Source organism: Marinobacter sp. L-13 (assembly GCF_056857715.1).
This window is the reverse complement of record NZ_JBSXNQ010000061.1, coordinates 57,672-102,161: the sequence shown is the minus strand read 5'-3', so window position 1 is coordinate 102,161 and position 44,490 is coordinate 57,672. Positions and strand designations below refer to the sequence as shown.

42 protein-coding genes (1 of these 42 cut by a window edge) are annotated in these 44,490 nt (G+C 58.9%); 22 read left to right on the top strand and 20 right to left on the bottom strand.

Annotated features, from left to right (window positions below; all coding sequences use genetic code 11):
* Nucleotides 1-174: 174 nt before the first annotated feature.
* Entirely contained in the window at nucleotides 175-783 is a 609-nt protein-coding gene (locus AC13DD_RS15190) for a c-type cytochrome (RefSeq protein ID WP_062786024.1), read from the bottom strand.
* A 176-nt stretch (nucleotides 784-959) separates the two neighbouring features.
* On the opposite strand from AC13DD_RS15190, the gene yihA reads away from it, so the two are divergent.
* Nucleotides 960-1,583 carry a ribosome biogenesis GTP-binding protein YihA/YsxC gene (yihA, locus tag AC13DD_RS15185; protein ID WP_219120830.1) on the top strand — a complete coding sequence of 208 codons (624 nt, stop codon included), beginning with the start codon at nucleotides 960-962 and terminating at the stop codon, nucleotides 1,581-1,583.
* Nucleotides 1,584-1,590: 7 nt separating this feature from the next.
* Here the strand turns inward: yihA and gntR are convergent, their stop codons facing one another.
* The 6 genes from gntR to AC13DD_RS15155 form a co-directional block, all read right to left on the bottom strand.
* Nucleotides 1,591-2,589 (bottom strand): gluconate operon transcriptional repressor GntR, encoded by a 999-nt coding sequence (gene gntR / locus AC13DD_RS15180; RefSeq protein WP_273085083.1) that lies wholly within the window; start codon nucleotides 2,587-2,589, stop codon nucleotides 1,591-1,593.
* Complete coding sequence (locus AC13DD_RS15175) at nucleotides 2,590-3,108, bottom strand: gluconokinase (RefSeq protein WP_273085085.1); 519 nt, start codon at nucleotides 3,106-3,108, stop codon at nucleotides 2,590-2,592.
* Between the two features lies 1 nt (nucleotide 3,109).
* On the bottom strand, nucleotides 3,110-4,426 hold the full coding sequence (locus AC13DD_RS15170) for a TRAP transporter large permease (protein WP_219120833.1): 1,317 nt from the start codon (nucleotides 4,424-4,426) through the stop codon (nucleotides 3,110-3,112).
* Nucleotides 4,419-5,021 carry a TRAP transporter small permease subunit gene (locus tag AC13DD_RS15165; RefSeq protein WP_008173482.1) on the bottom strand — a complete coding sequence of 201 codons (603 nt, stop codon included), beginning with the start codon at nucleotides 5,019-5,021 and terminating at the stop codon, nucleotides 4,419-4,421. The genes AC13DD_RS15170 and AC13DD_RS15165 overlap by 8 nt, the downstream gene beginning before the upstream one ends.
* Nucleotides 5,022-5,082: 61 nt before the next feature.
* Entirely contained in the window at nucleotides 5,083-6,093 is a 1,011-nt protein-coding gene (locus AC13DD_RS15160; RefSeq protein ID WP_219120835.1) for a TRAP transporter substrate-binding protein, read from the bottom strand.
* 290 nt (nucleotides 6,094-6,383) lie between these two features.
* The gene (locus tag AC13DD_RS15155; protein ID WP_053113179.1) at nucleotides 6,384-7,064 is read right to left on the bottom strand and encodes a TetR/AcrR family transcriptional regulator; all 681 of its coding nucleotides are present in this window, start codon (nucleotides 7,062-7,064) and stop codon (nucleotides 6,384-6,386) included.
* Nucleotides 7,065-7,256: 192 nt separating this feature from the next.
* Between AC13DD_RS15155 and AC13DD_RS15150 the strand changes: the two genes are divergently transcribed.
* The 4 genes from AC13DD_RS15150 to coaD all read left to right on the top strand — a co-directional run bounded on the left by AC13DD_RS15150 (nucleotide 7,257) and on the right by coaD (nucleotide 11,960).
* Nucleotides 7,257-8,702 carry a coniferyl aldehyde dehydrogenase gene (locus AC13DD_RS15150; protein WP_053113180.1) on the top strand — a complete coding sequence of 482 codons (1,446 nt, stop codon included), beginning with the start codon at nucleotides 7,257-7,259 and terminating at the stop codon, nucleotides 8,700-8,702.
* Between the two features lie 169 nt (nucleotides 8,703-8,871).
* Nucleotides 8,872-9,510 (top strand): hypothetical protein, encoded by a 639-nt coding sequence (locus tag AC13DD_RS15145; protein WP_273085088.1) that lies wholly within the window; start codon nucleotides 8,872-8,874, stop codon nucleotides 9,508-9,510.
* 28 nt (nucleotides 9,511-9,538) lie between these two features.
* Nucleotides 9,539-11,140 (top strand): GMC family oxidoreductase, encoded by a 1,602-nt coding sequence (locus AC13DD_RS15140; RefSeq protein ID WP_008173492.1) that lies wholly within the window; start codon nucleotides 9,539-9,541, stop codon nucleotides 11,138-11,140.
* Nucleotides 11,141-11,483: 343 nt separating this feature from the next.
* Nucleotides 11,484-11,960 (top strand): pantetheine-phosphate adenylyltransferase, encoded by a 477-nt coding sequence (gene coaD, locus AC13DD_RS15135; protein ID WP_008173494.1) that lies wholly within the window; start codon nucleotides 11,484-11,486, stop codon nucleotides 11,958-11,960.
* 61 nt (nucleotides 11,961-12,021) lie between these two features.
* Here the strand turns inward: coaD and AC13DD_RS15130 are convergent, their stop codons facing one another.
* The 5 genes from AC13DD_RS15130 to AC13DD_RS15110 form a co-directional block, all read right to left on the bottom strand.
* A complete protein-coding gene (locus tag AC13DD_RS15130; RefSeq protein WP_273085089.1) occupies nucleotides 12,022-13,311 on the bottom strand; it encodes a DUF945 family protein in 1,290 nt (429 codons plus the stop codon).
* A gap of 22 nt (nucleotides 13,312-13,333) precedes the next feature.
* The gene (gene ppk1, locus AC13DD_RS15125; protein WP_053113181.1) at nucleotides 13,334-15,475 is read right to left on the bottom strand and encodes a polyphosphate kinase 1; all 2,142 of its coding nucleotides are present in this window, start codon (nucleotides 15,473-15,475) and stop codon (nucleotides 13,334-13,336) included.
* Between the two features lie 49 nt (nucleotides 15,476-15,524).
* Nucleotides 15,525-16,544, bottom strand: a complete 1,020-nt coding sequence (hemB, locus tag AC13DD_RS15120; RefSeq protein ID WP_008173501.1) for a porphobilinogen synthase — start codon at nucleotides 16,542-16,544, stop codon at nucleotides 15,525-15,527.
* A 141-nt stretch (nucleotides 16,545-16,685) separates the two neighbouring features.
* Nucleotides 16,686-17,708, bottom strand: a complete 1,023-nt coding sequence (locus AC13DD_RS15115; protein WP_482931386.1) for a lipase secretion chaperone — start codon at nucleotides 17,706-17,708, stop codon at nucleotides 16,686-16,688.
* 157 nt (nucleotides 17,709-17,865) lie between these two features.
* Nucleotides 17,866-18,087 (bottom strand): hypothetical protein, encoded by a 222-nt coding sequence (locus AC13DD_RS15110; RefSeq protein ID WP_008173503.1) that lies wholly within the window; start codon nucleotides 18,085-18,087, stop codon nucleotides 17,866-17,868.
* Nucleotides 18,088-18,359: 272 nt separating this feature from the next.
* Here AC13DD_RS15110 and AC13DD_RS15105 point away from each other — a divergent pair, with 272 nt between their 5' ends.
* From AC13DD_RS15105 to panP, 4 genes are all read left to right on the top strand, one after another.
* A complete protein-coding gene (locus AC13DD_RS15105; protein ID WP_482931385.1) occupies nucleotides 18,360-18,992 on the top strand; it encodes a TetR/AcrR family transcriptional regulator in 633 nt (210 codons plus the stop codon).
* Nucleotides 18,993-18,994: 2 nt separating this feature from the next.
* Nucleotides 18,995-20,695, top strand: a complete 1,701-nt coding sequence (locus AC13DD_RS15100) for an isovaleryl-CoA dehydrogenase (RefSeq protein ID WP_008173507.1) — start codon at nucleotides 18,995-18,997, stop codon at nucleotides 20,693-20,695.
* A 161-nt stretch (nucleotides 20,696-20,856) separates the two neighbouring features.
* Nucleotides 20,857-21,201 (top strand): DUF503 domain-containing protein, encoded by a 345-nt coding sequence (locus tag AC13DD_RS15095; protein WP_053113183.1) that lies wholly within the window; start codon nucleotides 20,857-20,859, stop codon nucleotides 21,199-21,201.
* A gap of 187 nt (nucleotides 21,202-21,388) precedes the next feature.
* Nucleotides 21,389-23,065, top strand: coding sequence for a pyridoxal-dependent aspartate 1-decarboxylase PanP (gene panP, locus AC13DD_RS15090; protein ID WP_008173510.1), 1,677 nt, complete (start codon nucleotides 21,389-21,391; stop codon nucleotides 23,063-23,065).
* A 187-nt stretch (nucleotides 23,066-23,252) separates the two neighbouring features.
* Here panP and AC13DD_RS15085 read toward each other — a convergent pair whose 3' ends face one another.
* Together AC13DD_RS15085 and AC13DD_RS15080 are read right to left on the bottom strand one after the other, a co-directional pair.
* On the bottom strand, nucleotides 23,253-23,519 hold the full coding sequence (locus AC13DD_RS15085) for a hypothetical protein (RefSeq protein ID WP_008173512.1): 267 nt from the start codon (nucleotides 23,517-23,519) through the stop codon (nucleotides 23,253-23,255).
* A gap of 89 nt (nucleotides 23,520-23,608) precedes the next feature.
* On the bottom strand, nucleotides 23,609-25,168 hold the full coding sequence (locus tag AC13DD_RS15080) for an inorganic phosphate transporter (protein ID WP_008173514.1): 1,560 nt from the start codon (nucleotides 25,166-25,168) through the stop codon (nucleotides 23,609-23,611).
* 207 nt (nucleotides 25,169-25,375) lie between these two features.
* Here AC13DD_RS15080 and AC13DD_RS15075 point away from each other — a divergent pair, with 207 nt between their 5' ends.
* From AC13DD_RS15075 to AC13DD_RS15060, 4 genes are all read left to right on the top strand, one after another.
* Entirely contained in the window at nucleotides 25,376-26,479 is a 1,104-nt protein-coding gene (locus tag AC13DD_RS15075; protein ID WP_482931384.1) for a GGDEF domain-containing protein, read from the top strand.
* Nucleotides 26,480-26,558: 79 nt separating this feature from the next.
* On the top strand, nucleotides 26,559-27,005 hold the full coding sequence (locus AC13DD_RS15070; RefSeq protein WP_008173520.1) for a flavodoxin: 447 nt from the start codon (nucleotides 26,559-26,561) through the stop codon (nucleotides 27,003-27,005).
* A gap of 81 nt (nucleotides 27,006-27,086) precedes the next feature.
* Nucleotides 27,087-29,063, top strand: coding sequence for a 7TM diverse intracellular signaling domain-containing protein (locus AC13DD_RS15065; protein WP_482931383.1), 1,977 nt, complete (start codon nucleotides 27,087-27,089; stop codon nucleotides 29,061-29,063).
* A complete protein-coding gene (locus AC13DD_RS15060) occupies nucleotides 28,997-29,665 on the top strand; it encodes an EAL domain-containing protein (RefSeq protein ID WP_482931382.1) in 669 nt (222 codons plus the stop codon). The genes AC13DD_RS15065 and AC13DD_RS15060 overlap by 67 nt, the downstream gene beginning before the upstream one ends.
* Before the next feature lie 4 nt (nucleotides 29,666-29,669).
* Here AC13DD_RS15060 and AC13DD_RS15055 read toward each other — a convergent pair whose 3' ends face one another.
* The 3 genes from AC13DD_RS15055 to AC13DD_RS15045 form a co-directional block, all read right to left on the bottom strand.
* Nucleotides 29,670-30,527 (bottom strand): acyl-CoA thioesterase, encoded by an 858-nt coding sequence (locus tag AC13DD_RS15055; protein ID WP_008173524.1) that lies wholly within the window; start codon nucleotides 30,525-30,527, stop codon nucleotides 29,670-29,672.
* Nucleotides 30,528-30,661: 134 nt separating this feature from the next.
* On the bottom strand, nucleotides 30,662-31,816 hold the full coding sequence (locus tag AC13DD_RS15050; RefSeq protein ID WP_273044967.1) for an FAD-dependent oxidoreductase: 1,155 nt from the start codon (nucleotides 31,814-31,816) through the stop codon (nucleotides 30,662-30,664).
* Between the two features lie 58 nt (nucleotides 31,817-31,874).
* A complete protein-coding gene (locus AC13DD_RS15045; protein WP_008173532.1) occupies nucleotides 31,875-32,042 on the bottom strand; it encodes a rubredoxin in 168 nt (55 codons plus the stop codon).
* A 264-nt stretch (nucleotides 32,043-32,306) separates the two neighbouring features.
* On the opposite strand from AC13DD_RS15045, the gene AC13DD_RS15040 reads away from it, so the two are divergent.
* The 5 genes from AC13DD_RS15040 (at nucleotide 32,307) to phoR (ending at nucleotide 36,508) form a co-directional block, all read left to right on the top strand.
* Nucleotides 32,307-32,864 carry a hypoxanthine-guanine phosphoribosyltransferase gene (locus AC13DD_RS15040; protein ID WP_008173534.1) on the top strand — a complete coding sequence of 186 codons (558 nt, stop codon included), beginning with the start codon at nucleotides 32,307-32,309 and terminating at the stop codon, nucleotides 32,862-32,864.
* Nucleotides 32,845-33,408: a chorismate--pyruvate lyase family protein gene (locus AC13DD_RS15035; protein ID WP_053113189.1), complete on the top strand. Its 564-nt coding sequence runs from the start codon at nucleotides 32,845-32,847 to the stop codon at nucleotides 33,406-33,408. Before AC13DD_RS15040 ends, AC13DD_RS15035 begins: the two co-directional genes overlap by 20 nt.
* A gap of 69 nt (nucleotides 33,409-33,477) precedes the next feature.
* The gene (gene ubiA, locus AC13DD_RS15030) at nucleotides 33,478-34,365 is read left to right on the top strand and encodes a 4-hydroxybenzoate octaprenyltransferase (RefSeq protein ID WP_008173537.1); all 888 of its coding nucleotides are present in this window, start codon (nucleotides 33,478-33,480) and stop codon (nucleotides 34,363-34,365) included.
* Nucleotides 34,366-34,442: 77 nt separating this feature from the next.
* Nucleotides 34,443-35,135, top strand: coding sequence for a phosphate regulon transcriptional regulator PhoB (gene phoB, locus AC13DD_RS15025; protein ID WP_104270801.1), 693 nt, complete (start codon nucleotides 34,443-34,445; stop codon nucleotides 35,133-35,135).
* Between the two features lie 53 nt (nucleotides 35,136-35,188).
* Complete coding sequence (gene phoR / locus AC13DD_RS15020) at nucleotides 35,189-36,508, top strand: phosphate regulon sensor histidine kinase PhoR (protein ID WP_104270800.1); 1,320 nt, start codon at nucleotides 35,189-35,191, stop codon at nucleotides 36,506-36,508.
* On the opposite strand, the gene AC13DD_RS15015 is transcribed toward phoR, so the two are convergent.
* A complete protein-coding gene (locus tag AC13DD_RS15015; RefSeq protein ID WP_008173544.1) occupies nucleotides 36,505-37,380 on the bottom strand; it encodes a response regulator in 876 nt (291 codons plus the stop codon). The genes phoR and AC13DD_RS15015 overlap by 4 nt on opposite strands.
* Nucleotides 37,381-37,608: 228 nt before the next feature.
* On the opposite strand from AC13DD_RS15015, the gene AC13DD_RS15010 reads away from it, so the two are divergent.
* The 3 genes from AC13DD_RS15010 to rsuA all read left to right on the top strand — a co-directional run bounded on the left by AC13DD_RS15010 (nucleotide 37,609) and on the right by rsuA (nucleotide 40,648).
* Nucleotides 37,609-38,859 (top strand): lytic murein transglycosylase, encoded by a 1,251-nt coding sequence (locus AC13DD_RS15010; protein ID WP_104270799.1) that lies wholly within the window; start codon nucleotides 37,609-37,611, stop codon nucleotides 38,857-38,859.
* 62 nt (nucleotides 38,860-38,921) lie between these two features.
* Nucleotides 38,922-39,950 carry a metal-dependent hydrolase gene (locus AC13DD_RS15005; RefSeq protein WP_482931381.1) on the top strand — a complete coding sequence of 343 codons (1,029 nt, stop codon included), beginning with the start codon at nucleotides 38,922-38,924 and terminating at the stop codon, nucleotides 39,948-39,950.
* Between the two features lie 5 nt (nucleotides 39,951-39,955).
* Nucleotides 39,956-40,648 carry a 16S rRNA pseudouridine(516) synthase RsuA gene (gene rsuA / locus AC13DD_RS15000; protein WP_482902164.1) on the top strand — a complete coding sequence of 231 codons (693 nt, stop codon included), beginning with the start codon at nucleotides 39,956-39,958 and terminating at the stop codon, nucleotides 40,646-40,648.
* A gap of 3 nt (nucleotides 40,649-40,651) precedes the next feature.
* On the opposite strand, the gene AC13DD_RS14995 is transcribed toward rsuA, so the two are convergent.
* Nucleotides 40,652-41,131 carry an asparaginase domain-containing protein gene (locus AC13DD_RS14995; protein WP_008173551.1) on the bottom strand — a complete coding sequence of 160 codons (480 nt, stop codon included), beginning with the start codon at nucleotides 41,129-41,131 and terminating at the stop codon, nucleotides 40,652-40,654.
* A 19-nt stretch (nucleotides 41,132-41,150) separates the two neighbouring features.
* On the bottom strand, nucleotides 41,151-42,038 hold the full coding sequence (pbpG, locus tag AC13DD_RS14990; RefSeq protein ID WP_264622617.1) for a D-alanyl-D-alanine endopeptidase: 888 nt from the start codon (nucleotides 42,036-42,038) through the stop codon (nucleotides 41,151-41,153).
* 288 nt (nucleotides 42,039-42,326) lie between these two features.
* Here pbpG and AC13DD_RS14985 point away from each other — a divergent pair, with 288 nt between their 5' ends.
* Nucleotides 42,327-44,490, top strand: partial view of an EAL domain-containing protein gene (locus AC13DD_RS14985; RefSeq protein WP_405417328.1) — the 5' portion only. The gene runs 440 nt beyond the window's last position; the window shows 2,164 of its 2,604 coding nt (coding positions 1-2,164); it begins with the start codon at nucleotides 42,327-42,329; the stop codon falls past the right edge of the window.

The following is a 44,490-nucleotide window of genomic DNA, read 5'->3' as shown; positions in this document are numbered from 1 at the left end:
TCACGGTTTACGCTCCACGCTTCCTCCCCACGGTCGGTCACCCTTCCGCAGTTGCGCTTCACTTCGTTCGCTGTGGCCAGCTCACGGGAGGACTTGCACCTCCAGGAGTGCGCCCGTGCCGGGCGCACCAAAAAACCCCGCACAGGGCGGGGTTTTCAACAGAGTCCGGCAGCTTCAGTTCAGGCCGGAAATGTAGCTGGAGACCGCTTCGATTTCGGCATCCGTCAGCTTGGCAGCCACGTCCATCATGATCGCAGCATTGGCGCCATTATTACGATCACCATCGCGATAGGCTTTCAATTGCTTGACCAGGTACTCTGCGTTCTGACCGCCCAGGGCCGGATAGCCTGCCGGTGCATTGCCGTTACCCTGCGGGTTGTGGCAGCCGGCACAGGCCGGAACGCCAGTTGCCATGTTGCCCCCACGGTACAATGCCGAACCCTGATCAACCAGATCGGGATCTGCCTGACTGACAACCATTTCCTGAGAATCAAAGTAGGCTGCAAGATCCTGCAGATCCTGATCCGACATGTTGTCCAGAATGCCAGTCATCTCCGGAATGTTTCTTTCTTTGCTCTTGATCGCCACCAACTGGCGATACAGGTACTTCTCACCAAGGCCAGACAACTTCGGGTATACGCCCATCACCGGCTTGGCACCGCCTTGACCGTGACAACCAGCACATACCGCTGCGTTCTGTTCGCCTGCTTGAGGATCTCCCGCCCCGTGCGCCATCGCTGTGAGGCCAACACCGAGAACTACTCCTGCGATCAGTTTTTTCATGCTCGCTCCGCTTCTCTCATCTTTTAAGGGTATTCTTCGCTACGCAGCCGGCAGGCACTGACCAGTCAGGCTCAAAACCGGGGCTGACAGCGGTCGCGCACAGCGCGCCGCCCGGAATTGGTGTAGCATTATACATTAATCCCTGATAACTGAAATCCAAAGGAAAGCCAACCGCTGTGGACCCTGATCTGACTCAAAAAAGCCTCTCATTTAACAGCGCCCGATTCCTCATCAGCGCCTCCCGTCTGGACGAGTGTCCGCCCGATTTCGGAGCGGAAGTTGCCTTCGCCGGCCGATCCAATGCCGGAAAGTCCAGCGCACTGAACGCGATCACCGCCAACGGCAAGCTGGCGCGAACCAGTAAAACTCCGGGGCGCACCCGACTGATCAACTTCTTCTCTCTGAACCGCGAGAACTGCCGAATGGTCGACCTGCCCGGATACGGCTATGCCAAAGTATCCCGGGACATGAAAGACGATTGGCAAAAGCACCTGGGCCACTATCTGAATGACCGGCGCTGTTTACGCGGCCTGGTTCTGGTGATGGACATTCGCCACCCACTGACCGATTTCGACCAAATGATGGTGGAATGGTGCGAACATAACAACCTGCCGCTGATGATTCTGGCCACCAAAGCCGACAAATTGAAATACGGCCAGGCCAAGACCGCCATGCTGGGCATTGCCAAAAACCTGAAATCGTATTCCTGCGTCGAACATCTGATCATGTTCTCTGCAACATCAAAACGGGGCGTGGACGAATGCCGGGAGGCCTTGATCAACTGGCTGGAAGCGGAGTAACAAGGAATTAAAGGGTGCCACCGCATTCTATCCGGTAACCGAGGTCAATCACCTGTTCGCCCATGTCCGCGCCGGACAGGCGAGCGATCAGGGCCTCAGCCGCCCTTTGGCCCACCTGCTCACGTGGCGTAATGACACTGGCCAGCGTCGGCACCATGACCTGGCCAACATTGTGGCCGTGAAAGCCTGCTATCGCCATCTGACCCGGCACTTCGATACCCTGCCGCTGGCACTCGAAAAAAGCGCCTATAGCCACGTCGTCGTTGGTGCAGAAGATCGCGTCAGTGTCCGGCGCTTCGATGAGTATGCGTTGCAGCAATGTGGCGCCGACACTGAATGATGAGCGCTGTTCACTGCGCAGGGTAACGGGAATCAGCCCCTGCTCCTCCATGGCGCGGGTGTAACCTTCCTGTCGTTGCAACGTGCGAGCATCCAGCCGAACCGCTAGGTACACAACATGGCGGCGACCACGGCGAATCATCTCCCGCACCATGTCATAGGCCGCACGCACATTGTCAAAACCCACCGCCTGCTCGAAGGGCGTCGTGTGGGTGTCCATGATTTCCACCGTGGGCACGCCCGCAGTCCCCAGCATTCGCAGGGTGCGGTCGGTGTGCTGGCTTTCCGACAGGATCACGCCATCGACGTTGTAGGACAGTAGCGAGGCCAGACTGCGCTCTTCCACCTCGCGGCTATAACCGTAGTGGGCCAGCATCAGATGATAGCCCGCAGGTTCGGTGACTGATTCGACCCCCTTGATGACATCGGCGAAGACCTGGTTGGTCAGCGATGGCAGTAGCACGCCGATTGCGTGGCTAGTGGATTTGGACAGGAGATCCGGCGCTCTGTTCGGAATGTAACCCAGCGCCTCGGCCTCGGCAAAAATCCGCTCACGCATGTGTTCAGACACATTATCGCCGCCCCGCAGGCAACGGCTGACGGTCATTTTCGTAGCGCCGACCCTATCGGCAATATCCTGCAGTGTTGGGCGCTTCTTTTTTACCATTCAGCTTTTCTGCCTCCGGTCTGGTGTACTCAGCACTGCAAGGCAGCGCTCAACAATCCGGTCGGGCGGTTCGCGGACGTCCACGACGATGACCCCTTCCCCGGGTTCCGGCTTCTCCAGCGTGCGGAACTGGCTTTCGAGCATGGAACGACCATTGAAGTAATGGTCTTCCCGACTAGAATGCCGAGACCAGATGGTTTCCATGTCGCCCTTCAGATAGACAAACTGCAGTGACGGATTTCCCGCCCTCAGCCGGTCGCGGTAAGCCCGCTTGAGGGCGGAACATGCCAGCACCAGTCCGCCGTGCTCACACTTGACCAGCCCTGCCAGATCATCCAGCCAACCGCTGCGATCGGCATCGGTCAGCGGCACACCGCTGGCCATTTTGGCCACGTTGGCCGGGCTGTGAAAGTCGTCGGCGTCGAAAAACGGTACCTGAAGACGTTTCGCCAGCCGGGCACCAATCAGGCTTTTGCCACACCCGGACACGCCCATGACGATAATTTTACGAACGCTCATATCACTGCCACCACAAGGCCAGTTGTGGGAATGCTATCAACAGGGCAAGCGCAACAATCTGCAGGGCAATAAACGGCAACAAGGACCGGAAAATCTCGCCGAGGGTGATATCCTTGGGAGTTACTGTTTTCAGATAGAACGCGGCCGGGCCAAAGGGCGGTGACAGGAAGGATACCTGCATATTCATGCAGAACACCACACCGAACCAGATCGGGCTGTAGCCCAGCTCCGTGACAATGGGCACGAAAATCGGCATGGTCAGCAGAGCCACCCCGACCCAGTCCAGGAACATGCCCAGAATCAGAAGAATAAACATCATGAACAGGATGGTGGTTAGTCCATCGCCGCCACTGACCGCAAAAACCATCTCGCGGACAAACTCGATACCGCCCATCAGGTTGTAGACGCCCACAAGAGCGGTGGCGCCGATGCCGATCCAGATGATCATGCCACACACCCGCAACGTACTGATTGTGGCTTTGCGTACCATGGCCAGAGACAGTTCGCCCCGGATCCAGGTACTGATGGCAATGCCCAGCACGCCCAGGGCCGATGCTTCGGTAACCGACGCCACGCCGCCATAGATGCTGCCCAAAACGACCACCACCGACAGAATCGGGAACAGCAGGGCCTTGAAGAAGTTTGGCGCTGGAGTGTCCGACTGGTCCTGGTCGGACGGGATAGGGGCCATCTCCGGCTTCAGCCAGACCCTAACCAGCACGTACCCCATATAGAGTAGCGCCAGGATCAGCGCAGGCAGGAACGCCCCCTTGAACAAATCACCAATGGAGACGTTTGCGGTCAGACCATAAATAATCAGGACAATACTCGGCGGCAACATGGTGCCCAGCGCACCACCGGCACAAGTGGTGCCAATGGCCAGCTTACGATCGTAGCCGAGGCGCAGCATCTGCGGCAGCGCCAGGATGCCGAGCAACACGGTTTCGCCACCGATCACCCCCGACATGGAAGCAAGGATCACCGCTACCACCAGAGTCTGGAGGGCGACACCACCGCGCAGTTTGCGGCCAAAACGAGCCATAGCATCAAAAAGGTCCCGGGCAATGCCGGAATGATCCAGTAGCGACGCCATCAATACGAACATCGGAACCGCCAGAAAAACGTAGTTACCGATAAAGCTGTACAGACGGCTGCTGACAATCGGCAGCGCGTCAGGGCCAAACCAGCCCAGGGCAAAGACCAGGGCCACTAGGCCAGTGGCAAAGGCCAGCTGCATGCCTGTCAGTAACAGTACAATCAGCATCAGCAGCATCAGCAGGCTGCCGTAGCCAATTCCGAGAGAAGCCAGCTCAAACATTACCTTTCTCCCCGGCCGTTGCCGGACCACGCAGATCACGAATCAGGTGCAAGACAAACTGAAGGGTCATAACAGCAATGGCCACCAGAATGATCACCTTGAGAAAGGCAGGAAACGGCGGATTCCAGGCTGACCCGGAGGTCTCCAGACGCCAGCCGCCCCATGGTGCCCAGACAGCGCCCCTGGCCATGAACCAGCTGGCATAGAGCAGCATCGAACAGAACGCCAGCCCGAACAGATGGTGAACCACCCGCAGCCAACGCTGGATGGCCGGGGACACGGCGTCGTAGATCAGCACAATCCGCACGTGGCGATCAGTGGCCAAGGCATAGAGCCCACCCAGCACGAACAGGGTGGCACCAGCGAAGGTCACCGTTTCATGCACCCAGAGCGTCGGCGATCCGAACACATATCGACGGACAATCTCGTAGAAAGACACCAGAACAATCAACGCGAAAACCAGGCTCAGCTTTTTTCCCAGCCAGACAATGGCGCGGTCAAGGCGGGTAAAGCCGATATCCTCGTCGGTTTCGGGCAGCAGATCACCTTGGCCCGGAGTGCTCTCCGGCCCGGAAGAAAGGTTTGCAGTAGACATAATCAACTCCGCGCACTGGGCAGGCCTTGCCCACCCAGTTGCTGGTTACGGGGCATCGACTTCAGAGCAGGCCCTGAGATTCCAGATAGCCGGTTACCGACTGATAGACTTTCTCGGCATTGGGGGATTGCTCAGCGTATTTCTTCCACTGCTCCCGGGCAATGGTGCGGAACTTCCGGCGCTCTTCCGCCGACCAGTTATGAACGGTGATATCAGGATTGTCACGGGCTTCTCTGACGGCCTTCTTGTCCGCCATGGCCAGCTGGGCGCTGATATCCTGGGCGAAGTCCCGGGCCGAGACGGTCATGATCGTCTGAATATCCTCGGGAAGCTTTTCCCAATCTTCCAGGTTCATGGCAATTTCGATCAGCGGCAGCGAGTGGAAGCCCGGGTACACCGGATGCTCGGCAATCTCGTGCAAACCGGCTTCGTGGTTGGTGGAGAACACCGTGTAGTCGGCAGCATCAATAACACCCTTACTCAGTGCGGTGTAGACCTCGGAACCCGGCAGGTTCACTGGCGCCGCCCCCGCGGCGGCAAACACCGACTGCACCAGACCTTCCGGTGCACGCATCTTGAGGCCTTTCAGGTCCTCCACACCGTCCAGCGGTTTCTTCGAAACAAACGACTCCAGGCCAGTGCCACCACCGCCAACAAACTTCACGCCATAGGGCGCGTAGAGCTCGTTCATCAGCTCATAGCCACCGCCATAATTGATGTAATCGATGAGCTGGTCCGGGCTGGACCAAGCGCCCACGGTATTGCCAATTAGCCCGAACGCGGGATCCTTGCCGGAAAAATAACCGGTCACCGACACATGGCCATCCAGGACGCCCATATTCATGGCACCGAGAGTTTCGGTATGGCTTACCACACTGCCCACGGGCAGCAGATCAATGGCAACACGGCCACCTGTCATCTCTTCGACGCGATCAGCCCATTGCTGCTGAATCTCGAAGTTCTTGACGCCAGAGGGATCGGAGGACTGGAACTTGAACGTGTAGTCCGCCGCGAAGGCGTTAAAGGCAAGTGCAGCTGACAGTAGGCCAGTCGCGAGTCGGGTCGGGAACATAATAGCGTCTCCTGATTGTTTTTGTGCCGGCATATGTTACCGGTAACATCAGAAGCCTATCGAATTCGGAAACCACTTACAAGGGTGTTTTCGAGCAGGAAACAGCGAGGATTAAAAAACCGGTCTGCCAGAAAGCAGACCGGTGAAACGTCAGGGTTTGCGACGCGCTAAAACCTGAGATCGCACTCAGGAGACGCAAGGAATGTCCGAATTCCCAACGTCACTCCATATGACTGTAGTGTTCGACAAAAGTTCCGGAATAGATCGTTTTTTGACCACATTTTCGGGTTTCACTTATAAACCCCGGTGCCGGTGTCGCCCAGTTCATGAAGCGACGGCCGGTACTTTTCTCTCAGCGCCATAACACGCTCGCGATACGCCGGGGTGAGATAGGGAATTTCCAGAGTGAGCACCTGGTAAATGCCCTGCTTCAGCTCCGTTAGCGTCAGGCAGGCGGATGCCTCGGCCGCATGTGCTGTCTTCAGGAAAGCCATCCAGTTGGTTATAACCAGCCACACGTTCAGCGACATGGCCGATCGGAGATCCTCTTCCTGGGGTTCAATAATGCCTGCTTCCGCCAGCTTCTCGAAGATACGACTGATGGACGCCAGACAGCGGTTGGTGAAATCCCGATAGTCCTGACGCAGCCTCTGATCACTATCGAGAAGGTATTCCAGATCCCGGTGGAAGAACCGATAACTCCAGAGACCGTCGAAGACCGACTCCAGGTAGAAGGTCATGTCGTCCAGGGTCATCGCCCGGTCTTCCGGAATATCCAGGTAGAAATCCACCAGTTTTTCGTATTCCAGAAAGATCTCGTAAATGATGTCCGACTTGTTGCGGAAGTGGTAATACAGGTTGCCCGGCGAGATGGCCAGGTGCGCCGCAATATGGTTGGTCGTGACGTTGCGCTCGCCACGTTCGTTAAAAAGCTCCAGGCTGGAGAGCAGAATTTTGTCTCTTGTCTTCATAGACCCGTCGGCGTTTGTTGTTGTGTCGCTCACAGATGGCCCGATTCGCCATCCGCCTCCGCTTGACTCACTAGAGTATATACTCTAATAATACCCCCAGACGCAAATTGAGTATTTTTTCGCCAGCCTTTCAATATCTGGAATAACAGGTCGCCGACGGACTCTGATCGGCACCAATGAGGAGAAAGCATCATGGGAGCCACTGTCGTCCAGCTCACCGAGAGCAAGAAACAGATCCAGCACACCCACCGCGTGTTTGAGGATCAGAAAAAGGCGTTCCGCAACAATCCGATGCCCTCCCTTGCCGAGCGGCAGGAGAACCTGAAACGCCTCAAGCGGGTTCTGCTCAACAACCAGGACAGGCTTCTGGATGCCATCGACCGGGATTTCAGCTGCCGCTCGAAGGACGAATCCCTGATTGCCGAGGTCATGCCGTCGATCCAGGGCATCAACTACACCCTGAAGAGCCTCAGCGGCTGGATGAAGCCGTCCAGGCGCCACGTCTCCGTGCTATTCCAGCCCGCCAGCAACAAGGTCCACTACCAGCCCAAGGGTGTGGTTGGCGTGATCGTGCCCTGGAACTACCCTCTGTACCTGGCGGTGGGCCCACTGGTCGCATCTCTGGCAGCGGGCAACCGCACCATGATCAAGATGTCGGAGTACACGCCACACACCTCGGCCCTGTTCAAGGAGCTGATTGAAGCCAGCTTCCCGGAGGACCTGGTCTCGGTTATTAATGGCGAGGCCGACGTGGCTGCAGACTTCTCGTCACGTCCGTTTGATCATCTGCTGTTCACAGGTTCTACGTCGGTGGGCAAGCTGGTCATGAAGGCCGCAGCGGAAAATCTGACACCGGTCACCCTGGAGCTGGGAGGCAAATCCCCGGCCGTGGTCTCCCCGGATGTGCCCATGGAAGACGCGGCCCAGAGAATCGCCTTTGGCAAGGCTTTCAATGCCGGCCAGACCTGCGTGGCGCCCGATTACGTCCTTTGCCCCGCTGACCGGGTGCAGTCGTTTGTCGACGAGTTCCGTGCCCGTTTTTCCGAGATGTATCCCAGCCTGCGGGACAATGACGACTTCACTGCCATCATCAATGAGCGGCAGTACGATCGACTGCAAGGCTACCTTGAGGACGCCCGGGAGAAAGGCGCCGAATTGGTGGAGATCAACCCTGCCCGGGAGAATCTGAAGGACGGCACCCGAAAACTGCCCCTGACGCTGGTGCTGAACACCACTCCGGATATGAAGGTGATGCAGGATGAGATCTTCGGTCCGATTCTGCCGATCGTCAGTTACGGCAGCCTGGATGAAGCCATTCACTACATCAATGATCGTCCGCGGCCTCTGGCGCTGTATTTCTTCGGGTACGACAAGACCCAGCAGCAGCATGTGGTGGATAACACCCACTCTGGAGGCATGTGCATCAACGATTCCCTGATGCACGTAGCCCAGGATGATCTGCCTTTCGGTGGCATCGGTGATTCCGGCATGGGGCACTATCACGGCCGTGAGGGGTTCCTGACCTTCTCCCATCACCGGGCCATTTTCACCAAGCAGAAATTCAACAGCGGCAAGTTTGTCTATGCGCCCCATGGGACAACTGCGCACAAATTGGTTTACAAGTTCTTTATCCGCTGAGAACTCGGAGTCTGTCGCGGGCTGGTAGCCCCTTCCAAAACACGCCGTGAATACGTCCGTGTAGGCTTGAGCAAAACATCCCTGTTTTGCACAGTTTTGGAAGGGGCTACCAGCCCGCGACGATTCAGCATTTTCCCCGCTATCCAAAAACAATAACGAGAACACACCCATGCAGAAACAGATCCCTGATCCGTCAGGACACCCTCAATTTGCCGATCTCAACCGCCGAAGCTTTCTAAAAACCGGACTTGGCGGTGCCGTGTTTCTGGGCACCGTCAGCGTCACCGCCGGGCTTAGCGGATGCGCCACTCAGCCGGCGGGCCGGCTGAGTGGCGTTGGCACCCGGATGGACGCCAGCTACCAGTTCCGGTTTTTAAACGAGGATGACATTGCGCTGTTCGAGGCCTTGTTGCCCGCCATGATTGGGCCGGGTTTGCCAGAGCAGCCACAGGCCAGAAACCTGGCAATTGCCGGGACGATCGAGCGGATTGATGCCGGCATCCACAAGTTCGGACCAGCTAACCAGAAGGAACTGCGGCAACTGTTTGACCTGCTGAACTTCGGGCTCACCCGGGTGACCGTTGCCCGGGTCTGGTCCAGCTGGCCGAATGTGACAACGGCGGAAGCCGACGCGTTTCTGGAGCGCTGGCGCACCAGCCGTATCGGGCTGTTCAACAACGGCTACATTGCGCTGACCAAGATCAGCAACGTGGCGTTTTATGGCTATCGGGATTTCTGGCACCTGTCCGGCTATCCCGGACCACCGCAATACGCGGTCGACGCATTGCCACAATTCCAAAACGCCTGATTGCCAGCTGATCTGACGGAGCACAAACATGTCATTGACCGATCGTATTGCCCAGGGCCTGGAATCAGGCTGGAACGTCACCGATAGCGCCCTCCTGACGCAAAACCTGACCGCAGAAGCGGACGTTGTTGTTATCGGAACCGGCGCCGGTGGCGGCACCACCGCCGAGATTCTGGCCCGCAGCGGGTTGTCCGTGATACTCGTGGAGGAGGGCCGGCTTTACTATCAGAAAGACTTCAAGATGGACGAGCAGACCTCCTATGCCAACCTTTACCAGGAAGGCATGAGCCGGGTAACCCGGGACGGGGCAATCGCCATTTTGCAAGGCCGCTGCGTGGGCGGTTCCACCACGGTAAACTGGACTTCCAGTTTCCGGACACCGGCGCCCACGCTCAATTACTGGGCCGAGCAGTTTGGCCTGGACGAACTTCGGCCGGACGCCATGGCGCCCTGGTTCGATGGCCGGGAAGAACGCCACTCCATGGCCCCGTGGCAGGTCGACCCGAACGTCAACAACGACATCTTGCGCCAGGGCTGCGAAAAACTGGGTTACAGCTGGCAGATCATTCCCCGCAATGTGAAAGGCTGCTGGAACCTGGGCTATTGCGGCGTCGGCTGCCCGACCAACGCCAAACAGGGCGCCCTGATGACCACCATTCCGGGGGCGCTCGATAACAACGCCCGGCTGTTCCACAGCCTGCGCGCCGACCGCCTGGTAATGAACGAGGACAAGATCGACCACCTGGAAGCCTCTGCCTTTGCGGATGATGGTGTCACCCCGACCGGGATCAAGGTCACGCTCAAAGCCCGACACTTCGTGGTCGCCGCCAGCGCCATCGGCAGCCCCGGCCTGCTGCTCCGCTCCGACATCCCGGACCCGCACCAGCGGATCGGCAAGCGTTCGTTCATCCATCCGGTCAACGCCACCGTCGCCCAGATGCCTCAGCGCGTCGATCCGTTCTATGGCGCGCCCCAGTCCATCTACTCGGACGAATTCAACTTCCGAAACGGCGTCGACGGCCCGGTTGGTTACAAACTCGAGGTGCCACCGCTGCACCCGGGCATGTCCAGCGGCGTCATACCCGGCCACGGCGAAACCCAGATCAACAACATGGCCGGCCTGCCCCACATGCAGTCCGTCATCGCCCTGCTCCGGGACGGCTTCCACCCCGAAAGCCCCGGCGGCACAGTCTCCCTCCGCGACGACGGCAGTCCGGTACTGGACTACCCCGTCAGCGACTACCTCTGGAAGGGCATCCGCGAAGCCTTCCACACCATGGCCGAAATCCAGTTCGCCGCCGGTGCCGAAAAAGTCCGCCTGATGCACCTGGATTCCGACTGGTACACCAACTGGACCGACGCCAAAGCCGCCATCGACCAGCTCCCCATGGCACCCCACCGCGTCCGCCTGTTCACCGCCCACCAGATGGGCGGCTGCGCCATGGGAAGCAATCCGCAAAACTCGGTCGTCAACGGCTTTGGTGAACACCACCAGGTCAGCAACCTCAGCATCCACGATGCCTCGATCTTCCCCACCAGCATCGGGGCAAATCCGCAGCTGTCGGTTTACGCCCTGGCGGCACGGAACAGTACAAGGTTGGCTCAAAGACTCTCGCGAGCAGCCAGCTAGCATTGCGCGCAGATAACAGCCCCAGTTTCCTTCGGGGAGGCTCGCACGGGGATGAAAGGGCTGGCTGGAAGGGCTTGTCCGGGAATGTGAGAAGCCATGGATGGCTTCGCTCAAGCGCACATGGGTGAGACAAGCGATTATGAAGCGAAGCTTCATGCGCAGGCGAACGACAGCAATCTGTGATTGCTGGCCGGACCCCGAAGGGGTGCTTGTAGCGTTTCCCGGACAAGCCCTTCCAGTCGGCCCCACCACATAGCCGACATGCACGACCTGAAGCCCCGGACGCCTACAGAGTCTCCGAAAATGCTGCTATCCTTGGGCCTCGCAAAGAAAGGAGCTGCGCATGTCCAAAGTCATCTACCCGGGCACCTTCGATCCCATCACCAACGGCCACACCGACCTGATCGAACGGGCCGGCCGAATGTTTGATGAAATCGTCGTCGCCATCGCCTACAACCCCAAGAAACAGCCACTTCTCGATCTAGAAGAACGCTGCGAACTGGTCCGCCAGGCGACCGCGCATCTCCCCAATGTCAGCGTCACCGGATTCAGCAACCTGCTCGCCGATTTCGTCCGTGAACAGGGTGCCACCGTGATCCTCCGTGGACTCCGGGCGGTATCGGATTTCGAATACGAATTCCAGCTGGCCGACATGAACCGCCGTCTGGCTCCGGAAGTGGAAAGCGTTTTCCTGACACCGGCCAATCACCTGTCCTACATCTCCTCCACCCTGATCCGGGAAATCGCATCCCTGGGTGGCGATGTCTCGGAGTTTGTTGATCCGGCGGTAGAGGCTGCCCTGAAAAAGAAGTTCAGCTGAAGCTGAACTAACAAAAAAGCCCCGACCAGCGGGGCTTTTTTATGGCAATGAAGCAGCGGCGTCAAAGCAACGGCGGCAAAGGAATTTCCACACCGTTCACGTCCAGCACAAGATCTTTCATACTGGCATCAAGCACCAGACTGTCACCCTGCTCTACCAGCAGCCCCTGCTTTATCAGCGGTGCCAGCTGTAACCGGAATTCCGGGTATTCCTCCGCGAGCGCGACGGGCAGACTGAGATCCATTTTGCCGGTCAACTGCTGCATCACCATCAGCATTTCTGCTTTCTGATCCGCCGTCAGCTCCGGATGGGCGATCCGGGCGCTGCCTTCTATCACACCCTCCGGGGTGGTCACCGTCAGCTCTGGAAAACCAACCGAGAACCCGGCTGCTGCCAAATCCCGAACGGCGGCATTCACCTGCTGCATGGCGGCCATCTGCTGCTCAAACTGCTGGGGACCGCCAGAGGCCTGAGTGATAGCCAGCGCCTGCATGGATGAAAGGCTCTCGGTCAGGTTGCTCCAGGCCGCCACATCCAGCCCGGACAATGCGAACACCAGTCTCTGGGGACCATAACGCTCATCGGCCGTTGAAACGCCAGCGACCTCGAACGTCATTCGTGAATCCAGGCGCTCACCATCGTTGACCGGCTCGCTGCTGCTAAGAACCGAAATCCCCTGAAGCATGAAGGGGGCTTCCGCCGCCGGGGTCACAGCAACCGATTCCACCGCAATCTCGCCGGAGCCGGTCCAGACCTCACCGGTCAGATGACTCATGGTTTGCTCGAGGCGGAAGTCGCTGACCTGGATATCCAGGTCCGGACCGGACAGGGTTACTCCCGGCCAGACCATCAAGGCATCGGCCTGAGAACCGGCCTCACTGACCTCAATTCTTGCCAAGCCGCCACTTGAGGCCAGGGTCTCCCCGGTATCCGGGTCCGTCAGGGTCATCTGGGGCGCTTCGAGTTCGAGAACAGCGGTACCCCAGAGACGGGTTTCCAGGGTCAGCTTCGGCTCCTCACCGGAGAACCAGTCGCTATCGCCGGCGGCCCAGCCATCCTCGGGCTGGAAATCCATCAGGCTGCCGGTCACGCCATGGGTCACATTGGCCCGGTAGGCAAGCTTCAGGGATTCACCGGTTTCCGGATTGATCAGGTTCACCGAACCTCTGAAACGGGCCCCGAGAATACCTCTCTCATAGTTATCCGTTTCCATGCGAAGGAAGGGTTGTGCATCGTTCACCTCCGCTGTTGCCTGGTGCCACTGCTGCTCAGTTACGTATCCCACGACCCAGGGCAGGCCGCCCGCTACAGCCAGCACACCAGCGCCGGCAATCATCCATTTGGTGTTCAAACAACTTTCTCCAGTTCGGGAATCAGGTTTTTCCGGTCAGCCGTTCAAGCAACACCAATTGTGAGGCAAGGCGCTCTTCACCTTCTGCGGGCTGGTTCTGAATATAACTGCCGTCCGGTTGCAGTACCCAGGACTGGCAATTGTCGGCCAGGTAGGTATCCAGATCTTCTCTGACCCGGGCGGCAAGATCAGGATCGTCCAGGGGGAAAGCGGTTTCCACCCGGCTGAGCAGGTTCCGTTCCATACCATCGGCACTCGAACAGTACACATCCGGGCGGCCATTGTTGCCAAAGTAGTAGACACGGGTGTGCTCCAGGAAGCGGCCAATGATCGACCTCACCCGAATATTCTCCGAGAGGCCCGGCACTTCCGGACGCAGACAACAGATGCCGCGGATGATCAGATCGATTTTCACACCGGCCTGTGAAGCCCGGTAAAGCGCCTTGATCAGCTGGATTTCCGTCAATGCATTGAACTTGAAGATGATCCGGCCCTTGTCCCCAAAGCCCGCTTCCCGATCAATCAGGCTCAGTAGCCGGGGATGGAGGGTGAAGGGCGAATGAAACAGCTTCTTGATCTTCAGGGCCTTACCCATGCCGGTAAGCTGCTGGAACAGCTTGTTGACGTCGTCGCTGATGGACTCATCGCAGGTCATGAAGCTGTAGTCGGTATACAGACGGGCGTTACCGGCATGGTAGTTACCGGTGCCCAGGTGCACATAGCGGCGCAGCCGTCCCTCCTCACGCCTCACAATCAGAATCATCTTGGCGTGGGTTTTGTAACCAACCACGCCGTATACCACGATCACGCCCGCTTCCTGCAGCCGACTGGCCAGCTCGAGGTTCTCGGCCTCACTGAATCGCGCCCGTAACTCGATAACCGCGGTAACCTCCTTGCCGCGGCGGGCCGCATCCGCCAGCGCCTCGACAATCTCCGAGTCTGCCCCCGTCCGATATAGGGTCTGGCGAATCGCCAGAACCTGAGGATCCTTGGCGGCCTGGCGCAACAGATCAACGACCGGGCTGAAATTTTCGTAAGGGTGCAACAATAGAATCGGGCGCTTGCGAATGGCATCGAACATCGATTCCTTGCTGCGTATCAGCTTGGGAATCGACGGCGAAAAACCGGAATAGGTGAGGTCCGGACGGTCCACCAGCCCTCCGACCGCCATCAATCGGGTCAGGTTCACCGGGCCATGGACCTGGTAAAGATCGCGCTCGGTCAGACCGAATTCCTTCAGCAGGAACTGAACCAGCTCTTCCGGGCAGTTGTCGGCAACCTCAAGGCGCACGCCGTCGCCAAACCGGCGACTGAGCAGCTCACCACGCAGGGCCGAGGCCAGGTCTTCCAGATCGTCTTCAAGCTCAAGGTCGGCGTTACGGGTCAGCCGGAACTGATAGCAGCCTTTCACCTCCATGCCGGGGAAGAGCTCGTCGGCGTGGGCGTGGATCATGGACGACAGGAACACCAGGTTTTCGCCACCATTGCAGACATCATCAGGCAGACGGACCAGGCGGGGCAGCGAACGCGGAGCCGGCACAATCGCCATGCCGGTTTCCCGCCCGAAGGCGTCCTTGCCGTCCAGCTCAACAATGAAGTTCAGGCTTTTGTTGACCAGACGCGGGAACGGGTGCGAAGGATCCAACCCGATGGGGCTGACCACCGGCAGGATCTCCTCCTCGAAATAAGTGCGCACCCACTCCGCCTGCTCCGGCGTCCACTCCCGGCGCCGGACAAAGTGAATGTTCTGCTCTTCCATCTCGGGAATCAGCACATTGTTCAGTATGTCGTACTGCTCGCGAATGTACTCGTGAGCAACACGGCTGATCTCCGCCAGGGCCTGGTCCGGCATCATGCCATCGGCACCAACGGTCTCACGGCCGTATTTCATCTGCTGCCTTAGACCGGCCACACGGATCTCGAAGAACTCGTCCATGTTGCTGCTGAAAATGCAGCAGAAAATCAGACGATTGATCAACGGGTGCGTCGTATCCAGGGCCTGCTTGAGCACGCGGTAATTAAACTGGAGCTGGCTCAGTTCCCGGTTGAAGTAATTTTCATTGGCATCCAGGTTGATCTCCTCACCAACCGGGGGCACATCCACCGGCGCAGGCACACTCCGGTCATCCCCTGCCGTCTGATTCTTCGCCGTTTCCGTTGTCATGATTCCTCGATTCCAGTGTGTTCGCCACTGCTGGCGAATGATTTTGGCCTTATCCGCGCTGACGGTCCCGCATCAGTCGGGCCGCGCGCACGGCAAAGTAGGTCAGGATTCCGTCGGCCCCGGCTCTGCGCATGGCCATCAGGCTTTCCATCATCACCGCATCCCCGTCGAGCCAGCCGTTCTGGGCTGCGGCCATATGCATGGCGTATTCGCCACTGACCTGGTAAACAAATGTTGGTACCCGCAATTCCGTCTTCACCCGGTGCACGATATCGAGATACGGCATACCGGGCTTGATCATCACCATGTCTGCGCCTTCGGCCAGGTCCATCGAGACCTCATGCAATGCCTCGTCACCGTTGGCCGGATCCATCTGGTAGGTCGCCTTGTTACCCTTGCCGAGATTGGCGGCCGAGCCTACCGCATCACGGAAAGGCCCGTAATAGCTTGATGCGTACTTGGCAGAATAGGCCAGGATCCGTGTGTTCACATGGCCGCCGTTTTCCAGCGCTTCGCGAATGGCACCAATACGGCCATCCATCATGTCAGACGGTGCGACCACATCGGCGCCCGCATCGGCATGGGAGAGCGCCTGGTTGACCAGTGCCTCGACCGTCACGTCATTGAGGACATAACCGTCGTTATCGATGATGCCGTCCTGGCCATGGGTGGTGAAAGGGTCCAGCGCCACGTCTGTAATCACTCCGAGTTCCGGGTGGGCCGACTTGAGGGCGCGAACCGCTCTCTGCGCCAGACCATCGGAATCCCAGGCTCCGGAGCCGGAGAGATTTTTCTTCTCGGCCGGAACTACCGGAAACAGGGCAATTGCCGGGATACCCAATTCGACCAGCTCCGCAGCCTGTTCAACCAGCAGATCAATGCTCAGGCGCTCCACTCCCGGCATTGAGGGCACCTGTTCCCGCTGGCCCTCACCCTCCAGCACGAATACCGGATAGATCAGGTTGTCCGGCGTGAGCTGGTTTTCCCGAACCAGGCGACGCGAGAAATCGCTGGCCCGGTTACGGCGTAAGCGGGTGGCAGGAAAAGTACGGGGAGTCGGAATCGGCACTGACAACCTCCTGGATGGCTGAACAAAAAGTCTGATGGACCGTCTCGGCATCCGCCGGGCGCCCTTTGCGCCATCATACACGGCCGGCGCCGCTGGTTGCAGACTCCCCTGGCAGGATAGGGCGATTAAATGACAGGTTAATTACCGTATCGAATCCAGCGCCTCGGCTCGAACCTGTTCGGTTTCATTGAAGTGGCTGGCCCTCAGACGCTCCAGCGCCTGTTGACGTTCCGGCTCGGCAAGCCCGGGGGACAATAGCCGGTCCCGCTCCTGTGAATAGACTTGCCAGCGGCGGTCCCAGTTCTTTTGTTCCTCCTCAAGGCGGGCCAGCCTGTCCGCCGCGGCTTCCCCAAAGGCCTCCTGACGCCAGGCCTCGAGCGCCCGGGGATCATCCGCCAACTCCCGGCGCACCTGTTCATAGTCTGCAAACCGTCGGGTCTCCTCCCTGGCCTTGCGGAGCGGCTCCGGCAAGGCAGACTCGGCCTGGCGAAGAGCCTCTGCTTTCTGCTCATCGGTCAGGCTGTCATCGCTTGCGATCCTGAGCTTTTCGATCTGGAAGCGGTCGACTGCCTCATCGTCAGCAAAGAAAGCGGCGGCGGTATCGGCATCAAGCCAGGTCCGCCGCAGTGCCTGGATCTCTGCCATCCTTCGCTGCATCTCACCCGCGCCAAGCCCGGACACCTCACCATAGCTTTGTTCCAGCTCAGAAACCGCAAGTTTGTATTCCAGGTAGTTTCCAAGGGTTACCAGGGCCTGGGATCTCGCTGGCTCTTCCAGGCCCGACAGCGCCGCTTCAATGCGCGCCACCAACGCTTGCAGCGATTCCTCTCCCAGGGCTGACAGGAAATACTCGAACAGCTGTCGCAGATGCGGGGTCGGGACAAGATTGCCGAACCTGTCCGTTCGGGCCCAACCATCCGGGACCGAGGTGCCGGCCAGCGAGGCTGGCAACTGCTCGGGAACACGGACCGTGGAAGCGTTGTTTACCAGGTCGGAGGGCGCAGAAGCGGCCGCCCCCTTGTTCAGTGATTTCAGAGACTCATCAACAGGCGCCGATACGACCGGCTCACCCTCGGCAGCCGGATCTGTCGTCATCAGCCAGAAGCTGGCAACAGCTGCTATGATCAGTAGCAAAACAAGGAAAAGATGGATTCGGCGCTTCATTACCACACAGGAGTCCGGATTACGGGTGACTGGCGATTTGCCCGGGCTAACGGCGCAAAATGATAATGAACGAGGATAAACGACGCTGACAGGTCATACCGAGACAGGGATCAAAAACGGAGCCGGGGCGAAGCGCCCCGGACTGCCGTCTGAACGTTCAGAGGGAGCGGTTGTTAAAACCCACTTCCACCTTGCGAGGCGTATCAGAACGGAAGGAGGTATCTACTTCCTGGATCCTTCCGCCCTGGCTCAGGAACGCTTCGATGTCTGCCTGCAACTGTGCGCGAACGCGGGCACGGCCGGCGATGGAATGGTTGTCGTCACTGTCGCTGGTCCAGCTTCCGGACTGCTCCAGATTGCTTTCGTCGAATTCACTCATGATCTTTTCTCCATCAACGAAAACAGATGGTCGAGTGCTGCGACCCCGCAGGGAACCTCACTCCGTATCGACGAACGACCGCCTGCGGCTTCGTCTTGGCGTCTTTATAATCTGCTTTTCGTGACCACGCTATTTATTGGCAACGACTTTTTTGTAAATTTTTGTAAACTACAACAAACAATTGAATTACATGAGAAAATTTTATATTCGTCTGTAGATCAAAAAATTGACAGAAAGAATGAATAGTGATTCACTACTTATAGGGAGCCCGAATGGCCTATCGAGAAACGGAAAAAATGCGCCAGCGCAAGGCGGAGGCGCGCAAACGGATTGTGGACTGCACTTATCAGTGCGTGGCCGAAGGCGGTTTTCGAAGCGCGCGGGTTACCCGGATCGCCGGGCTGGCCGGCGTTGCCATAGGAACTATCTACCGGCACTTCGAGTCCAGAGAGGACCTGTTCGCCGAGATTTTCCGGCTGGCAACCCAGCGGGAGGTCGACAAGGTCGCCGAAGCTCTGGCCTCCGATGGCAACGCCGCCGAGCGGCTTGAGCGGGCACTCAGACAATTTGCCGAGCGGGCACTGAAAGGCCCGCAAATGGCCTGGTCACTGATCGCCGAGCCGGTGGACCCGAAAGTGGAAGAAGAACGACTGGCATACCGCAAGGCGTACGCCAACCTGTTCGAAAAAGCGATCCGCGAAGGCATTGAAGAAGGATGCATCCCGGATCAGGACGCTCGCCAAAGCAGCACCTGCCTGGTGGGCGCCATAGCGGAAAGCCTGGTTGGCCCCCTGTCACCGACACAGACCAGCCAGGCCACCAGCACAACAGAAGACAACAATGACCCGCTGGTCAATTCCATCATCTGCTTTTGTATGCAGGGGTTGACCGGCACCAGGAGGTAGCTATGAACGCGCGGCAGCCCGGGCCAGAGACGCCATCAAACGACCAGGAAGATCGCTACCTGGCCAGCACCCACGAGGTCTTCAACCAGCCACCGGCCCTGGAGAACTATAACCTGTTCGAACAGGACATTGCCCTGCAGGAAGCTGCCCTCCGGGAGGGCGCCGGTAAAGCTGCCGAGGACCTCAAGGCATTCGGAGCCCTGGCCGGGGCCGCGCAGACCATTGACCTGGGGTTTCGCGCCAACGCCAACAAACCGGTCTTCAACACCCATGACCGTTTCGGCCACCGCATCGACGAAGTGGACTTCCATCCGGCCTATCATGAGCTGATGCGGATTGCCTTCGACAATGGTCTCCACAGCAGCCCCTGGAGCCATCCAGGCCAGGGCGCGCATGTTGCCCGCGCAGCCAAGTACTACATGCACTCCCAGGTGGAGGCCGCCCACTGCTGCCCTGTAACCATGACCTTTGCCGCCATCCCGTCAATTCGCAAGCAGCCGGAACTGGCGGCCGACTGGGAAGCCAGGATCCTGGCCGACAGCTACGATCCCCGCAACCTGCCGGACAGCCAGAAAAGTTCCGTGACCATTGGCATGGCCATGACCGAGAAACAGGGTGGCAGCGACGTTCGCGCCAACAGCACCAGGGCCTACCCGATCGGCGCGGGAGGCCCGGGCCAGGCCTATGAGCTGGTGGGTCACAAATGGTTTGTCTCTGCTCCCATGTGCGACGCTTTCCTGGTACTGGCTCAGACACAGTCAGGACTGTCGTGCTTCCTGATGCCCCGCTGGCGCCCGGACGGCACCAAGAACCCCTGGCAGGTCCAGCGCCTCAAGAACAAAATGGGCAACGTTGCCAACGCCTCCAGCGAAGCCGAACTGCGCGGCGCCCTTGCATGGATGGTTGGCGAGGAAGGCCGCGGCGTGCCCACCATCATTGAAATGGTGGCCATGACCCGCTTCGACTGCATGATCGGCAGCTCCGCCGGCATGCGTCAGGCCATCGCCCAGGCCAGTCACCACTGCCGTCACCGCAGCGCCTTCGGTGCCCGCCTGATCGATCAGCCTCTGATGCAGAATGTTCTGGCCGACCTGGCCCTGGAAAGCGAAGCGGCACTGGCCTATACCATGCGCATCGCCCGCGCCCTGGACAACCAGGACAAAGAACACGAACGACTGCTGGCCCGCCTCGCGACACCGGTCGGCAAATACTGGATCTGCAAACGCACCCCGAACCATGCCTATGAGGCCATGGAATGCATCGGCGGCAGCGGCGTGATGGAAGACTGCATCATGCCCCGGCTGTTCCGGGAATCTCCCGTCAACGCCATCTGGGAAGGCAGTGGCAACGTTCAGTGCCTGGACACCCTGCGCGCCCTGCAAAAAGAGCCTGAAACCCTCGACGCCTTCTTCAAGGAAGCCGCTGAAGCCAAAGGCGCCGATCGCCGCTTCGACCAGTTCCTGGCGCAGCTGCAACACGACTTCGCCGACATCAGCGATTTCCAGTACCGCGCCCGCAACCTGGTCGATCGCATGGCCCTGGCCCTGCAGGGCTCCCTGCTGCTCCGCCACTCGGATGCCGCCGTCGCCGACGCCTTCTGCGCCTCGAGACTCGAGTCCAGTGGCGGCATGAACTACGGCAACCTGCCCTCGGGCACCGATCCGGCAGCCATTATCAAACGGGCAACGCCTGTAGTAGGCTAAGTTGCTATTGGAAGCCCACTGAGAACTCTGAGAGTCGATGGGGAATCCCCTCCCAAAAATGTGCGGAGCCATGGATGGCGGAGCCCAAGCGCCACAGGGATGTGCCGCAAGGAGCGTTTTTTGGGAGGGGATTTCTCATCGACTCCAGCACGGAATCAAAGATGTCAGAAGCCCTGAGAAAACTCCTGCGGGAAGGCCAAAAGCCCCAACAGCCGGTTATAACGCCCCACGTGGGCGTACTGACCCTGCACTTCCAGCTCTACGGCTGCGACGACCTCAAAGCCAAACGCAAAGTCTTCACCGCCCTGAAGGCCGTCTGGGGCAAAGAACCCGACCTCGCCGTCGCCGAAACCGCCGACCAGGAGGCTCTCGACTGCGCCACCTGGACCATCGCGGCCCTGGGCACCTCCTCACAGCAGATTACCCAGCGTCTGGACCAGATCGAAAAAGCCATCGAAGAACGCGTGGATGCTGCCATACTGGATATACACCGGGAAATACTCTGACCGTATAACCCCGAGGGCCGCGTGTGGCGTAACCTGTCGCCAGGCCGTATACTACGCCCCCTCAGGGATGCCAGTGCGCCTGCCAGCGGCAGGCGACCAGACATTAATGCCGGACAGCAATGCCGGCCGTATCCGCAGGGCATCCGGAACCGGCCCTTCGGATGACCACTGATTGTGAGTGGCGCCTATGACCGGAAAGAAAAAATCCGCCCAGGCCTCGGTAGAGGCCATGTATCGCGTATTCACGGTGCCCGAGGCGCCGGAATCGACGCTGAGCCGGATTGACCAGAACATCTCCCGCAATCTTGCAGGCTTTCTGCAGGAGCACATCGTTGCGGTAGAACGGGACCTCTCGGATGTGGAGAAAGACTTCTCCGACTACAGCATTCCCGAGAAGCCGGTCTTTGTGTCTGAACAGGCCCAGTTCCTGCTCGACAAACTGGTGGCCAACTCCGTTCACACCGCCTCACCAGCCTTTATCGGGCACATGACCTCAGCGCTGCCGTATTTCATGCTGCCGCTGTCGAAAATCATGATTGCCCTGAACCAGAACCTGGTCAAAACCGAAACCTCCAAGGCGTTTACCCCCATGGAGCGCCAGGTGCTGGGCATGATTCACCGGCTGGTATACCAGGAAGACGGCGCCTTCTACCGCAAGTGGATGCACGACCCCCGTTACGCCCTGGGTGCCATGTGCTCTGGTGGCACAGTCGCCAACCTCACCGCCCTGTGGGTCGCCCGCAACCGGGCCTTCCCGGCCGAGGGCAGCTTCCGCGGACTGCACCAGGAAGGCCTGTTCCGGGCTCTGAAATACTACGGCTACGAAGGCGCCGCCATCGTCGTCTCGCGCCGCGGCCATTATTCCCTACGCAAAGCCGCCGACGTACTCGGCCTGGGCCGGGAATCCCTGATTCCCGTGGATACCGACGACGAAAACCGCATCAACACCGATGCCCTGCGGGACAAGTGCCTGGAACTGCAGCGCCAGAAAATCAAAGTCATGGCCATCTGCGGCGTGGCCGGCACCACCGAAACCGGCAACGTCGACCCTCTGGACGCCATGGCCGACATCGCCCGCGAATTCGGCGCCCACTTCCACGTGGACGCCGCCTGGGGCGGGCCCACGCTGTTCTCCCGCACCTACAAACACCTGCTGCGCGGTATCGAGAAGGCAGATTCCGTCACTTTCGACGCCCACAAACAGCTCTACGTCCCCATGGGCGTGGGCCTGGTGGTCTTCCGCGACCCGAGCCTCGCCAGCGCCGTGGAACACCACGCCCAGTACATCATCCGTAAAGGCTCCCGGGACCTGGGCAGCACCACCCTCGAGGGCTCACGGCCCGGCATGTCCATGCTGATCCACTCCGGCCTGAAAATCCTGGCCCGGGAAGGCTACGAGATCCTGATCGACCAGGGTATCGACAAGGCCAAGACCTTCGCGGAAATGATCGAAGCAGAACCGGATTTCGAACTGGTCACGAGACCGGAACTGAACATCCTGACCTACCGCTACTGCCCGGAAAACGTCCAGGAAGCCCTCGCCTGCGCCGACCCGCTGCAGGCGGAAAAGCTCAACACCTGTCTGAACCGGATTACCAAGTTCATCCAGAAAACCCAGCGGGAACGGGGCAAGGCGTTCGTGTCACGTACCCGACTGGAGCCGGCCCGTTACTACAACTTCCCGTGCATCGTGTTCCGGGTGGTACTGGCCAACCCTCTGACGACCAAAGAAATCCTGGCCGACATCCTTTCGGAACAGAGAGAGTTATCACGGGATGAGGGCATAGAGGATGAGATCAGCATCCTGCACCAGATGGCGGATGCGGTATTGAAGCAGGCGACGCCGAACGCGAGACAGGCCTGAAGAGTCCAGAAGACTTAGCCATGGCGATTTTAGGCAACAACCATGGCTCAGTTGAGCCGGGCGGGGGATGGTTCAAAAACTGTGCGGAGCCAGGGATGGCGGAGCCAAGCGTACAGGGACGTATTCACAGCGTGTTTTTGAACCATCCCCCGCCCGGCTCGCTTCTCCCAAGCCTGCAGACAAGGCCTTAGTACAGGGCCTCTTCATCATCCAGAACATCATGGATGATATCCAGGAACATCTTATCCGCCTCACTCCAGTTCTCGGGAATCCGGATATTGGTGCTGGCACTGATTTCCTGCGCAATCAGCTCCTCGGCATTCGGCTGACCCCGGTGCTTGCGAGCAATCTCCATGGACTTGACGGCAATGGTCGGGTCGCTCAAAACCTTCTTGATGAAGGTCCTCAGCTCATTAATCATCTTCGCCTGACGGCCTTCAACGGATGAACTCATACTTCACTCCACGGACAAATAGGCTTGAGGGGTGAAACACCCCTTTTTACAGATAGTATGACCAAACTCGGTTTATACAACCAGCCCGGTCAGATCAACAAGCCTCGCAGGGTGAAGAACAGAATCGCTGCCATAATGGCCGATGCCGGTACGGTGATGATCCAGGCTGCGGCAATGCGCACCAGATGCGAACGCTTCACCAGCTCTTCCCGGTAGATCTTCTTCAGGCGTTTACGCTCGGACTTGGACAGAGGGACCTGCTTTTTCTTCTTGGCCCGCTTGAGCAGGTTCTCCATCTCCTCAACCGACGCATTGCGGAAATCATCCAGGAACGGCTTCAGACGCTCCTGCTCGGCAGGATCATGGTGCTCCATGATCTTGTGCAGCTGGGTTGCGTAGTTGGACTTCAGGTACTCCCGAAGGAAGCCAACGCCGAACACGCCACCAATCGCGATATGGGTGGAGCTAACAGGCAGGCCAAGCTGAGACGCAAGGATCACCGTGAGCGCTGCCGAAAGCGCGATGCAGAACGCCCTGGTCTTATCCAGTTCGGTGATTTCGCTGCCGACGGTCTTGATCAGGCGTGGGCCGAACAGCATCAGGCCAACGGCCAGACCCAGGGCACCCACCATCATGACCCACAGGGGAATATTCGCTGACATAACCACCGAATCAGCCGAGAGGGCATCGTTAATGGCAGCGAGCGGACCAATGGCGTTCGCCACGTCGTTGGCGCCGTGGGCGAAACTCAGCAGCGCCGCGGCAAAAATCAGCGGCCAGGTGAACAGGGCGTTTACCCCGGCGGAGCTGTTTTCCATGGTCGAGGCCATGCGACCCACCAGGGTACGCATGACAAAGAACACCACGGCGGCGGCAGCGAGGCCGATCAGAGTCGCTTCCATAAAATCGACTTTGACGATTTTCTTGACGCCCTTGATCATCAGATAGGTGCCGAAAGCCCAGGCCATAATTGCGACCAGCCAGGGCACGAACGTGCGGGCGGCCGGAATGACCTCCTTGCGATAAAGCACGGTCTTCTTGATCGCGAACAGGAACAGGGCCGCCAGCGCACCACCAAGAACCGGGGAAATCACCCAGCTGGCGGCAATCTTGCCCATCACCGCCCAGTCAGCGATACCCCAGCCGCCGGCAGCGATACCGGCGCCGAGAACACCACCAACGATGGAATGCGTCGTGGAGACAGGGGCTCCCATCCAGGTGGCCAGGTTCAACCAGAGCGCACCCGCCAGCAAGGCTGCGGTCATCAACCAGACAAAAGCCCGGCCTTCTTCAAGGCTCGAGGGATCGATGATGCCGCCCTTGATGGTGGAAACCACGTCACCGCCGGCAATGATTGCGCCGCTTGCTTCAAAAATGGCGGCAATCACCACGGCCGCACCCAGGGACAGGGCCCCGGAACCAACAGCAGGCCCTACGTTGTTGGCAACGTCGTTGGCGCCGATATTGATCGCCATGTAACCGCCAATGACCGCAGCGGCCATCAGCAGCATGTTGTTAGGCATTCCCTGACTGAAAGATCCGACAGTCAGCCACACGCCAAGTAGGAAAAGCAGGCTGATGCCGACCCTGTATCGTTCCGTGGTAGGGCTGGTGAGAAGGGTATCCAGTAATCCGCTCGAACGGGCCATAACAGCTCAGGTCTCGTTTAGTCTGTGGGGATTGGGAGCGAGCTCTGTCGCGCGGCAACTATAAAATTTTTGACATGAAAATGAAATAAAACGGTCACATTTCACACAAAGTAAACACATCACAGACGGAACTGCAAAAATTCACTAAATTGACCCATAATTCCGGCGAATAGCGTCAAAATTATAAAAATAGCAAACAAGGTCTCCATGCCCCATCCAACTTCCTCCGGGCAGCTCGCTGCCGGCGAACGGGAAGATGCCCAGGTCTCGCGACTTCTGACCTGGCTGTCTGCAACCGCCATTGGTTTCCTGATTGGCATCGGCGCCAAGGCCTGGTTCGCCGGGCACTCGACCCATGCCTGGGTGCTCTGGTCTTTTATCGGCCTGATTGCCCTGAACATGCTTTACTTCGCCAGCACCGGAAACCGTGCCCTCCAGAAAGCAGGGATGATCGTGATTGTGGGGCTGCTTTTCACCTACCTGATCGCCTCCGGCGGCGAGAGCAACACCGGGCCACTCTGGTTTTATGTCTTCCCCCCTCTCCTGTTTTATCTGACCGATCTCAAAACCGGCACGGCGGTTCTGCTTTTCTGCTACCTCGTTGCCGTCGTGGTGTTCCAGTTTCCCGGGCTTCCTCTGGTCTCCGCGGAATACAGCATGGATTTCAAGATCCGGTTTTTCGCAGCCCTGACCTTCGAATCCATTTTCTGTTTCGTGCTTGAAGCCAGCCGCCTGAAGGCACGCAATGAACTTCTCACCCTCGCCGAAACCCATGAGCATGCAGCACGAACCGACGAACTCACCGGGCTGGCCAACCGGCGCGACATGCAGAGTCGCCTGGCGATGGAGTTTTCCCGTTACCAGCGTTCCGGCCACCATTTCTCCATTGCCCTGATCGATCTGGACCTGTTTAAACAGATCAACGACCAGTTCGGCCACGATGCCGGTGATGACGTCCTGCGCGAGTTCGCCGGACTGATAAGAACGGTGATCCGGCAGGCGGATGTCGCAGCCCGGTGGGGCGGTGAGGAATTTCTGGTGTTGTTGCCGGATACCTCCCTGTTGCAGGCGCTGACCCTGGCAGAGCGGTTGCGTTCTGACGTGTCCAGGCATGCGTTCCGGTTCAGGGATCAGGCATTGCCGGTGACCATCAGTGCCGGCGTCTGCTCCATTGCCAAGGCCCGCTCACTGGACGATCTGCTCAAGCAGGCCGACCTGCATCTCTACAATGCCAAGGAATCCGGACGTAACCGGATAGCGCCCCGGGTCCGAAGCCAGGAAACCGACTCTTCGCCCTCGCCGTCTCCTTGAGGCGGCAAAGCACTCCCGCTATGATCGTGCGCCACCGAACGACCGTAAGGTCATTCCTCAGGCGACGAATGGATAACCTATGACATCAATCAGAATCCTGGTGGGCAGCGTCTATGGCGGCGCGCTCCTGACGGCCAGAACGCTCAAGAAAGAGCTTGAGGGGGAAGGTCACCACGTGACCGTGTTGGAAAATCCGGCACTGGATGACATCACGTCGAACAACGATGCGCTACTGGTATGCACATCGACAACCGGACAGGGCGAGCTTCCGGCCAATCTGCTGCCCTTCTACCTGGACCTGAGGGACCAGTTGCCACAACAACCCGGCCGGCCGTTTGGCATCATCGTCCTGGGTGACAGCTCCTACGGAGATACTTTCTGTGGCGCTGGCGACCTCATGGAGGAAGCGCTTTACGAAACCGCTGCCCGTAAGGTTGGTGACACGCTTCGGATTGATGCCCTGGAAACCATGGAACCGGAGGCCGAAGCGCTGCCCTGGGTCCGGGGGTGGCTGGAGCAGATCTGAGACACGGCTACAAAAATTTGCCAATCAGGCTCTGCCAGCGACTTGAGCCGCCAAAGACGACACGCCATACTCCCAGAGACAATGACAATTAAGCGGTACGACGTGGCATCCACCCTCTGGCTTCGTTTACTGATAACACTTTTGCTGTTATCCGGCCTGTCCGCCCCATCCTTCGGGGCCGAGGATTCCTATGTTCCGCAAATCGAGTACCTGCGCGTTGCCCCCGACAACAAGCTGACGGTCAGTGAAGCCCTGGCCTCCGACAGCTGGCAAACTCTCGAGGAAAAAAGTCCGAATTTTGGCTATATCCGCGATACCGTCTGGCTTCGGTTTCCGGTATCGCAGCCGGCGACCATCAACCTTCTTGAAGTTCGCTACTCGCAATTGGATAAAGTGACCTTCCACCTGATTGAGAACGGCCGAATCGCACGGCGGGTGGAGACCGGAGACCACGTTCCGTTTGAACAGCGCCCGATACTGCACCGCCATTTCCTGTTCCCCTTCGAGCAAAGCATAGCCAGCGAGTACCAGATTCTGCTGGAGGTGCGCACCGAGGGGGCCATGCAGATTCCGGTTCGTCTCTGGAACGCCCAGGCGTTCTTCGAGCATTCTTCCACCGAAGACCAGATGCACGCGCTTTACTACGGCATCCTGATCACGGTGATTTTCTTCAACCTGTTTATTTTTGCCGCGCTACGAGAGCCGGTATACCTGCTCTACGTGCTCTCGACACTCGGCTATCTATTACTTATCGGAAGCCTGAATGGCTCAACTTATCAGTTTCTCTGGCCTGACAGCCCTGCCCTACAGAATCAGATCATGTTGCTGGCTGTGCCTTTCTCTCTTTTCTTCACCCTGGTGTTCTCCCGCTCATTCCTGAAACTTGAACACACCGGGCCTGTTCTGAACCGGCTCGTACTGTTCATGATCTCACTGAATGCAGTGGTTGGTCTGATGACATTCTTTCTGGACTACAGCACGGGCAGCCGACTGACCGTGGCCCTGGCAATACCCAGCTGCCTTTTGCTCACTGTTCTGGGGCCCGTGCAATGGTGGAAGGGGAACCCGCAAGCCGGTTATTACACGGTGGCCTGGGCGGCACTGACACTGGGCAGCGCAATAACCGCGGCCAACAAGTACGGCCTGCTGCCAAACAATTTTGTGACCACCTACGGTATGCAGATTGGGTCGGCACTGGAGGCCATTCTGCTCACGCTGGCCCTCGCGGCGCGAATTTATCAGGAACGCCAGGACAAGGTTGACGCCCGGGAAGCCGAACTGAATGCTCTGGCAGCACGACGGTCAGCAGAGCTGAAACTGATGGATCATGCGCTGCATAATCCCCTTACCGGCCTCCCCAATCGGAGCAGCCTGGAAATGATGCTGAACGACCTGATGCTGCGCAGCCCCGAGCGACGCTATGGCGTCGCCGTCATCCACCTGAATAACCTGCAGTCGGTCACGAAGACGCTGGGGCATCGCAACAGCGACCGCATTCTGGCGCTGGCATCCAAGCACTACAATGCCGTGGCGAGGGAGCTCCCGGGCGCCTTGCCGATTGAGCAGAGTGATCAGCGCAATTTCTACCTGGCGTCACTGGACCCACAGACATTCGCCTTTGTTGTCGACGCCGATGCAACCGGCCACGTTCCCAGAGCCATTCTGAAGGCGCTGGAGGGCATACGCTACCCGATCGACTATCTGGGCATGCAGATACCTCTGGACCCCGCCCTGGGAGTGGCAATTTTTCCCGAGCACGGCACCGATGCCAATACCCTGATACGTCGGGCAGTGATCGCTGAAGGATCCGACTCTGCGCGGGAACGTGGCATAGCCTATTACAAATCCAAAAAGGACTCCTACAGCGCCGACCGATTGACCCTGGTGTCGGAGCTACGGCATGCGCTCAATACCAACGAGCTCGCTCTGTTCATGCAACCCAAGCAGAGCCTGAAAACCGGTCGAATCGTCGGAATTGAGGTTCTGATCCGTTGGCCCGGCCGGGTAACCCCCTCCGCGCCGACGAGATCGTCAGCCTGGCCGAACAGACGGGGCTGATCAAACCAATGACCCGATGGGTTCTCGAACAATCGCTTGAGCTACGGTCGCGATTGTTGGAGCGCGGCTGGCCCCTGAACATATCCATCAACATTTCACCCAACAACCTGCGCGAACCGGATTTTCCCATTTTTGTGCAGCGCCTGATGAGCAGCTACCACAGCCATCGGGGCGCAATCATTTTTGAAGTAACGGAAACGTCCATGATGCAGGACCCGGCCAACTCCCTGCGGGCGCTGAACTCGCTGAGTGCCACGGGAATCCCCGTGTCGATCGATGACTTCGGGTCCGGTTATTCCTCACTGTCCTACATCAAACAGCTCCCAGCGAGCGAGGTCAAAATCGATCGGTCGCTGGTCACCGAGCTGAACACCGAGGCGGAGGACCGCGTGATCGTCCAGACCACGATAGACATGTGCCATAGCCTCGGCTACCAGGTGGTGGCCGAAGGCGTCGAGGATGAGGTCACCGCCAATCTGCTCAGGGACATGGGTTGCGACATGATCCAGGGCTACCTGCTGACACCGCCACTGCCCTTCGACGAAATGATGGATTGGCTTGATAAGAATCACCAGCAGCCGGACCATCGCAAACTGGGCTAGCCGGCTAGGACCTCTGACGAATCAGTGCTTCCTGGGTAGTGGATGCCACCAGCACACCGTCCTGATTGAAGAAATTACCCCGATTGAATCCCCGTCCGGCCGAAGCGCTGGGGCTATCCTTGTCATACAACAGCCATTCGTCCATGCGGAAATCCCGGTGGAACCAGATCGAGTGATCAAGGCTGGCCACCTGCAGCCCTTTGCTCATGAATGTCAGGCCGTGCGGGTTCAGGGAAGTCCCGAGGAACTGGAAATCCGATGCGTAAGTGAGCAGGCAACGGTGAAGCACGGGATCGTCTGGCAGATGCCCCTGGGCCCGGAACCAGCTCTGCTTGTGGGGCGGCCGCTTCTCGGGCTTCAGGGGGTTGACCGGGTTCACCGGGCGGATCTCGATCGGGCGGTCCCGGGTCAGAATCGGGCGCATCTTCTCGGGTACCTGGGGTGCCAGCAGTTCGCCCCATTCCTGTTCCGAGCGAAGTGTTTCCGGGTCCGGCGCATCCGGCATGATCAGCTGATGCTCGAATCCTTCCTCGGCTACCTGGAACGACATGGAACCGGTCAGGATTTCCTTGCCGTCCTGGCGGGCAATCACCCGACGTACCGAGAAACTGCCACCATCACGGACCCGCTGGACCTCGTAGTCGATGGGCATGTCCTGATTGCCGGGGCGCAAAAAGTAGGCATGAAGGGAGTGGCAAAGGCGACCTTCAACAGTTCGGCTGGCCGCCATCAACGCCTGACCAAGAACCTGCCCGCCAAACACGTTTGGAAAGCCCAGATCCTCGCTGTCCCCCTGGAAATGGTCGTCACCGATGGGCGAGAGATCCAGCAACTCCACCAGTTTCTTGGTTACCTCAAGCATGCCTGCTCCTGTGATTTCGTTAGCACACGAAGGAGTTTTCTACCGCAAGCGGCGAAATTTCGCAATGAAAAGCCTTCGCCGGCCAAGAGAAAGCAGCCCCGTGGTATCGGGGCTGCGGATTGGAGTCCGGCTAATCAGCCGTGTATCGGAGGCACTTCCTTGGACAGGGCCTGTTTCTCCATGGCATAGCTGCCGGTCACCGCAAACCCCAGTACATCGCCCCCGGCGCTCTTGAACAGCGCCTTGACGCTGGTGCCATCCTGCTCAACTTCCCAGTTGCCCTCGGCTTCCGACGGTGGTGGACAGACGGCGGTCGGGCAGCAGGGGGTCTTGATCATCACCGGCATGGTGCCATAGCTCACTTCGGTGCGCTCACCGAGCAAGGTTTTTGCAAGCGCCCGGGAACAGGCCATCAGCGGCAGGACATAAAGCAGCACGTGGCCGTCGACTTCGGCGCAATCACCGAGTGCGTAGACATCCGGCGCGGAAGTCTCGAGCGCGCGATTCACTACGATGCCCCTGGCCGTCTCCAGCCCGGCAGCCCGGGCCAGATCGGTCCTCGGGCGCAGGCCCACAGCGGACAGTACCAGATCAGCGTCCAGAGTCTCGCCATTGGCCAGGGTCAGACTGACCCCGTCACCCCTGCGGTCGATCCGATCAACCACGGTTCCGAGGTGAAACCCGACCCCCAGGTTCTCGAGCTCCTGCTGGACAGCATGAGCGGCCGCCTCCGGCAGCAGCCCCGGCATCACCTCCTCGGAAGGAGCAATCACGTCAACCTCGTAACCGCCATTGCGCAGGTCGTTGGCAAACTCACAACCAATCAGACCGGCTCCCATGATCGCCACCCGCTTGCCGTCGCCCAGGGCGTCCCGGAAGGCACGGTAATCCATCAGGTCATTGATCGAAAACACATGCTCCTGGCCATCACCGTCCAGGCCAAGCCGGATCACATCGGCGCCCCAGGCCAGAACCAGCTTGCTGTAGGCAAGTCGTTCATCACCGAGAATCAGTTCGTGGGCCTCGCTATCAATGCCGGTGACCGTGGCAAATGTGCGAATCCGGACATTCAGCTGATCCGCCATGGCGTCGGTACCGCCCTGGGCCAGGCCATCGGCGTCCTTGCCCTTGGTAAAGCCGGTGGACAACATGGGCTTGGAGTAGCTCACGCCATCGTCGGCGGTAACCATCAGAACCGGGGTCTCCTTGTCCTGCTTCCGGATTTCCCGCGCCAGGGAATAACCGGACAAACCGGTACCGACAATAATGATGGGGGCCTGTTCAGTCATAACCGTGTTCCTGTATTTAACTCACCTGGGCGGCTTTTACCGGCCGTGCCGGGTGCTATCAACCGATCTCGATCATTTCAAAATCTTCCTTGCCGACACCGCAATCCGGGCATACCCAGTCTTCCGGTACGTCTTCCCACTTGGTGCCCGGCTCAATGCCGTCCTCGGGCCAGCCTTCGGCTTCATCGTAAATCAAACCACACACCACACACTGCCACTTCTTCATATCGTTCTCCCAACATCAGACGGGCGCAATAATAATTGTCAGACAATATTGCACGCAAGTGTTTTATTCAGTTAACAGATACGAACAACTGTCGAATCAGGCCATCATACCCATCGCCCCGGTATTGACCAATGCCAATGCCGACGGTCCGGTCAGGGGATTTCTGCCAATAGCCACAAATACAGATCTGACAACCGGGGTGGCCCCTCCCTTCTGCAGGCCCTGTCCGGTATAATCGCCCGTTTTACGACAGGACCGACCGATATGACCGATACCGTCGCCGAAATGAACCAGGTTATGGCCGAAGCCGACTGCCTGGTGGATGAACAGCAGGTACAGACTGCAATTGGCAACTTGGCCGACGATATTACCGCCCGCCTGAAAGACAGTAACCCCCTGTTGTTCTGCGTGATGAACGGCGGGCTGATCCTGACCGGACAACTGCTACCCCGGCTCCGGTTTCCGGTCCAGGCCGAATACCTGCATGCCACCCGCTACCGTCAGGAAACTACCGGCGGCATTCTCGAGTGGAAACTGCAACCCGAAGCCGATATGCACGGCCGTACCATCCTGATTATCGATGACATTCTGGATGAGGGGACGACCCTGTGCGCCATCGCCGACTACTGCCGCGCTCACGGTGCCAGTGAGGTACTGACGGCCGTTCTGGTCGACAAGCAACATGACCGGAAAGCCCGTCCGGATCTGAAGGCCGATTTCACCGGCCTGGAAGTGGAAGACCGCTTCCTGTTCGGTTACGGCATGGACTACAAGGGCTACTGGCGCAATGCCCCGGGCATCTATGCAGTCAAGGGTCTCTGACATCGACAGTCACCTGACCATACCCCCGACGGACTGGTACCAATCGCTGACGGCCGCCGGCCTCCTGAACCCGGCGGTTCACGGGCCTGCCCGCTATTGGTTGCAGGTAGAGGGTTCGTTTACACGAGCCCTGCAGAAACAGTGCAGCCGTTCCTTTCACGTTGAGGTCCGCCGGGAGGGCTTTGCAACGCCGACACAGGAAGAGGCCCGGCGCCTGCGCATTCCCCACCGTCAACACGCCTGGATACGGGAAGTCAGCCTGTGCGGCGACAACCAGCCCTGGGTATTGGCCAGGACGGTCATTCCCCTGAAGTGTCTGGAGGGCGAGGGGCGCCGGCTGCTTCACCTGGGCAATCGACCTTTGGGCGCCTACCTGTTCACCAGCCCCCACTGGCAACGGGGCCCTCTGGAAACCGGCCTCTGCAGACCGGTAATCCCGGGACAGCCGGAACTGGCAAGGCGCTCCCTGTTCAGTGGCCACAACAGCTCCCTGCTGGTTGGTGAATACCTGCTACCGGCGCTGTTTCAGCGGAACACGCTTTAACCGGCCTCCTGCGACTGGCTATAATCCCAGCACTCATTCAATTCGAAGAACACCAGACGGACGCGCGCCATGCTGCCTGACGCTGTGCCAGAACCTATCCAGCGCCGGTTGGCCGACTACGCCAGCCTGCTCAGAATCGACCGCCCGATCGGAACCCTGCTCCTGCTGTGGCCGACCTACTGGGCCCTGTGGCTGGCCGGAGACGGCAGCCCCGCATTGGCTAATGTCATCATTTTCACCCTGGGCGTGTTCTTCATGCGGGCGGCTGGCTGCGCCATCAACGATTTCGCTGACCGGGACTGGGACAAGCATGTCAAACGCACCAAGGACCGGCCACTGACCGCGGGCCGGGTAAAACCCTGGGAAGCGGTGGCGCTGTTCGCGGGACTGTGCCTGGTTTCCTTCCTGATGGTGGTTCTGTTCACCAACCCGCTGACCCTGTATCTGTCGTTCGGCGGTGCCCTGCTGGCATTCATTTACCCGTTCATGAAGCGTTACACCCATTTGCCTCAGCTGTTTCTGGGCGCGGCCTTTTCCTGGGCCATTCCCATGGCCTGGGCGGCGGAGGCCGGCGAACTGAGTCAGCTCACCTGGCTGCTGTTCACCGCCAACGTGCTATGGACCGTTGCCTACGACACCCTGTATGCCATGGTGGATCGGGATGACGATCTGAAAGTGGGCATCAAGTCCACGGCCATCCTGTTCGGAGAAGCCGACAAGGCGATCATTGGCATGCTGCAGGCCATGGTTGTACTGATCCTGATCATGGTGGGCCATCGTGCCGAGCTGGGCACCTTCTACTATCTGGGCGTCGTGGCCATGGCCTGCCTGTTCATTTACCACCAGTACCTGGCGCGGGAACGTGAACGGGACGGCTGCTTCAAGGCGTTTCTGAACAACAACTGGGCCGGCTTTGCCGTTTTTGCCGGCCTTGTAATTGATCTCATGGTCAGCTGAACCTGTCATATACTTGTAACACTTGAGCGTTGTAATGAGGCAGCAACAAATCAAGGTCTGACACAGGTTAAAAGCTCATGACTGGAAAAACTGTCCTGATCGTCGATGATGAGGCCCCGATCCGCGAGATGATCGCGGTGGCCCTCGAAATGGCGGATTATGACTATCTGGAGGCAGCGGACGCCCGGGAAGCCCATGCCCTGATTGTCGACAAACACCCGGATCTCGTACTCCTCGACTGGATGCTGCCCGGCACCAGCGGCGTGGAACTGGCACGCCGCCTCAAGAAAGAAGAAGCGACCGCCGACATTCCCATCATCATGCTCACCGCCAAGGTCGAGGAAGACAACAAGATCCAGGGCCTGGAAGTTGGTGCCGATGATTACATCACCAAACCGTTCAGCCCCCGGGAACTGGTCGCCCGCCTGAAAGCCGTGCTTCGGCGTGCGACGCCGCCGGGCGTAGACAGCCCGATTGAAGTGGAAGGCCTGACGCTGGATCCGGTCGGGCATCGGGTCACCACCCAGAATGGCGCCCTTACCATGGGCCCGACAGAATACCGACTGCTTCAGTTCTTCATGACGCACCAGGAACGGGTATATACTCGCTCCCAACTCTTGGACCAGGTCTGGGGTGGCAATGTCTATGTTGAGGAGCGGACCGTGGATGTGCATATCCGCAGGCTCCGCAAGGCGCTTGGCGACCAGTACGACCACCTGATCCAGACCGTACGCGGAACCGGTTACCGCTTCTCGACCAGAGCCGCGTAAGTAACTCCGGCCAGCTGAGCATCAGCCCCGGAACGGACACAAGGCAGTTTTTGATGCAGCACAACTGGTCACGATACCTGCGCTACATTATCGGTGGCCTGATTGGCTCCACCCTGGTTGGCCTCTATTTCGGTGAGCCCGTTTACGGCCTTACCCTCGGGCTGATCGTCTATCTCTGGTGGACGCTGCTTCAGGCCAGGCGTCTCTACCAGTGGCTGTCCAACCCCAGCGCCACCGACGAAGCCCCGCAGAGCATCGGCCTGTGGGGCGATATTTTCGACAACCTTCACAAACTGCATCAGACCCACCTGAGAACCCAGGACCGGTTGAGGGCCCAGATCAATCGGGTGCAGGAATCCACCAACGCCATGCGCGATGGCGTGATCATGACCGATTCCCGCGGCGCCATGGAATGGTGGAACGGCTCCGCCGAGTATCTGCTGGGTTTCCGGCGCAACACCGATCAGGGCCAGTACATCCATAACCTGATCCGCACGCCGGCCTTCAAGACCTATTTCGATTCACGGGATTACCGCGAGCCCCTGGAGATACATTCGCCGGCCAGACCTCACATTCACCTTCAGATCCAGATCAGCCTGTTTGGTGACGACGACCGCCTGATTGTCGCCAAGGACGTAACACGGCTGTACCAGCTCGAACAGATGCGCCGGGACTTTGTCGGCAATGTGTCCCACGAGATGCGCACGCCCCTCACGGTCATAAGCGGCTACCTCGAAACCCTGGTGGACAATGCTGCCGACCTGCCGCCTAAGTGGCGCCGGGCCATTAACACCATGGCTGCCCAGTCATCCCGGATGGAAGCCCTGATCACCGATCTGATCCTGCTCTCACGTATTGAAACCGGGGAGCAAACGGTCAACGACACCCTCACGGACGTCGACCAGTTGCTGACCCAGATCTGTCATGACGCCCGGGCGCTCAGTGGCGAAAAACAGCACGAGATTACCGTGCATATCGGCGACCACCGCCTGCTGAAAGGCGATGAAAGCCAGCTGCGCAGCGCTTTCTCGAACCTGATATTCAATGCGGTGAAGTACACCCCTGCAAATGGCCAGATTATCGTGTCCTGGTCCACCAACCGGGAAGGCGCACACCTGTCAGTCAGGGATACCGGCATCGGTATCGACCCGGTCCATATCCCCCGTCTGACAGAACGCTTCTATCGGGCCGATCCCAGCCGCCACAAGGACACCGGCGGCACCGGCCTTGGCCTGGCAATCGTCAAACACGTGTTGCTCAACCACGATGGCAATCTGGAGATTCGCAGCCGGATTGGCGAGGGCAGTGAATTTATCTGTCATTTCCCGCGGGAGCGACTGGTCGAGCGGATCCCCGAGAGGGCAGAGAGCTAGCGCATACCCGCGCGGAAGCGGGCGACAAACCTCGACAGGTCCTCCAGCTTTTTCGGGTCTTCATCGACAAAACGAATGGTAACGCTGACAAAGTCCGTGTCCTGGCGTTTGTCCACCGCCTGCAACTGGTGCACGTAGCCGTTCAACCTCGCCATCTGGCCCTCGGCGATCTCGATGTCCACTACCGCCTGGTCGAGAATCCCCGGGAATACCTGGTCCCGCTTCGCGATCACCCGCACCTCCGTCAGATTGATATCCTTGACCACCGATTTCAGGGTGCTCTCGGCGAAGCGTACCGAGGCCAGGCTCATGGGCGCCCGGGCCGAGGTCGGCCTTGTCGGTGCCAAAGGCTCGGGCCCGGGGGAAGAGGACGGTGACTCGGCGGAAACCTCCGCCGCGGCTTCGGGCTTGCGGGTCAGCAGGTTGGCCGACTCTTTGAAGGCATCGGCAGGGCTGGCCATGGATTTGCCGCTCCGGTCCATGGCATCTTTCAGTTTGCGGCCCATCACCTTGATGATTTTCTTGCTCAACCCCTCGGGGCTGAACGGTTTACCAAGGTATTCGGAAACGCCGCCTTTGACCGCTTCGATCACGTGATCCTTGTCGCCCCGGCTGGTGATCATGATAAAAGGCACGTTTTCGTACTGGGGCTGCTGGCGCATCCATTGCAACAATTCCAGCCCGGACATTTCTGGCATCTCCCAGTCGCACAGAATCAGGTCAAACGCGGTCCTCGACATCAATGACTGCGCTCGCCGGCCGTTCTGGGCGTCGGTAGTCTCGATGACCGGGAAACGCTGGCGCACGGTTCGCTTGACCAGATCACGTACAAAGCTGGCGTCATCCACCACCAGCGCTTTCAGCATTGCCATAGTTCAGACCTTCCCCTATCCACAACCCGGTTCTATGTTGCAACTATAGAACAAACACCCACGCCAGAAACCTGTCGGCAACAAAAAGACCACAATCGCCGTTTTTCAGGAACCGTCAGGTTAAAGAATTGTCACTCCACGGGAGCCAGGACAGTGTTTCTCCGGCTGGAAAACGCGCTAACATGGGCTCAGGATACTCCACGATCATCAGCCTGATAGAGGTTTTGTGTGCTGACCAAACCTGCAAGGATTCTTCGCCAGGGCGGCGTTACTCGCGGCTTATTGTTTTCCGGTTTTCTGTCATGTCTGTCACTGCCCGCCATTGCCCAGGACAGCGCTGAAGTTGAGCCAGCGGGATTTGCCGAATGCAAGGCCCGGCTTCAGGAGCAGGCCATTGCCGCCGGGGTCAGCAGCAAGACCGCCAGCGAGGTGATGTCCGGGGTCCAGCATCTGGCACGGGTGATCGAACTGGACCGGCGGCAACCGGAGTTCACCACTACCTTTGCCGACTACCTGAACCGGCGGGTTAACGATGCCCGGGTCAACACCGGCCGCGAACTGTTGCAGGAACATCAGGAGCTGCTGGCCAGAGTCACCCGGGAAACCGGCGTGCCCGCGCCTTATTTGGTGGCCTTCTGGGGCCTGGAAACCAATTTTGGCAGCTATTTCGGCAAGATGCCGGTACCCAGCTCCCTGACAACACTGGCCTGCGATCCCCGCCGCAGCACCTTCTTCACCGAGCAGTTGATCGCGGCCCTGCGCATTATTGACGAGGGCGCCATACCGGCAGACCAGATGGAAGGCTCCTGGGCCGGCGCCATGGGCCACGTTCAGTTCATGCCGACGGTTTTCCTGAAACACGCGGTGGATGCCGATGGTGATGGCCGCAGGGATCTGTGGAACAGCCTTCCGGATGCCATGATGTCTGCGGGCCGGTTTCTCGAATCCATGAACTGGGACGGCGACTACCGTTGGGGCCGCGAGGTCCTGTTACCCGAGAATTTCGACTATTCCCTTGCGGACGGGCGTCGTCTGCCACTGGAGCAGTGGCGCGAAATGGGCATTACGGATGCCTTCGGCAAGCCACTGGCCCGCGAACCGATTAATGCCGCCCTCGTGGTGCCGGCAGGACACCGCGGGCCTGCGTTTCTTGCCTATCACAACTTCCGCGTGATCATGGGCTGGAACCGCTCCGAGTTCTACGCCATCGCGGTTGGTCATCTGGCTGACCGGATTGCCGGCGCTGGTAAACTGCAAAATCCTCCGCCCGAGGACGCGCCTGCGCTGTCCCGCGCCAACATCATCAACCTCCAGAAAGCCCTGCAGCAACGAGGGTATGAGCCGGGTAACCCAGATGGCATCATGGGCCCGGCAACGCGGTCTGCCATCCGTCAGTTCCAGGCTGCCAACAACCTGGTGGCTGATGGCTACCCCGGTGAATCGGTGCTGGCGGCGTTGGAAATACCTGCAGGACAGTGATCCGCCGGGGAGTCGGCGGCCTACTACTGCAGGACACCGTTTTGATGCGAGACTGATCTGACATGGATTCACTCACCCAGGCCGCCCTGGGCGCCTCCCTGGCCGGCGCCGTAGCCGGCAAGACTCTTGGCCGCTCGGTTTTGCTGACAGGCGCAGTTCTGGGCACCCTCCCGGATCTGGATGTTGTCATCGATTACGGCACCGCAGTGGCCAATTTCACCCAACACCGTGGATTCAGCCATTCGTTGTTCGTTCTGGCCCCTCTGGCAGTGGCCCTTGCCTGGCTGCTCTGGCGCTGGAAACCACAACTGAGTTTTCAGCGGTGGCTCGCCCTGACGGGGCTGATCCTGATTACCCATCCTTTGCTGGATGCCTTCACCACCTATGGCACCCAGCTGTTCTGGCCCATCGGGCCACCCATAGCCGTCAGCAGCATTTTTATCATCGACCCGCTATACACCCTGCCCCTGCTGGCAGGCTGCCTGTTTTTTCTCGCCCGGCCGCCCGCCAAAACAGCGATAGTTGCGGGCCTGGCAGTGTCCACCCTGTACCTGGGCTGGAGTGTTCTGGCCCAGCAAGTGATGACACAGCGAGTACAACCCGCGCTTGCGGCCGCCGGCCTGGAAAACCCGGACCTGCTGGTTCAGCCCATGCCATTCAGCACCCTGTTGTGGCGGGCGACGGCTCTGCAGGGTGATCAGCGGATAGAAATTGTCACCGGCTTTCTGGATGGCGACACGCCGCTGAATCTTGAATACTTTCCACGCCGCCCGGAGCTGGCGAGCGAAGTCTCGGACCTGCCCGAGGCCCGGCGACTTGAATGGTTCACCCGGGGCTTCCTGGATTACGACCAGGCCGGCGACCGCATCAAGGCCACCGATATCCGGCTGGGCATTCCCGGCGCGCACCCGTTTACCTTTGTTCTGGCGACCCGCAATGGCAGCGGCATCGACCCCACGGCGAGCTTTCGGACTCCACGCCCACCAGTAAGCTCCGAAGCCCTCGGGCTGCTCTGGTCCCGGATGATTGCCGAAACGCCGGTGCTCTGCCTGGCCAGTCTGAGCTCCCCGGCACCCGGACAACGCTGCTGAACACCATGCGACTGGACCAGTTTATTGCCAACAGCACCGAGCTTTCCCGAAAAGAGGCCAAGCGGGCCATCGGCCGCGGAGAAGTAACGATCAATGAGCAAATCTGCAAGGGCGCCAACACCCGGTTGGCCGGGGATGAACGGGTGGCCTTGTCAGGCACCCCTCTGAGCCTCCCGGGCGAGCGCTATCTGATGATGAACAAACCAGCAGGCGTGGTGAGCGCGACGACCGACAGCGACCATCCAACAGCGCTGGACCTGTTGCCAGCAGACATCACCCGACATCTCCATATTGCCGGGCGCCTCGATGCAGATACAACCGGCCTCCTGTTACTGACCACCGATGGACAGTGGTCTCACCGGGTCACCTCACCGCGAACCGACTGCCCCAAGACTTACCGGGTAACCCTGAACGAACCTCTGAGCGACGCCGCGGCACAGCAACTGGAACGTGGTGTGGACCTGCATAATGATCCCAGGCCGACGCGACCGGCCCGGGTGCATTTTCTGGAAGAAAGGATCATTGAGCTGACGATTTCGGAGGGGCGCTATCATCAGGTCAAGCGCATGATGGCAGCCGTTGGCAACCACGTGGAAGCCCTTCATCGTGTCCGCATTGGACAGGTCGAACTGGACGATGCGCTGATGCCCGGCGAATACCGGGAACTGACCGCCGAGGAAAGAGACAGCCTGGCGTGATACTCAGGTGCGCTCGAAACGTTGCGCCTTGAGATTCTTGCGCACTGCACCGGCCTCGAACACTTCACCATTCATAGCAATATACACACCCGGCGGCAGCAGCTGCACCGCAGCCCAGGCAAACCCGACATTGAATACCGCATCGGTTCGGCGCATACGGGCCGGCTGCATCGCGCCGGTCAATACGATGGTCTTGTCCTTCAGGCCGGACAGCACCGCCGCAGTATCGGCCATGGTGTCCGTGCCGTGGGTGATAATGATTCGGCCACAATCGCATTCACTGGCCGCCGCCAGTACCTGCTGGCGATCATCATCGGTCATCTCCAGGCTGTCCTTGCGCAGCAGTTCCCGCAGGCGATAGCCCTCGTGGATGTTGGATTCAGACAGCAGCTCCGGCAGCAGGCTGTGCCCTACCTCGAACTCGCTGTTGGCATCGAAGTAGACCTTGTCGATGGTGCCACCGGTCGTGAATATCTGGATCATAACGGGATTCCCTTCAGTGTCAGTTCACACTGACCGTACTGTTACCAGCGGTCGCGTATGACGCGTTCTTTTCCTGTTCGTAACGCCGGGCGGCAGCGGCCACCGAGCCCCTGGCTCCGGTATCAAGCCAGCGCTTTATCCGTCCGGCATCGCCCAGCGGCGAGCGGGTACCGAGGGAATCAAGCAGCACGGTCACCACCTCTTTGCCGTTCATCTTCGAAATCATCACCAGGCAGCGCCCGGCCTCGGAGAGATAGCCGGTCTTGCTGAGGGCCACCCCCCAGCTATCCCGATGCACCAGGGCATTGGTATTCCCGAACGACAGGCTGTAACGGGGCTGCCGGAATTGCCCACGGAAATAACCGGTGGTGGAGTACTCCCGGATTTCCGGGTAATCAGCCGCAGCGTTTACCAGCTTTACAAGATCCGCGGCGGTTGAAAGGTTCTCCGACGACAGCCCGGTCGGATCAACAAACCGGGTACCGGTCATTCCCAGGGCCGCGGCCTTGGCGTTCATCGCCTCGATAAAGGCATCGAACCCGCCCGGGTGGCTACGGGCAAGGGTGTAGGCGGCAAAATTTTCGGAGGACATCAGTGCAATGCGCAGGACATCTTTACGCCGCATCTCCGAGTCGATGCGAATCCGACTGTAGGCGTTGGCGGCGGCGGGCGTATGCCGCTCATGAAAAGTCAGCCACTCATCCAGCGGCTCGCCGGATTCCAGCACGACCAGCGCGGTCATGACCTTGGTGACAGAGGCAATGGGTACGGACCGGTCGGCATTCTTGCCGAAAATCAGCTCGTTATCACCAGCCACGGCAACCGCGGCATTCACCGAAGCGAGCCTGGGTCCACTGTCTGTTTCTGCCTCCCGCTTTTGGGATTCACCCCCCGTTTGATGGGCCAAAAGCGATCCTGGCAGCCAGAGCAACATCAAGATCACGAAAGGGGAAAAGCCGGCGAGTCTCATTTGTACAGATCCTGTGGTTTATTCATGCATCGCGCAACCGGTCCGGAAACAGGCTTCTACAGATAGGATGGTCAGGGTTAACTATACCAGCGAATGTCTTGTTTGATCAGGTGAAAAGTTTCTTGCGCCAATTTCACCTGGCAAATGCAAGTGAGCTGAAAACCATTAAAATTCGACCAGATTCTTCGAGTCAGAAAACACCACTTAGCGGGACCGTCGCTTCATATGGATGACAGCACACATCAGACCGAAAAAGCCGTGCTGTCACAACTCCGAGCCCAGTCCGGGCTGACACCTTTTCGGCGGTGGATGCCCTTCCTGTTCCTGATGGCTGCCATGGCATACGGTCTGCTCGCAAGCCTCCTTCACGCGCCTGAAAATCCGGTTTCCGCGCTGTCGCACGTCGACTCTCCCGGGTCAGCGTCCCAGTCCTCCCGCATTGTGCAGATCGACTATCTGGTTGCGCCTCTGGAGCAGGTTATAGAAGACGAAAACTGGCGGCAGAAAAACTGGCAGGCGGCCCCGTCAGAGAACTCCGGCATTGGCTATTACAACGGACCTGTCACCTTCAAGGTGACGGTGGAGAACCTTGGAGCCACAAACGCCGAACAGTGGGTCCTTGTATCCGCCCCCTACATCGACCGGCTCAGACCCGCCATTCTCGATGAAAATGGCGCTTTCCAGCGGCTTCGTGACATGGGAGACCTTTACCCATTCGGTAACCGGCTGATTTCGCTACCACCGTGGATCTGGCCAGTTTCATTACCGGCGGGTACGACCACACTGTTGTTCGAGGTTCAGAATGCCGGCCCCACGCTACTACCCATTAGCATTCTGGAACCTGACAATGTTGTAAGCGACATCGCAGGAACCATGACCTGGAAGGCGTTCATCACTGGCCTCCTCGTCTTTGCGCTGTTGCTGAACCTCAGCTTCATGATGAAATTCAGACTCCCGGGGCTGGCCTGGTTGGGCGTTCTCACGCTATCCGTTATTCACGTGCAACTTGTCATGGAGGGCTTCGGGCTCTGGCTGATTTGGCCAGAATTCCCGGAAATAAACGCATTACTGAACATCAGCCTCTGTCTTTGCCTCATCTCACTTTGCCAAATCACGCCAAACTTTATCCAGGTCTCCAGACTCCCGAGACTGCTACTGAATGCAGCGAGTGTTCTTGGCCTTTTACATCTGCTGGCCATGCCACTGCGGCTACCGTTGCTCGGTCAGGACTCCTTCCTGATACTGGCCCTGACCGGTGGTTCAATGATTCTGGCCCTGACGCTAAAACAGGCCCGACACGAGGTGTATGCCCGCTATTTTGCGTTATCACTGCTCTTCATTCTCCTGGGTACAGTTATCTCGGCAGCACGGACTGTCGGCTGGGTCCCGGTGAACAGCTTTACCGATTCCGCCTTCTTTATCGGTGCAGCGGCCGCATCTCTGATCCTGACCAGCGGCATTGGCCGTCAGATATTGGAAGAGCGCAAAAAAAGGCTGGCTTCTGATATTCGGGCCCGCCAGGAACAAACGCTGCGATCTCACGTTGAGCAAAATTACAAGCAACTCCTCAAAACACACAGTGTTTCCGGCAAACCCAATCGGGCCATGCTGGAGGAGTCGTTGGATCAACTTGATAGCCACCAACAGCCCTACACCGTCGCCATGATTCAGTTGACCCGGTTTAACGAAATCGAGCAGGCTCTCGGCTATCGGACGGCAGAGGATCTGCTCAGAAGTTATCTGTGGGAGCTCGACGGATTCCTGAAACGGATCATGGGTGATCAGTTGATCATAATTGACGGCTATGCCCTCGCCAGCATTGATACGAGCAATCATGCCTTTGCCTTTTTCCATACTGACGCCCCGGACACTTACCCGGAAAAACTGAAAACGCTCATGAATTGGTTGGGAGAGAACTTCCGCGAGGGCCGGTTCTCGCTATCGTGGAGTTCATCGGTGGGTATCGCCCATGCTCCGGAGCATGGGGTCGACGCGTCAGATATCCTTTCATCAGCTGGCTTTGCTGCCCTGGATACGCATCAGCCCCTGACGGTCTACGACCCGGCTATCGCGGACTGGCAGTACCAGCAGCAAATGCTGATGCTGGATATCGAAGAGGCACTGGGTAATGGCTGCATATGGCTGGAATACCAACCAACCGTGCGAATACAGGACGCACGTATCGCTTCGTTGGAAGCCCTGATCCGCTGGCAACACCCGGACTTCGGCACGGTTGCTCCGGATCGGTGGATCCCATTAGCCGAACAGGTCGGGATGATTCACCACGTTACGCTCTGGGTGGTGGACCGCGTCTGTGAAGATATGAGCGCGCTGAAGGCCCGTCACGGGGACCACATTGCCGTTGCGGTCAACATTTCTGCAAACGATC

Bases quoted from the DNA above. Each gene is read 5' to 3' on its own strand.
- AC13DD_RS15115 (WP_482931386.1), bottom strand. From the start codon at position 17,708: ATGAAGCGCCGAATCCATCTTTTCCTTGTTTTGCTACTGATCATAGCA.
- AC13DD_RS15145 (WP_273085088.1), top strand. From the start codon at position 8,872: ATGCAGAAACAGATCCCTGATCCGTCAGGACACCCTCAATTTGCCGAT.
- AC13DD_RS15170 (WP_219120833.1), bottom strand. From the start codon at position 4,426: ATGTTTGAGCTGGCTTCTCTCGGAATTGGCTACGGCAGCCTGCTGATG.
- AC13DD_RS15140 (WP_008173492.1), top strand. From the start codon at position 9,539: ATGTCATTGACCGATCGTATTGCCCAGGGCCTGGAATCAGGCTGGAAC.
- AC13DD_RS15160 (WP_219120835.1), bottom strand. From the start codon at position 6,093: ATGTTCCCGACCCGACTCGCGACTGGCCTACTGTCAGCTGCACTTGCC.
- ubiA (WP_008173537.1), top strand. From the start codon at position 33,478: ATGCTGCCTGACGCTGTGCCAGAACCTATCCAGCGCCGGTTGGCCGAC.
- AC13DD_RS15095 (WP_053113183.1), top strand. From the start codon at position 20,857: ATGTCAGAAGCCCTGAGAAAACTCCTGCGGGAAGGCCAAAAGCCCCAA.
- AC13DD_RS15110 (WP_008173503.1), bottom strand. From the start codon at position 18,087: ATGAGTGAATTCGACGAAAGCAATCTGGAGCAGTCCGGAAGCTGGACC.
- rsuA (WP_482902164.1), top strand. From the start codon at position 39,956: ATGCGACTGGACCAGTTTATTGCCAACAGCACCGAGCTTTCCCGAAAA.
- ppk1 (WP_053113181.1), bottom strand. From the start codon at position 15,475: ATGACAACGGAAACGGCGAAGAATCAGACGGCAGGGGATGACCGGAGT.
- AC13DD_RS15065 (WP_482931383.1), top strand. From the start codon at position 27,087: ATGACAATTAAGCGGTACGACGTGGCATCCACCCTCTGGCTTCGTTTA.
- phoB (WP_104270801.1), top strand. From the start codon at position 34,443: ATGACTGGAAAAACTGTCCTGATCGTCGATGATGAGGCCCCGATCCGC.
- AC13DD_RS14995 (WP_008173551.1), bottom strand. From the start codon at position 41,131: ATGATCCAGATATTCACGACCGGTGGCACCATCGACAAGGTCTACTTC.
- gntR (WP_273085083.1), bottom strand. From the start codon at position 2,589: ATGGTAAAAAAGAAGCGCCCAACACTGCAGGATATTGCCGATAGGGTC.
- AC13DD_RS15035 (WP_053113189.1), top strand. From the start codon at position 32,845: ATGCAGTCAAGGGTCTCTGACATCGACAGTCACCTGACCATACCCCCG.
- AC13DD_RS15075 (WP_482931384.1), top strand. From the start codon at position 25,376: ATGCCCCATCCAACTTCCTCCGGGCAGCTCGCTGCCGGCGAACGGGAA.
- AC13DD_RS15015 (WP_008173544.1), bottom strand. From the start codon at position 37,380: ATGGCAATGCTGAAAGCGCTGGTGGTGGATGACGCCAGCTTTGTACGT.
- AC13DD_RS15190 (WP_062786024.1), bottom strand. From the start codon at position 783: ATGAAAAAACTGATCGCAGGAGTAGTTCTCGGTGTTGGCCTCACAGCG.
- phoR (WP_104270800.1), top strand. From the start codon at position 35,189: ATGCAGCACAACTGGTCACGATACCTGCGCTACATTATCGGTGGCCTG.
- AC13DD_RS15045 (WP_008173532.1), bottom strand. From the start codon at position 32,042: ATGAAGAAGTGGCAGTGTGTGGTGTGTGGTTTGATTTACGATGAAGCC.
- AC13DD_RS15005 (WP_482931381.1), top strand. From the start codon at position 38,922: ATGGATTCACTCACCCAGGCCGCCCTGGGCGCCTCCCTGGCCGGCGCC.
- AC13DD_RS15105 (WP_482931385.1), top strand. From the start codon at position 18,360: ATGGCCTATCGAGAAACGGAAAAAATGCGCCAGCGCAAGGCGGAGGCG.
- AC13DD_RS15080 (WP_008173514.1), bottom strand. From the start codon at position 25,168: ATGGCCCGTTCGAGCGGATTACTGGATACCCTTCTCACCAGCCCTACC.
- AC13DD_RS15165 (WP_008173482.1), bottom strand. From the start codon at position 5,021: ATGTCTACTGCAAACCTTTCTTCCGGGCCGGAGAGCACTCCGGGCCAA.
- panP (WP_008173510.1), top strand. From the start codon at position 21,389: ATGACCGGAAAGAAAAAATCCGCCCAGGCCTCGGTAGAGGCCATGTAT.
- AC13DD_RS15040 (WP_008173534.1), top strand. From the start codon at position 32,307: ATGACCGATACCGTCGCCGAAATGAACCAGGTTATGGCCGAAGCCGAC.
- AC13DD_RS15150 (WP_053113180.1), top strand. From the start codon at position 7,257: ATGGGAGCCACTGTCGTCCAGCTCACCGAGAGCAAGAAACAGATCCAG.
- AC13DD_RS15100 (WP_008173507.1), top strand. From the start codon at position 18,995: ATGAACGCGCGGCAGCCCGGGCCAGAGACGCCATCAAACGACCAGGAA.
- AC13DD_RS15050 (WP_273044967.1), bottom strand. From the start codon at position 31,816: ATGACTGAACAGGCCCCCATCATTATTGTCGGTACCGGTTTGTCCGGT.
- AC13DD_RS15055 (WP_008173524.1), bottom strand. From the start codon at position 30,527: ATGCTTGAGGTAACCAAGAAACTGGTGGAGTTGCTGGATCTCTCGCCC.
- AC13DD_RS15155 (WP_053113179.1), bottom strand. From the start codon at position 7,064: ATGAAGACAAGAGACAAAATTCTGCTCTCCAGCCTGGAGCTTTTTAAC.
- AC13DD_RS15085 (WP_008173512.1), bottom strand. From the start codon at position 23,519: ATGAGTTCATCCGTTGAAGGCCGTCAGGCGAAGATGATTAATGAGCTG.
- AC13DD_RS15175 (WP_273085085.1), bottom strand. From the start codon at position 3,108: ATGAGCGTTCGTAAAATTATCGTCATGGGCGTGTCCGGGTGTGGCAAA.
- coaD (WP_008173494.1), top strand. From the start codon at position 11,484: ATGTCCAAAGTCATCTACCCGGGCACCTTCGATCCCATCACCAACGGC.
- AC13DD_RS15070 (WP_008173520.1), top strand. From the start codon at position 26,559: ATGACATCAATCAGAATCCTGGTGGGCAGCGTCTATGGCGGCGCGCTC.